The sequence below is a fragment of the Streptomyces hyderabadensis genome (genome assembly GCF_020404845.1).
GTDB classification, from domain to species: Bacteria; Actinomycetota; Actinomycetes; order Streptomycetales; family Streptomycetaceae; genus Streptomyces; species Streptomyces hyderabadensis.
This window is the reverse complement of the sequence record NZ_JAIOJZ010000058.1, coordinates 1-44,808: the sequence shown is the minus strand read 5'-3', so window position 1 is coordinate 44,808 and position 44,808 is coordinate 1. Positions and strand designations below refer to the sequence as shown.

45 protein-coding genes and 2 pseudogenes are annotated in these 44,808 nt (G+C 73.6%); 25 read left to right on the top strand and 22 right to left on the bottom strand.

Annotated elements, in window-relative coordinates:
• Positions 1-862 (top strand): RICIN domain-containing protein (locus K7854_RS31705; RefSeq protein ID WP_226030000.1); only part of this gene is annotated, 862 nt, incomplete at its 5' end.
• A 40-nt stretch (positions 863-902) separates the two neighbouring features.
• Here the strand turns inward: K7854_RS31705 and K7854_RS31700 are convergent.
• Positions 903-2,072 (bottom strand): lactate 2-monooxygenase, encoded by a 1,170-nt coding sequence (locus K7854_RS31700; protein ID WP_226029999.1) that lies wholly within the window; start codon positions 2,070-2,072, stop codon positions 903-905.
• Between the two features lie 357 nt (positions 2,073-2,429).
• On the opposite strand from K7854_RS31700, the gene K7854_RS31695 reads away from it, so the two are divergent.
• Positions 2,430-2,864, top strand: a complete 435-nt coding sequence (locus K7854_RS31695) for a protease inhibitor (RefSeq protein WP_226029998.1) — start codon at positions 2,430-2,432, stop codon at positions 2,862-2,864.
• A gap of 160 nt (positions 2,865-3,024) precedes the next feature.
• Here K7854_RS31695 and K7854_RS31690 read toward each other — a convergent pair whose 3' ends face one another.
• The 9 genes from K7854_RS31690 to K7854_RS31650 all read right to left on the bottom strand — a co-directional run bounded on the left by K7854_RS31690 (position 3,025) and on the right by K7854_RS31650 (position 12,443).
• Positions 3,025-3,273 carry a CDGSH iron-sulfur domain-containing protein gene (locus K7854_RS31690; protein WP_226029997.1) on the bottom strand — a complete coding sequence of 83 codons (249 nt, stop codon included), beginning with the start codon at positions 3,271-3,273 and terminating at the stop codon, positions 3,025-3,027.
• A complete protein-coding gene (locus tag K7854_RS31685) occupies positions 3,254-3,916 on the bottom strand; it encodes a HemK2/MTQ2 family protein methyltransferase (RefSeq protein WP_226029996.1) in 663 nt (220 codons plus the stop codon). The genes K7854_RS31690 and K7854_RS31685 overlap by 20 nt, the downstream gene beginning before the upstream one ends.
• Positions 3,917-3,928: 12 nt before the next feature.
• Entirely contained in the window at positions 3,929-4,960 is a 1,032-nt protein-coding gene (locus K7854_RS31680; protein WP_226030001.1) for an iron-containing redox enzyme family protein, read from the bottom strand.
• Positions 4,961-5,016: 56 nt separating this feature from the next.
• Positions 5,017-5,196: a hypothetical protein gene (locus tag K7854_RS31675; protein ID WP_226029995.1), complete on the bottom strand. Its 180-nt coding sequence runs from the start codon at positions 5,194-5,196 to the stop codon at positions 5,017-5,019.
• A gap of 41 nt (positions 5,197-5,237) precedes the next feature.
• On the bottom strand, positions 5,238-6,248 hold the full coding sequence (locus K7854_RS31670; RefSeq protein WP_226029994.1) for a Ppx/GppA family phosphatase: 1,011 nt from the start codon (positions 6,246-6,248) through the stop codon (positions 5,238-5,240).
• A 30-nt stretch (positions 6,249-6,278) separates the two neighbouring features.
• On the bottom strand, positions 6,279-9,101 hold the full coding sequence (locus K7854_RS31665; RefSeq protein WP_226029993.1) for an NHLP bacteriocin export ABC transporter permease/ATPase subunit: 2,823 nt from the start codon (positions 9,099-9,101) through the stop codon (positions 6,279-6,281).
• Between the two features lies 1 nt (position 9,102).
• A complete protein-coding gene (locus tag K7854_RS31660; RefSeq protein ID WP_226029992.1) occupies positions 9,103-11,322 on the bottom strand; it encodes an NHLP family bacteriocin export ABC transporter peptidase/permease/ATPase subunit in 2,220 nt (739 codons plus the stop codon).
• Positions 11,319-12,125: an HlyD family efflux transporter periplasmic adaptor subunit gene (locus K7854_RS31655; protein ID WP_226029991.1), complete on the bottom strand. Its 807-nt coding sequence runs from the start codon at positions 12,123-12,125 to the stop codon at positions 11,319-11,321. The genes K7854_RS31660 and K7854_RS31655 overlap by 4 nt, the downstream gene beginning before the upstream one ends.
• A gap of 102 nt (positions 12,126-12,227) precedes the next feature.
• Positions 12,228-12,443 carry a hypothetical protein gene (locus K7854_RS31650; RefSeq protein ID WP_003978108.1) on the bottom strand — a complete coding sequence of 72 codons (216 nt, stop codon included), beginning with the start codon at positions 12,441-12,443 and terminating at the stop codon, positions 12,228-12,230.
• Positions 12,444-13,027: 584 nt separating this feature from the next.
• Between K7854_RS31650 and K7854_RS31645 the strand changes: the two genes are divergently transcribed.
• The 5 genes from K7854_RS31645 to rfbB all read left to right on the top strand — a co-directional run bounded on the left by K7854_RS31645 (position 13,028) and on the right by rfbB (position 19,198).
• Positions 13,028-14,296 (top strand): S1 family peptidase, encoded by a 1,269-nt coding sequence (locus tag K7854_RS31645; RefSeq protein ID WP_226029990.1) that lies wholly within the window; start codon positions 13,028-13,030, stop codon positions 14,294-14,296.
• 450 nt (positions 14,297-14,746) lie between these two features.
• Positions 14,747-17,233: a SpoIIE family protein phosphatase gene (locus K7854_RS31640; RefSeq protein WP_226029989.1), complete on the top strand. Its 2,487-nt coding sequence runs from the start codon at positions 14,747-14,749 to the stop codon at positions 17,231-17,233.
• Positions 17,234-17,354: 121 nt separating this feature from the next.
• On the top strand, positions 17,355-17,774 hold the full coding sequence (locus tag K7854_RS31635; protein WP_226029988.1) for a CBS domain-containing protein: 420 nt from the start codon (positions 17,355-17,357) through the stop codon (positions 17,772-17,774).
• 100 nt (positions 17,775-17,874) lie between these two features.
• Positions 17,875-18,054 carry a hypothetical protein gene (locus K7854_RS31630; RefSeq protein WP_226029987.1) on the top strand — a complete coding sequence of 60 codons (180 nt, stop codon included), beginning with the start codon at positions 17,875-17,877 and terminating at the stop codon, positions 18,052-18,054.
• Between the two features lie 169 nt (positions 18,055-18,223).
• On the top strand, positions 18,224-19,198 hold the full coding sequence (gene rfbB, locus K7854_RS31625; RefSeq protein ID WP_226029986.1) for a dTDP-glucose 4,6-dehydratase: 975 nt from the start codon (positions 18,224-18,226) through the stop codon (positions 19,196-19,198).
• A 15-nt stretch (positions 19,199-19,213) separates the two neighbouring features.
• Here the strand turns inward: rfbB and K7854_RS31620 are convergent, their stop codons facing one another.
• Positions 19,214-19,798: a hydrolase gene (locus K7854_RS31620; RefSeq protein ID WP_226029985.1), complete on the bottom strand. Its 585-nt coding sequence runs from the start codon at positions 19,796-19,798 to the stop codon at positions 19,214-19,216.
• A 122-nt stretch (positions 19,799-19,920) separates the two neighbouring features.
• On the opposite strand from K7854_RS31620, the gene K7854_RS31615 reads away from it, so the two are divergent.
• Positions 19,921-20,421, top strand: a complete 501-nt coding sequence (locus K7854_RS31615; RefSeq protein ID WP_226029984.1) for a metallophosphoesterase family protein — start codon at positions 19,921-19,923, stop codon at positions 20,419-20,421.
• A 240-nt stretch (positions 20,422-20,661) separates the two neighbouring features.
• On the opposite strand, the gene K7854_RS31610 is transcribed toward K7854_RS31615, so the two are convergent.
• Entirely contained in the window at positions 20,662-21,915 is a 1,254-nt protein-coding gene (locus K7854_RS31610) for a YncE family protein (RefSeq protein WP_226029983.1), read from the bottom strand.
• 176 nt (positions 21,916-22,091) lie between these two features.
• Here K7854_RS31610 and K7854_RS31605 point away from each other — a divergent pair, with 176 nt between their 5' ends.
• Positions 22,092-22,754: a TetR/AcrR family transcriptional regulator gene (locus K7854_RS31605; RefSeq protein WP_226029982.1), complete on the top strand. Its 663-nt coding sequence runs from the start codon at positions 22,092-22,094 to the stop codon at positions 22,752-22,754.
• A 118-nt stretch (positions 22,755-22,872) separates the two neighbouring features.
• Here the strand turns inward: K7854_RS31605 and K7854_RS31600 are convergent, their stop codons facing one another.
• A complete protein-coding gene (locus K7854_RS31600) occupies positions 22,873-23,238 on the bottom strand; it encodes a nuclear transport factor 2 family protein (protein WP_226029981.1) in 366 nt (121 codons plus the stop codon).
• A 182-nt stretch (positions 23,239-23,420) separates the two neighbouring features.
• Here K7854_RS31600 and K7854_RS31595 point away from each other — a divergent pair, with 182 nt between their 5' ends.
• The 4 genes from K7854_RS31595 to K7854_RS31580 all read left to right on the top strand — a co-directional run bounded on the left by K7854_RS31595 (position 23,421) and on the right by K7854_RS31580 (position 26,640).
• The gene (locus K7854_RS31595; protein ID WP_226029980.1) at positions 23,421-23,705 is read left to right on the top strand and encodes a hypothetical protein; all 285 of its coding nucleotides are present in this window, start codon (positions 23,421-23,423) and stop codon (positions 23,703-23,705) included.
• Positions 23,706-23,835: 130 nt separating this feature from the next.
• A complete protein-coding gene (locus tag K7854_RS31590; protein ID WP_226029979.1) occupies positions 23,836-24,924 on the top strand; it encodes an S-(hydroxymethyl)mycothiol dehydrogenase in 1,089 nt (362 codons plus the stop codon).
• Positions 24,924-25,553 (top strand): MBL fold metallo-hydrolase, encoded by a 630-nt coding sequence (locus K7854_RS31585; RefSeq protein WP_226029978.1) that lies wholly within the window; start codon positions 24,924-24,926, stop codon positions 25,551-25,553. The genes K7854_RS31590 and K7854_RS31585 overlap by 1 nt, the downstream gene beginning before the upstream one ends.
• Before the next feature lie 160 nt (positions 25,554-25,713).
• Positions 25,714-26,640, top strand: a complete 927-nt coding sequence (locus tag K7854_RS31580; protein WP_226029977.1) for an SDR family oxidoreductase — start codon at positions 25,714-25,716, stop codon at positions 26,638-26,640.
• Here K7854_RS31580 and K7854_RS31575 read toward each other — a convergent pair.
• On the bottom strand, positions 26,624-27,163 hold the full coding sequence (locus K7854_RS31575; RefSeq protein ID WP_226029976.1) for a hypothetical protein: 540 nt from the start codon (positions 27,161-27,163) through the stop codon (positions 26,624-26,626). The genes K7854_RS31580 and K7854_RS31575 overlap by 17 nt on opposite strands.
• Before the next feature lie 49 nt (positions 27,164-27,212).
• On the opposite strand from K7854_RS31575, the pseudogene K7854_RS31570 reads away from it, so the two are divergent.
• The 3 genes and pseudogenes from K7854_RS31570 (at position 27,213) to K7854_RS31560 (ending at position 29,228) form a co-directional block, all read left to right on the top strand.
• Positions 27,213-28,014, top strand: a pseudogene (locus K7854_RS31570) (SDR family NAD(P)-dependent oxidoreductase).
• A gap of 155 nt (positions 28,015-28,169) precedes the next feature.
• Positions 28,170-28,865: a L,D-transpeptidase family protein gene (locus K7854_RS31565; RefSeq protein ID WP_226029975.1), complete on the top strand. Its 696-nt coding sequence runs from the start codon at positions 28,170-28,172 to the stop codon at positions 28,863-28,865.
• Between the two features lie 177 nt (positions 28,866-29,042).
• Positions 29,043-29,228, top strand: a complete 186-nt coding sequence (locus tag K7854_RS31560; RefSeq protein WP_226029974.1) for a hypothetical protein — start codon at positions 29,043-29,045, stop codon at positions 29,226-29,228.
• A 70-nt stretch (positions 29,229-29,298) separates the two neighbouring features.
• Here K7854_RS31560 and K7854_RS31555 read toward each other — a convergent pair whose 3' ends face one another.
• A complete protein-coding gene (locus tag K7854_RS31555) occupies positions 29,299-30,642 on the bottom strand; it encodes a S1 family peptidase (protein ID WP_226029973.1) in 1,344 nt (447 codons plus the stop codon).
• Between the two features lie 151 nt (positions 30,643-30,793).
• On the opposite strand from K7854_RS31555, the gene K7854_RS31550 reads away from it, so the two are divergent.
• The gene (locus tag K7854_RS31550) at positions 30,794-31,975 is read left to right on the top strand and encodes a MalY/PatB family protein (protein WP_226029972.1); all 1,182 of its coding nucleotides are present in this window, start codon (positions 30,794-30,796) and stop codon (positions 31,973-31,975) included.
• A 49-nt stretch (positions 31,976-32,024) separates the two neighbouring features.
• Positions 32,025-32,434 (top strand): annotated as a pseudogene (locus K7854_RS31545) (PPOX class F420-dependent oxidoreductase).
• A 7-nt stretch (positions 32,435-32,441) separates the two neighbouring features.
• Here K7854_RS31545 and K7854_RS31540 read toward each other — a convergent pair.
• Together K7854_RS31540 and K7854_RS31535 are read right to left on the bottom strand one after the other, a co-directional pair.
• Complete coding sequence (locus tag K7854_RS31540) at positions 32,442-32,864, bottom strand: Zn-ribbon domain-containing OB-fold protein (RefSeq protein WP_226029971.1); 423 nt, start codon at positions 32,862-32,864, stop codon at positions 32,442-32,444.
• Positions 32,865-33,047: 183 nt separating this feature from the next.
• A complete protein-coding gene (locus K7854_RS31535) occupies positions 33,048-33,782 on the bottom strand; it encodes a TetR family transcriptional regulator (protein WP_226029970.1) in 735 nt (244 codons plus the stop codon).
• A 139-nt stretch (positions 33,783-33,921) separates the two neighbouring features.
• Between K7854_RS31535 and K7854_RS31530 the strand changes: the two genes are divergently transcribed.
• Positions 33,922-34,755, top strand: coding sequence for an ATP-grasp domain-containing protein (locus K7854_RS31530; protein ID WP_226029969.1), 834 nt, complete (start codon positions 33,922-33,924; stop codon positions 34,753-34,755).
• A gap of 18 nt (positions 34,756-34,773) precedes the next feature.
• A complete protein-coding gene (locus tag K7854_RS31525) occupies positions 34,774-35,274 on the top strand; it encodes a flavin reductase family protein (protein ID WP_226029968.1) in 501 nt (166 codons plus the stop codon).
• 52 nt (positions 35,275-35,326) lie between these two features.
• On the opposite strand, the gene K7854_RS31520 is transcribed toward K7854_RS31525, so the two are convergent.
• The gene (locus tag K7854_RS31520; RefSeq protein WP_016325234.1) at positions 35,327-35,710 is read right to left on the bottom strand and encodes a hypothetical protein; all 384 of its coding nucleotides are present in this window, start codon (positions 35,708-35,710) and stop codon (positions 35,327-35,329) included.
• 305 nt (positions 35,711-36,015) lie between these two features.
• Positions 36,016-36,933 (bottom strand): MurR/RpiR family transcriptional regulator, encoded by a 918-nt coding sequence (locus K7854_RS31515; protein WP_226029967.1) that lies wholly within the window; start codon positions 36,931-36,933, stop codon positions 36,016-36,018.
• Between the two features lie 192 nt (positions 36,934-37,125).
• Here K7854_RS31515 and K7854_RS31510 point away from each other — a divergent pair, with 192 nt between their 5' ends.
• Entirely contained in the window at positions 37,126-37,299 is a 174-nt protein-coding gene (locus K7854_RS31510) for a hypothetical protein (protein WP_226029966.1), read from the top strand.
• Positions 37,300-37,338: 39 nt separating this feature from the next.
• Here K7854_RS31510 and K7854_RS31505 read toward each other — a convergent pair whose 3' ends face one another.
• Positions 37,339-37,989, bottom strand: a complete 651-nt coding sequence (locus tag K7854_RS31505; RefSeq protein ID WP_226029965.1) for a nucleoside/nucleotide kinase family protein — start codon at positions 37,987-37,989, stop codon at positions 37,339-37,341.
• A gap of 54 nt (positions 37,990-38,043) precedes the next feature.
• Here K7854_RS31505 and K7854_RS31500 point away from each other — a divergent pair, with 54 nt between their 5' ends.
• The 4 genes from K7854_RS31500 (at position 38,044) to K7854_RS31485 (ending at position 43,366) form a co-directional block, all read left to right on the top strand.
• Positions 38,044-38,784 carry a beta-phosphoglucomutase family hydrolase gene (locus tag K7854_RS31500; RefSeq protein WP_226029964.1) on the top strand — a complete coding sequence of 247 codons (741 nt, stop codon included), beginning with the start codon at positions 38,044-38,046 and terminating at the stop codon, positions 38,782-38,784.
• Positions 38,781-41,159, top strand: coding sequence for a glycoside hydrolase family 65 protein (locus K7854_RS31495; protein WP_226029963.1), 2,379 nt, complete (start codon positions 38,781-38,783; stop codon positions 41,157-41,159). The genes K7854_RS31500 and K7854_RS31495 overlap by 4 nt, the downstream gene beginning before the upstream one ends.
• A 164-nt stretch (positions 41,160-41,323) precedes the next feature.
• A complete protein-coding gene (locus K7854_RS31490) occupies positions 41,324-42,817 on the top strand; it encodes a hypothetical protein (RefSeq protein WP_226029962.1) in 1,494 nt (497 codons plus the stop codon).
• Positions 42,818-42,889: 72 nt separating this feature from the next.
• Positions 42,890-43,366 carry a DUF5709 domain-containing protein gene (locus K7854_RS31485; protein ID WP_226029961.1) on the top strand — a complete coding sequence of 159 codons (477 nt, stop codon included), beginning with the start codon at positions 42,890-42,892 and terminating at the stop codon, positions 43,364-43,366.
• Between the two features lie 57 nt (positions 43,367-43,423).
• On the opposite strand, the gene K7854_RS31480 is transcribed toward K7854_RS31485, so the two are convergent.
• A complete protein-coding gene (locus K7854_RS31480) occupies positions 43,424-43,645 on the bottom strand; it encodes a hypothetical protein (RefSeq protein WP_226029960.1) in 222 nt (73 codons plus the stop codon).
• A gap of 76 nt (positions 43,646-43,721) precedes the next feature.
• The coding region (locus K7854_RS31475) for a PP2C family protein-serine/threonine phosphatase (protein ID WP_226029959.1) at positions 43,722-44,808 on the bottom strand (1,087 nt) is incomplete at its 5' end.

Here is a 44,808-nt window from a genome sequence, read left to right as displayed (position 1 = left end):
AGACGCTGTACGACCGGTTCGGCTCGAAGGAGCAGATCGTCGTGGAGTACCTGGTCGGACGAGGTACTCCCGTCCGGCGCGGGCGACGCTGGGCGCACGCGCCAAGGGCGCCGCCCGGCACCGCGGCGCCCGCCCCGGGCTGCTGGCCCGGATTCCGGTGCCGGTGCGCGCGGTGCCGGGCCGGCCGCGTTCCGGACGGTCGGTGCTCAGGCAGTTCGGCGCCGCCTCCGCCGGGGTGCTGGCCATCGTGCTGGTGGTCAGCGTGTGGTCCTACGACGGCGGCGGTGCCGACCCGGCCGCCTCCACCAGTGCCGTGGACAAGGACGGCGAGACGTCCGCGACGAGCCGCCCGAAACCGCCCGACGCGGCCCAGATGCCCACGGCCGCGGACCGCACCCGGCTGCGCAACGCCGGCGCCGACCTCTGCCTCGACGTACGGGGCGAGCCGAAGGCCGGGGCCGGTGCCCGGCTGGCACCGTGCTCCGAGGCGTGGACCCAGCAGTGGACCCACGAGGACGACGGGCTGCTGCGCAGTGCCGCCGACCCGGGCCTGTGCCTGGACTCACGGGCGGACGCCGGTGTCGTCATCCTCGGTACCTGCGCCGACGAGGGCACCGAGCGGGGCGACGACGTGCGCTACGACCTGACCGATCGGGGGGAGTTGGTGCCCCGCGGACAGCAACTGCTCGCGCTCGCCGCCACCGACGCCGCCCCGGACGCCGACGTCGTCGTCAAGGTGCACGACGGCTCCGAGGCCCAGCGCTGGCGCACCGACCCGGTGCCGACGGCCGAGGGTTCCCTGTCGATCGCCCGCACCGACGAACCGGGCGCGCGGGCGGTGGACGTGTCCGACGGCGGCTGACGGGACCCGCACCCCCGAAGGGGACGGCGCCGTCGTCCCCTCAGCCGGGGTCCTCGACGAGGTCGGCGGGGGCCGGCGTGGCCGGTGAGGCGTGTCCGGACAGGGCCAGGGTGAGGTCCAGCTCGGCCAGCAGGCAGCGGATGACGTGCTCGACGCCGGCCTGGCCGTCGAGGCCCAGCCCGTAGACGTAGGGACGGCCCAGGAGTACCGCCCGCGCACCGAGCGCGAGTGCCTTGAAGACGTCGTCGCCGGTGCGGACGCCGCTGTCGAACAGCACGGTGAGCCGGTCGCCGACCGCCTCCACCACGCGCGGCAGGGCGTCGGCCGCCGCGACGGACCCGGCCACCTGGCGGCCGCCGTGGTTGGAGACGACCACGCCGTCCATCCCGGCGTCGGCGGCGAGCCGGGCGTCGTCCGGGTGCAGCACGCCCTTGAGGACGATCGGACCGTCCCAGTTCTCCCGCAGGAACGCCAGGTCCGGCCAGGACTTGGCGGGATCGGAGAACATGCCGACGAAATGCATCACCGCCGCGTTCGGGTCCTCGTGCACGGGCTTGGCCAGACCCGCCCGGAAGGCCGGGTCCGAGAAGTAGTTGGCGGTGCCCACCCCGTGCAGGAACGGCAGGTACGCCTGGTCGAGGTCGCGCGGGCGCCAGGACAGCAGCGGCGTGTCCAGCGTGACGAACAGCGCCGTGTACCCGGCCGCCTTGGCGCGGTCCAGGAAACTGCGCGCCACCTCGCGGTCCTTGGGCCAGTACAGCTGGAACCAGCGCTCGGCGTCGCCCATCGCCTCGGCGACCTGCTCCATGGGCGTGCTGGAGGCGGAGGAGAGGATGTACGGCACGCCCTGGGCGGCGGCGGCCCGGGCGGCGGCGGGCTCCGCGTCCGGATGCATGATGGACAGGACGCCGACCGGCGCGAGCGCCAGCGGGGCGGGCAGGTCACGGCCCAGCACCTCGACCCGCAGGTCGCGCTCGTGCACGTCGCGCAGCATGCGCGGGACGATCCGGCGCCTGGCCAGCGCCGCCCGGTTGGCGCGGGCGGTGCTGCCGTCGCCCGCGCTGCCCGCGACGTACCCGACGGGGCCGGGGCCGAGGCGTTGTTCGGTCAGCTCCTCCAGCCGGGTCAGGTCGGTGGGCAGCCGAGGCACCGCACCCGTCATGCCGTTCAGGTAGATCTCGTACTGGAAGTCCGCCCAGTGCTTCGGCATTCCGTGTCCGCCTCTCGTCGTCGAGCTCGCGCTGCCGGCACCATACCCGCCGGTATGCCGGGGGCGGGAGTCAGGGTCGAGGGGTCTGTTTCAGGGGTGTTTCAGGCCTATTGGCGAAGGTGCGGATCACGCCATTCGGCCAGTTCCGGTCTCAATAATCGATCAAGAAACGCCCAGTTCCAGACTTGGAACGTTCTAATTCTGTGACTTCACGCTACTGATTCAATACGCAAGGTTACCGAAACCCATGGGGTCGAGATGAGTTTCGGTGCCGGACTCGGCAGACTCGCGCTCGCCGCGGCGGCACCCACCGGGCCGGGCGGCACCACCCTCGAAACGAGCGGAAGGATGCACACAATGCGGAACACCGCGCGCTGGGCAGCGACTCTGGGCCTGACGGCCACCGCCGTCTGCGGGCCCCTCGCCGGGGCCTCCCTCGCCTCCCCGGCCACCGCCCCCGCGTCGCTCTACGCCCCCTCGGCCCTGGTGCTGACCGTGGGGCACGGAGAGAGCGCTGCCACCGCCACACCCCTGCGCGCCGTCACCCTGACCTGCGCCCCGGCGCCCTCCGGCACCCACCCCGCGGCCGACGCGGCCTGCGCCGAACTGCGCGCCGCGCACGGTGACCCGAGCGCCCTGGCCGCCGACGACTCGGTGATGTGCACCCGGGAGTACGCCCCCGTGGTCGTCACCCTCGACGGGGTCTGGCAGGGCCGGCGCCTCTCCTACGAACGCACCTTCGCCAACGAGTGCGTGAAGAACGCGGGCAGCGCGAGCGTCTTCACGTTCTGAGGACCGGGACCGCCGGGACCGTACGGCGTGATCGGCGGCTCGCTACTGGGGAGTGCGAGCGCCGCCGTACGGGTCCCGCGGGCCCGCACCGGGAGCGGCGGACGGAGTGGGGCCGTCCGCCGCTCTCCCGCACCCTGGGGCCACCGGCCACGGCCCGGGGTCAGTCCTTCCCGCCCGGCCCCTCGCCGGCGCCGGACGACCGGGCGCGGTGGCTGGTGTCGCACCAGGGAAAGCGCCGGCTGCGCCGACAGGTGCACAGCGCCACCCGGAAGCGGTCGGAGAACACCGTCGTGCCGTCCTCCAGCTCCACCTCCACCGGCCCTTCCACCAGCAGCGGCCCCCGGCGCTGGACCTTGATCCGGCGCGGGGCGCCGGGCGGGCGCGGGGGGTCAGACGGGGAGTTCGGCACGGACCACCACCAGCTCCTCCTCGTGCTCGGCCAGGGACAGCAGCCCGCGCTGCCGCAGCCAGCGCTCCCGGCCGCGCAGCACGGGACCGAACGCGATCCGCCGCCGCCGGATCACCGCGGCCTTCAGGCCCGCCTCGCGCAGCAGCGCCTCGGTCCGCGCGGGATCGCTGAGCGCCGACTGCACGAGCAGCAGCACACCGCCCGGGCGCAGCAGCGCGGGCACCTCCCGGCAGATCCGGTCCAGCACCATACGGCCGTCGTGACCCGCGTCCCAGGCCCGGGCGGCACCCCGCGGGCGGCGGCCCGCGCCGGGCGCGGGAACATACGGGGGATTGGCCAGCACCAGGTCGAACGACTCACCGCGCACGGGCGTGAAGAGGTTGCCGTGCCGGACGCGGATCCGCAGCCCGGCCCGGGCCGCGTTGAGCCGCGCGGCACACACCGCGCGCCACGACACGTCCACCGCGGTCACCCGGGCGCCCCGCAGCGCCGCCGCCAGGGCGAGGGCGCCCGTGCCGGTTCCCACGTCGAGCACGGCCGCGCCCGGCGGGAGCGACTCGTCGGACAGCGCCCCGGCCAGCAGGGCGGTGTCCTCCTGAGGGGCGTACACGCCCGGCAGCACCGTGAAATCCACGGAACCCACGTACCCCGGGCGTCACGAAATATGGCTACTTTCCCCGCGAGCGCGGCGCAGGGCGGGCAGCGGCGTCCGCAGGGACGAGCGTCCCGCGCGCCAGTCGGCGAGCAGCCGGTCGCCGAAGCGCTCTTCGAGGTGCCCGGTCGCGTCGATGCCGAACACGACGTCCGCCGCGAGCCCCGGTTCCTGCTCCAGCAGGCCGTCGATCACCTCGTGCCGCACGATCTGCTCGTGCACCGCGTCGGCCTCGACGTGCTCGTCGTAGAAGTGCTCGGCGGCCGGACCGGCACCGGTACGGCGCATCGCCTCGGCCAGCCGCCGGGAACCGGGCGAGGAGGTGATCTCGACCGCCGCGAAATGCCCCACCAGCGCGCCGCGCAGCGACCGGTGCAGGCCGAACAGGGACATCATGTTCACCGTGGCCAGGCACTCGGCCGAGGCCGCGTCGAGATGGGCCCCGTACGTCGTGTCCAGGTCCAGATCGCTCATCAGGTCGGCGAACAGCCGGGCGTGCACCCGGTCGGCGCGGCCCCCGCCGTACTCGTCGAACTCGACCGCCGCCATCGCCGCCTTCGAACGGCCCCACAGCCGCGGCAGCACCCAGGCGTGCGGGTCGGCCTCCTTGAGGTGGTACAGGGAGCGCTGGGCCGCGTACTCGCGCAGCTGCCACAACTCGCCCTCGTCCCGCAGGAAATGGCTCACGCCCTCACCGTGCAGGGGCTCGACCAGCAGTGCCCCGACCGCGTCCGCGACGCTGTCGTGCACCGGCGTGTCGGCCCGCAGGGCGGCCAGGAAGCGCCGCTCCAGCGCGGCCCGCACCTCCAGCAGGCCGGGATCCCACTCGAGGTCGGGGGACACCCCCGCGAAGCCCCGGTAGTGCAGTTCGTAGCACTGGTACAGGGCGAGCTGGAGGTCGTCGCCGTACGCGGGCGCGGCGGCGACGGCCTCGGGGGAGGGCAGCGGGCCCGTGCCGAGCAGGTGCGCGCCGACGGCCCGGGACACCGGTCCGCGGGCCGCCGGCAGCTGTGGTCCTTCGCGGTCGTACTCCATGCGCCGCGAGTACCCGGACACCGCCGTGGCACCCGCCGGCCGCGCGGAGCGGTCGGTCACTCGCCCTCGACGTCCTTCTGGGCCCCGGTGTTCGGCGAGGTGGCGTCCCCCGCCTCGCCCCGGTGCTCGCCCTCGTCGGACTCCGCGTCGCGGGGCCTGGCCTCCTCGATCTCCCGCAGCACCTCCTCGATGGCGGTCTCCGGCTGCTTGTGGTCGTGCTCGCCGTCCTGGGACACGGGGTCCTCCTTCTCCTCGTACGGTTCGTGCTCGCCGTCGGTCAGTTCGACGTCGACGCCAGGCGCAGGGGCACCGGCGCCGGGGGAGCGGCCTCGTCGCTGCGGCGGACCACCTCCGACCACCAGGACGGGCCGTCCTCGATGTGGCGCAGCAGGACGCCCTCGCGGATCGCCCAGGGACAGAGCGTCACCGAGTCGAGACCGGTCAGTTTCATCGCGGTGTGGCCCACCACGGCGCCGGCCAGGCTCTGGGCCGCGCGCGGCGCCGAGATGCCGGGCAGCCGGGCCCGCTCGGCGGCGGACAGCGCGGCCAGCCGGCCCACCGCGTCCCCCAGGTCCGAACAGAGCATCCGCCGCTCCGTGAACGGCCCGTGCCGCCCCGGCGGGGCGCCGCACAGCCGGCCGAGCTGCTGGAAGGTCCGCGAGGTGGCCACGGCGGTCCGCGGCCCCTCCCAGCGGATCCGCGCGGCGGCGTCCCGCAGCTGGTGGCGGACCTTGCGGCGCAGGGCCTTGAGCTGATCCCGCGACGCCGGGTCCTGGCCGCCCGCCAGGAACTCATGGGTCAGCCGGGCCGCGCCCAGCGGCAGCGAGGCCACGAAGCCCGGCAGCCGGCCGCGTCCGAACGCGATCTCCAGCGAGCCGCCGCCGATGTCCAGCAGGGCGAGCGGCCCGGCCCGCCAGCCCATCCAGCGCCGGGCCCCCAGGAAGGTCAGCTCCGCCTCCACCTCGCCCGGCAGGGTGCACAGCGGCACGCCGGTGCGGGCGTGGACGGTGCGCAGCACCTCACGCCGGTTCGGCGCGGCGCGCACCACGGCGGTCGCGAAGGCCAGCGGACCCGACGCGCCCCAGCGGTCCGCGGTCCGGCCGGCGTCGGCGACCGCCTCGACGAGCCGCTCCACGGCCTCTTCGGGGACCGGGCCACCGGGCTTGACCTGCTCGGACAGCCGCAGCCGCCACTTGGCGGTGTGCACCGGCAGCGGGACCCCGCCCTCGGCGTCCGCCACCATGAGCCGGACCGTGTTCGACCCCACATCCACCACGCTGATCCGCATGAGGGCAACAGGTACCCATTTGAGCGCCGCTCAGGCCAGCTGCCGCCGCACCAGCTCGTGCAGCCGGCCGCCCGTGTCGGCGAGCAGCGCGGCCGGCGGGCCCTGCTGGGCGACCCTGCCGTCCTCCATCACGATCACGCGGTCGGCGTCCAGCACCGTGGACAGGCGGTGCGCGATCACGACCCGGGTGGCGTTGAGCGCCTTGGTGGACTCGATCACCGTGCGCTGCGTCTCGTTGTCCAGGGCGCTGGTCGCCTCGTCGAAGAGGAGGATGCGCGGCCGGCGGATCAGCGCCTGCGCGATCATCAGCCGCTGCCGCTGGCCCCCCGAGACCGCGCCGCTGCCCGACACGATGGTGTGCAGCCCCATCGGCATCCGCCTGATGTCCTCCGCGAGCCCCGCCAGCTCGGCCGCCGCCATCGCCTCCTCGGGCGTGTACGGCTCGGTGCCGCAGATGACGTCCAGGATCGAGCCGGTGAACGGCTGCGCGTGCTGGAGCACCACCCCGCACTGCCTGCGCACCGCCGACTGGTCGAGGGCGGCCAGGTCCTGGCCGTCGTACAGGACGCTGCCCGACAGCGGCCGGTCGAAGCCGATCAGCAGGCGCAGCAGCGTCGACTTGCCGCAGCCGCTGGGCCCGACGACCGCGACGAACTCGCCCGGGCGTACGTCGAAGGACACGTCGTCCAGGACCAGCGGACCGTCGTCGGTGTACCGGAAGGACAGCCGGCGCGCCTCGATCGCCCCCGACAGCGGCCCCGGCCGGGTGCTCGCCGTCCGCACCTCGGGCGTCGCGTCCAGCACCGGCCGGATCTCCTCGAACAGCGGCAGCGCCGCCACCCCCGACACGAACGCGCCGGTCAGCTGGGTGACCGAGGTCAGCAGCATCGTCACCGAGGCGTTGAAGGTGAGGAAGTCGGCGGCCGACATCGAACCCCGCGCCGGACCGGCGAGCAGCATGAACATCAGCAGCGTGCACAGCGGCAGGTACACCGCGCCGAGCACCGCGTTCAGGTTCTTGATCCGCCCCGCCCGCCGCTGCAGCTCCCGGCTGTGCGCGAACCGCTCCGCCCAGGCCGCGTAGGCGTAGTTCTCGGCCGCGGCCACCCGCAGCTTGGGCAGCCCGCGCAGGGTCTGGAAGGCCTGGTTGTTCAGCTTGTTGGTGAGCTTGACCAGCCGCCGCTGCCAGCGCACCTGCCACAGCCCGAGCCCCAGGAAGACCCCGGCGACGACCACCAGCATGCCGATCGCCGCCAGCGCCATCGGCACGCTGTACCAGAGCAGCAGACCCAGGTTCATCGCCCCGACGGTCACCGACTGGGCGACCGTCGGACCGACCCCCGCGAGCAGCCTGCGGATCGCGCTGATGCCCATGGCCGCGCTCGCCAGCTCGCCGGTGGAGCGCTCGGTGAAGAACCTCGTCGGCAGCCGCAGCAGCCGGTCCCAGACCGCGGGCTGGAGCGTCGCCTCGATCCGGCCCTCCAGGCGCAGGATGGTGAGGTTCTGCAGCAGCATGAAGGCCGCCGCCACGACACCGCTCAGCATCACCGCGAGACACACCTGCACGATCAGCCCGGTCTGCGCCTTCGGCACGAACTCGCCGAGCACCTTGCCCGTCGCGATCGGCACCAGCGCGCCGAGCGCCACCGTCACGAGACCGGCGAGCAGCAGGCCGGTCAGGTCCCGGCGGGTGCCCGCCAGGCAGAACCGCAGCAGCCGCAGCGGGCCGAGCCGGCGCTCCGGCAGCGGCCGGTAGAACATCACCGCGCGCGGCTCGAACTCACCGGCGTTCGCCCGCTCCACCGGTGTCTCACGACCGGTCGCCGGATGCACGGCCACATAGCCCCCGCGCCGCCACAGCAGCGCCACCGGCGCCCCCGACAGGGTGCGGTGCCCGACCAGCGGCCCCACGTCCTCCCGCCACCAGCGGTCCTCCAGCCGCACCGACCTGGTGCGCACCCGCGAGGCGAGCGCGATGCGCTCCACCGGGTCGAGCCGGTCGCTCTCGGTGCCGCCCGGGCCCGGTGGGGCCAGCGGAATCCCGGCGGCGCGGGCGACCAGCTCGCAGGCCGCGTACGTGGCGTCCGCGTCGGCGGCCGTGGCGCGCCGCGCCGAGCGCCTGCCGATGGAGGCCAGCAGCGTCCGGTCGGCCTGCGCGCGGACCGCCTCACCGGCCTTGATCCCGGCCGCCGTGCGGGTCTCGTGGGTGCGCTCCAGCTGCTCGATCCAGCGGTCCAGCGTGGTCAGCAGCCGGTACTGCTGGTCGACCAGGCTCTGCCACAGCGCCGGGTCCATCAGCAGGTCGGCGGCCGCCTCCTCGCCGTACACCGCCCCGTACTGCACGCTGCCCGGCGGGACCTGCATCCAGAACACGTCGTCGTCCGTGGGCGCGTCGGCCCGCTCGGTGGCCAGCGGCGCCTGGAAGAGGACGGTCAGGCCCCGGCCCACGCCCAGGGCCAGGGCGTACTCCAGCGGGCTCGTGGTCGGCGGTACGTACTGGGGGTTGCCGTACGCGTCGTACGACCAGGTCTGGGTGCTCGCCGGCTGGTACAGCTCGCGCAGCCCGATGCGGTGCACCACGCAGTCCCGCAGCGGACGCGCCACCAGGGTGTGCTGCGGTCCGGCGACCGGCCCGAGCAGCGCCGAGCCCGCCTCCAGGCGCCCCAGGTGGTGCCAGTGGCCCTGCTCCCCGGCGTCGACCGCGAACAGGTCCACCGCACCGGACGCCACCAGCCACAGCACCTGCGGCCCCGCCAGGTCGAGGCGGTTGAGCCCCGAGCAGTCGACGCGGGTGCCCAGCGCGCCCAGCGCCCCCAGGACCAGATCGCCCTGCCCCTCGTGCACGGTCGTCATCTCACCGCTCCCCGACCAGCGCCGCGTAGGTGCCCCCACGCGCCACCAGCTCCTCGTGCCGCCCGCGCTCCACCACCGTGCCGTGCTCCAGGACGACGATCTCGTCGCTGTCCCGCACGGTGCTGAGCCGGTGCGCGATCACCACGCAGGCGCAGCCGCGCCGGCGCAGGTTGTCCATGACCACCAGCTCGGTCTCCGCGTCCAGCGCGCTGGTCACCTCGTCCAGGACGAGGATGCTGGGCCGCCGCACCAGGGCCCGCGCGATCTCCAGGCGCTGGCGCTGCCCGCCGGAGAAGTTCCGGCCGTCCTGCTCGACCGGACTGTGGATGCCGCCCGGCCTGCGCATCACCACGTCGTACAGCGCGGCGTCCTGGAGCGCCTCCACCACGGCGTCGTCGGGGATCGAAGGGTCCCACAGCGCCACGTTGTCGCGCACCGACCCCTCGAACAGGAACACGTCCTGGTCGACGAAGGACACGGAGGACGCCAGCGCCCCGCGCGGGATGTCGTCGAGCCGCTGCCCGTCGACGCGGATCACGCCGTCCCAGGGCGCGTACAGGCCCGAGATCAGCCGCGACACCGTCGACTTGCCGCTGCCCGACCCGCCGACCAGGGCCACCTGCTGCCCCGGACCGACGGTCAGGTCGAAGCCGGTGAGCAGCGGCTTGTCCAGCGGGTTGTAGCCGAAGGAGATGTTCTGCAACTCCACGTGGCCGTGCAGCCGGCGGGTGGAGTCGCCGCCGCGGCGGTCGTAGAGCGGGTCCGCGCGGAAGTTCTCCACGTCCTTCAGCCGGGCCACGTCGGCCGCGAAGTCCTGGATGCGGCCCGCGACGCCGTTCAGCCGGGTCAGCGGGGCGGTGAAGCGGACCACCAGCGCCTGGAAGGCGACCAGCAGACCGACCGAGATGTGGCCCTCGACCGCCCGCATGCCGCCGATCCACAGGATCAGCGCGCTGTTGAGCGTCGCCAGCGTCGGGGCGAGAACGCCCAGCCAGGCACTGGGCACCCCGAGCCGCTGCTGCTCCTCCAGCGTCGTGGCGTGCTGGCCCGCCCACTTGCGGAAGTAGCCGTCCTCGCCGCCGGTCGCCTTCATCGTCTCGATCAGCTGGAGGCCGGTGTACGCGGTGTTGGTCAGCCGCGCCGTGTCCGCCCGCAGCTTCGCCGTACGCGTCGCGCGCAGCCGGATCACCACCCGCATCGCGAGGATGTTGAGCAGCGCCACGCCGATGCCGACGAAGGTGAGCTGAGGGTCGTACGTGTACAGCAGCACGGCGTACAGGACGACCACGATCGCGTCCACACCCGCGGCGGCGAGGTCGCGGGCCAGCGTCTCGGCGACGGCGTCGTTCGACTGGAGGCGCTGCACCAGGTCGGCGGGGCTGCGCTGGGAGAAGAAGGTCACCGGCAGCCGCAGCAGGTGGCGCAGGAAGCGGGCGCTGGACAGGGTGGAGGAGATGATGCGGCCGTGCAGCAGGTTGGCCTGCTGGAGCCAGGTCAGCACCACCGTGAGCAGCACGCACGCCCCCATCGACGCGAACAGCACGCCGAGCAGCGAGGTCTGCCCCCCGATCAGGAACATGTCGATGTAGGTACGGCTGAGCGCGGGCACCGCGGCGCCGACCGCCACCAGCAGCAGGCTCGCCAGCACGGCGGCGGGCAGGGTCCCGGCCGTGCCGCGCAGCCGGGCCGGCATCGCACCGAGCACACCGGGCCTGCGGCCGCCGCGCGTGAAGTCGTCACCGGGCTCCATGGTCAGGACGACGCCGGTGAAGGACCCGTCGAAGTCCTCCAGGGACACGAAGCGACGGCCCTTGCCCGGGTCGTTGACGAACACCCCGCGCCGCCCGAACCGCCGGCCCATGCCCTCGTAGACGACGTAGTGGTTGAACTCCCAGAAGAGGATGGCCGGTGCCGTCACCTCGGCGAGCGCGGCCAGGTCCATCTGCATGCCCTTGGCGGTCAGGCCGTAACTGCGGGCCGCCTTCAGCAGATTGCTCGCCCGGGACCCGTCGCGGGAGACACCGCAGGCGATCCGCAGCTCCTCCAGCGGGGCGTGCCGGCCGTAGTGGCCCAGGACCATCGCCAGCGAGGCGGCGCCGCACTCCACGGCCTCCATCTGGAGCACGGTGGGCGTACGGACGGTCTTCGCGCGGCTCTTGGGCACGCTCCGCCCGGGCGGGGCGGCGCGGCGTCTGCCCCGGGTCTCCTGTGCGGTGCTCACGGCAGCAGCCAATCGACGGGACGCTGGTCGGCCAGCCGGATCGAGCCCGAGGCCAGGGTCATGGAGGTCAGTTCGAACGGCGGTCCGTCCGCCGAGGACCACTCGTAGCCGCTCTTCGTGGACTTCGAGGCCGTCAGCTGCACCGTCACCGCCACCGGCCTGCCGTCCTCGGTGAACTGCTCGCCGAGCTGACTGTCCCCGAGGAACGCGGCGATCGTCTGCGCCGACTGGGCCGAGCGGTCCACGGCCTTCACCTCGCCGTGCAGGACGCCGTACTGCTGCGTCGGCACCGACTGGACGGTCAGGTCGACCGAGGCGTGCGCGGGGATGGCGGCGGCGTTCTCGGCGGGGACGTAGACGGTGGCGTAGAGGGGGTCGTCGGGGTGGGCGACCTTCTCGACCGAGGCGACGTTCGCGCCGGTACTGATGATCTGGCCGACGGTGGCCGCGAGCGCGCTGACCCGGCCGGCGTCCACCGAGCGGACCACCGTCTCGCCGTCGGCGGTACGGACCTTCAGTACCGGGGCGTGGGCGGCCAGCCGCTGCCCCGGACGCGCCAGGACCGCGGTGACCTGCCCCGAGACGGGACTCTGCAGGAGGTAACTGCCCTGCCCGTGGGTGAGGATGGCGGGGGCGGCGACCGTGGAGGTCACCGAGCCGCCCACCGCCCACACGGACGCGGCGGCCATCGCGACCAGCGTCACGGACAGCACCAGCCAGCCCTGGGGACGGGCGAAACGCACCGGGAGATCGAGCTCCTCCGGTGACTGGAGTTTGGTGAGGGCCTGTTGGCGGAACTGCACGGCTGACGTATCCCGGGCTTGATGAGAACGGCCGAAGAAGGGGAACGGCCGAAAAGTCCCGGAGCCTGGAGGGCTCCGGGACTCAGCGACGCAAGGGCGCGATCAGAGACCGGCGACCAGGCCCGTGACCGGGGCCGTGTTCAGGCCGGTGACACCCTCGACCGTGCCGACGGCCGTGTTGAGCAGGCCGGAGACCGGGGCGATGCCGTCCACCAGGCCGGTGACGGTGCCGACGGCGTTCACGTTCAGGCCGCCGGAGACGTTGTCGAGGTCGGCGTCGGAGATCTCGACGGTCTCAACCTGGGGGGTGGAGTTCATGATGGAACTTCCCTTCGTATAGCCATTTCACAAGGGGGGAGCGGCCCCCTCTGGGGACAGATGACGGCCGCGACCACGGGCGCCGGGCACCCGTTCTCCAGAGCCCTCCGCGGCCCCCGCGGTGCGAAGGATCAAAGCACGCGGCCGGTCCGGGCTTCCAATCAATCACCCCTCTCACCAGCGCACTTGCGACGCCGGGGCGCCCAAGCGTGCAGGGGTGCGCACGCCTTCGCGGCGACTTCTTCACACGGTGCGCGACATCGGCCCGTGCGACCCCTTGCCCCCGCGGAGGCGATTGGGACACTCCGGCCCCAAAGACGTACGGGCCGCCGCCGGCTTGTGCAGATGCGCCAACGGGAGTGACCGGGTTGGGCATTCGATGTGCAGATTCGCTGAAGCGGTCATTCCGCTCCATGGTCGCAACGGTGTGTCGCCGACCGGATGCGCAGGGTGCCGGTCCGGCGCGGCGTACGGGCCCGGCTGAACGCCCCGGACGGCCCGTGCGTACCAACAGCCGTCCGGGCGCCCCCCCAACAGCTGCCGGACCGGCGGGTACCAACCCCGGTCCCAGGAGGTCGAGTAGGTTGAGTCACAAGCGAATCCCGAAGCGCAGGGCCGCGATGGCGGCGGGCGGTGTGGTGGCGCTCGGCGCGGCCGCGATCCTGCTGCCGAACGCCAACGCCTCGCAGGACGGCGGCTCCTCGGACGACGCCGCGGCGGCGCCCAGGACCCTCAAGGCGGCGGACGCGTCGGATCTCGCCTCCCGGCTCGCCGGCCTGCTCGGCGACGCCTTCGCCGGTTCCTACTACGACTCCGGCGCGCAGCAGCTCGTCGTCAACGTCGTACCCGGCGACGACAACCAGGTCGTCGTGCAGGCGAAGCAGGCGGGGGCGGAGGTCCGCGAGGTCGACAACACCCTGGGCGAGCTGAGGAGCGGCGCGCGGACCCTGAAGTCCGAGGCGACCATCCCGGGCACCTCGTGGGCGATCGACCCGCGCACCAACAAGATCCTGGTGACCGCCGACAGCACCGTCACCGGCGACCGGTGGGACCGGCTGGAGTCCACCGTCGAGGGCCTCGGCCCCGGCATGGCCACGGTCAGGAAGTCCGCCGGCACCTTCAAGACCTTCGTGTCGGGCGGCGACGCCATCTTCGGCGGCGGCGCGCGCTGCTCGCTCGGCTTCAACGTCACCGCGGGCGACGGCTCGCCCGCCTTCCTGACGGCCGGTCACTGCGGGGTCGCGGCGGAGCAGTGGTCCGACGCGCAGGGCGGGCAGCCGGTCGCCACCGTCGACCAGGCGGTCTTCCCCGGCGAGGGCGACTTCGCACTCGTCAGGTACGACGACCCGGCGACCGAGGCCCCGAGCGAGGTGAACCTGGGCGACCAGACCCTGCCGATCAGCCGGGCCGCCGAGGCGACGGTCGGCCAGGAGGTCTTCCGCATGGGCAGCACGACCGGACTGGCCGACGGCCAGGTGCTCGGCCTGGACGCCACCGTCAACTACCCGGAGGGCACGGTCACGGGTCTCATCCAGACCGACGTCTGCGCCGAGCCGGGCGACAGCGGCGGCTCCCTGTTCACCCGGGACGGCCTCGCGATCGGCCTGACCTCCGGCGGCAGCGGTGACTGCACGGTCGGCGGCGAGACCTTCTTCCAGCCGGTCACCACGGCCCTGGAGGCGGTGGGAGCCACCCTCGGCGACGAGAACGCGGACCCCGGGGCCGGGGGCGAAGGCGCCGGGGGCGAAGATGCCGGTCCGGGCGCCGGCGACGTCGGCGACGGCTCGGGCGCCGGTGAGACGGACGACGGTGCGGCCGTCGGCGGCGGGGACGGCACGGGGCTGACGGGCTGACGGCCGCCCCGGCCGACGACACGCCCTCCGCACCGCCGCCCGGGGCTCGGGGGTCCTCCCTCCTGCGTCTGCGGGGGAGTGGCCGCGGGCCCCGGTCTGTTCGGTACGTCCGCCGTGCGGTGGATGCCTGGCGGTTTGTGGTGGGGTGACGGTGTGGGGCGGCCGGAGCCCGGTGGCCGTGCCGGTCGGTGGTGGGTGGGGGGATGGCGCGTCTCCGGTGGCCGGGGCCGTGGTGGTCGTTCTTCGTGCGCCTGCGGGGCGGTGGCCGTCCGTCGTCGCCCCCGTGTGGGGCGTGGCGCGGCTCGCCGTGCGCGGTACTGGTGCCCAGCCGCCCGCCTCCCCCCCCGTTTCCCGTCAGGACCGCCCGCATCGGACGGCGGCGCGGAGCGGGTGGGCGCGAGCCCCCGGGCGCTTCTGGTCGCCGGTACCCGGACCGTAGGGGCTGCGCAGATGTCCCATACGCGCTGTAATGGCGACGTGGTCGGAGAGGGCGCTGCGGAACGCGGACCGAGGACGCTGCGTGCCGAGGGCGCCCTCAAGGCGATCGCGGCCGGCCCGCGGCCCGAGCAGCGCCTGCGCGCGATCCTCGAACAGGCGCTGGTCTTCGCGGGCGCCTCCTTCGCCGCCCTGTACACGCCCGGCGACGACCGCGAGCTGCTCTGCCTGGCCGAGTCGGCCGGAGTGCCGCGCACCCTGTACGGCGTACGCGACAGCTACCCCGCGGCCGGCGGCTCCCCGGTCGCCGACGCCCACCGCGCCGGCGAGGCGGTGTGGATGGGACCGGAAGAGTTCGCCGGGTCGGCGGAGTCGCGGCACGTGCCGTCCAGCGGCTTCTCGCTGGCCGTCCTGCCCGTGCGCGGGGACGGCGGCGGCTGCCTCCTCGCCCTGACCGAGCAGCCGGACGGGTTCGACGCCGACGACCGCGCGTGCCTGGCGGTGATCGCCGAGGCGGCGACCTGTCCCGCCCCGACCGGGACCGCCGAGCGCGCGGAGGGCGGCGAGCTGCAGCCGGACGCCTTCACCCTGGCCATGGACACCGGCCGGGCGGAGGTCGGCGACGACATCCTGCGTCTGTTCGGTCTCGCCCCCGAGGAGTTCGACGGCAAGGTGGAGACGCTGCTCGGCCTCACCGTGCCGGAGGACCTGCCGTCGCTGATGTCGGTGACCGAGTCCGACCACATGACCATCGGCGATCGCGAGCTGGAGTTCCGGGTGCTGCAGCCCACCGGCCCGCCGAAGTGGCTGCGGCTCAGCGGCCGCCTGCTGCCCGGCGGCGACGGCCGGCCGGCCCGCCTGGTCGGCACCGTCGCCGACGCCTCCACCCTGCGCCCCGACGTGACCGACGTCGCCCGCGTCCAGCGGCTGGCCGCCGCGCTCGCCACCGCCGGAACCGTCCGCGATGTCAGCCAGGCCGTCGTCGCCGCCCTGCGCCGACCGCTGCGCGCCGACCGCATCGCACTGGCCGAGCTGGAGAACGACCGGCTCGTCGTCACCGTCCTCGACCCGCCCGACCCCGAGTCCTGGCCCGAGCTGTGGCGCCTGGAGTGGCGCACCGAGTGGCCCGACGCGCCGGTACGGGCCATGCCCACCCTCGCCGCCGCGCTGCGCGAGGGACGTGCCCGGATCTGGCCCGCCGGCACCGGCGACCTGGAACCCGCCCTCGCCGATGTCGGACCCGGCGGTCTGGCCGTGCTGCCGCTGCCCGCGGGCGGCAGGATGGCCGGCGCCTGCCTGATCGGCTGGGACGCCCCGCACGACTTCGGCCCCGACGAGCGGGCCCTGCTCACCGCATCGGCGGGTCTCGCCGGACAGGCCCTGATGCGCGCCCACGCCTTCGACGCCGAGCACGAACTCGTCGGCATGCTCCAGCGCCAGCTGCTGCCGCGCCGGCTGCCGAAGCTGCCCGGCGCGGTCGCCGTCGCCCGCTATCTGCCCAGCACGGCGGGCCTGGAGCTGGGCGGCGACTGGTACGACGTGATCCCGCTGCCCGACCACCACGTGGCCCTGGTCATCGGCGACGTCCAGGGCCACAGCGCGGGCGCGGCCACCCTGATGGGGCAGATGCGTACCGCCCTGCGCGCCTACGCCGTCGAGGGCCACCCGCCGGACGTGGTGGTCTCGCACGCCAACCGGCTGCTGACCGGCATGGAGACCGACCTCTTCGCCACCTGTGTCTACGTCGACCTCGACATGGAGGAAGGCTCCGCCTGGTGCGTGCGGGCCGGACACCTGCCGCCGGTGCTGCGCCACCCCGACGGCAGCACCGAGATCGCGGAGGTGGAGGGCGGCCCGCCGCTCGGCGTCGTCACGCAGGCCGACTTCCCGATGAGCCCGTTGCGGCTGCGCCCGGGCACCCTGATCGCCCTCACCACGGACGGCCTCGTGGAGTCGCCCGGCGCCGACATCGACGAGGGCATGGACCGCTTCGCCCACGCACTGGCCGTCTCCGACCCCACCCACCTCGGACTGGTCGCCGACGCCCTGCTGGGCAACGCCCGCCGCAACGACGACGTCGCCCTGCTGCTGGTGCGCTACGACGGCATGGCCCTGCGCCCGCTGCGGGAGAGCTGGTCGGTGTGGCGGCTGCCCGAGGCCGTGCGGCACGCCCGCCGCTTCACCCGGCGCACCCTGCGCTCCTGGGACGTGCCGGACGACGACATCGACGGCGTCCTGCTGATCGTCTCCGAGCTGGTCACCAACGCCCTGGTGCACACCGACGGCAAGGTACGGCTCGACCTCACCCTGATCGGCGGCCGGCTGCGGGTCGCGGTCGCCGACGCCTCGCCGCGCACGCCCGCCAAGCCGACCAGCATCGGCTGGGAGGCCACCGGCGGGCGAGGCATCCTCCTCGTCGAGGCGATGTCGGCGGCCTGGGGCACGCTGCCGGTCAGCGGGGGGAAGCAGGTGTGGAGCGAGATCCCGGTGCGCGGCGGCTGAGCGGCCCGTCCGGTTCGGCCGCCCGGCCGCCGGGTACCCGCCCGGCCGCACCCCGAGCGCGAGCGCAGAAGCGGCGGGAGAGCGAACGGAGGGAGCGGGGGAGAACAGGGAGGAACACCCCATGACCCAGTACGTCCGCGACGTCATGACCGGCGACCCGGTGACCGTCGAGCCGCTGACGTCCGTCACGGCCGTGGCCCGCATCATGCGCGACCGGGACCTCGGAGCCGTCCTGGTCACGGAGGGCGACCGGCTGCGCGGCCTGGTCACCGACCGCGACCTGGTGGTCCGGTCCCTGGCCGAGGGCGGTGACCCGAGGCAGACCACCGTGGCCGGCGCGTGCAGCGACGACCTGGTCACCGTACGGCCCGACGAGGAGCTGGACCGCGCCGTCCGGCTGATGCGCGAGCACGCCGTACGCCGGGTGCCGGTCGTCGACCACGGCCACCCGGTGGGCATCGTCTCCCTCGGCGACCTGGCCATGGAGCGCGATCCGCAGTCGGCGCTGGGCGACATCAGCGTGGCCCGGCCCAACCCCTAGGCAGCGCGGGAGACATGTGCCCGGTGTTTTGCGGTGCCGCGCGCGGGGACCCGGAGGGGCGAGCGCACCAGACGCGGAACCAGAAGGAAGATGATGCCCCGTGACCACGGACAGCAGCGGCAAACCCGCCGTCCGTCGGCTGGAGACAGGCTGGTCGAAGGCCCGCCGCCTGCGGAGCAGGGGCGTGATGCGCACCTGCGTACCGGCCGTCGAGGACGGCAGCGCCACCCGCGCACCGCAATCGGGCCAGGAGTCGAACATCGTCCGGGGCGAGGACTGAGCGAGCCCCGAGGGTGGTGACCCCGCCCAGCGCGCCGGCCTCGTGGCCGGCGCGGTGCGCGTCAGGGGCCGGTCGCGGGCGACGAGGGCCGCGCGGGTAGCGTCACGGACGTCACCGGTCCTCTCGGGCACCGCCCGCCCCGCCACCCCAGCAAGGCACGGAACCGCACATGAACATCCTGGTCACCGGCGCCGCCGGATTCATCGGCTCCCGGTACGTCGCCCGGCTCCTCGCCTCCGACGCGCCCGGCGCACCGCGGATCACCGTGCTGGACGCCCTCACCTACGCCGGCACCACCGCCAACCTCGAACTCGGCCACCCCCGGCTGGAGTTCGTGCACGGCGACATCCGCGACGCGGTCCTCGTGGACAAGCTGACGGCCGGGGCCGACCAGGTGGTGCACTTCGCCGCGGAGTCCCACGTCGACCGCTCGATCGACGCCGCCTCCGACTTCGTCCTGACCAACGTCGTCGGCACCCAGACCCTGCTGGACGCCGCCCTGCGACACGGCGTGGGGCCCTTCGTGCACGTCTCCACCGACGAGGTGTACGGCTCCGTCGAGTCCGGCTCGGCGACCGAGGAGCACCCCTTGCGGCCGAGTTCCCCGTACGCCGCCTCGAAGGCCTCCGGCGACCTGCTGGCCCTCTCCTACCACCGCACCCACGGCCTCGACGTACGGGTGACCCGGTGCTCCAACAACTACGGCCCGCACCAGTTCCCCGAGAAGCTGGTGCCGCTGTTCGTCACCCACCTCCTGGACGGCCGCCGGGTCCCGCTGTACGGGGACGGACGCAACGTCCGCGACTGGCTGCACGTCGACGACCACTGCCGGGGCGTCGACCTGGTGCGCACCCGGGGCCGGGCCGGCGAGGTCTACAACATCGGCGGCGGCACCGAGTTGACCAACCGCGACCTCACCGGCCTGCTCCTGGAAGCCTGCGGGGCGGGCCCGGACCGGGTCGTGCACGTCGCCGACCGCAAGGGCCACGACCTGCGCTACTCGGTCGACTGGAGCAAGGCCCGCGCGGAGCTGGGCTACCGCCCCGGCCGCGACTTCGCGACCGGACTGGCCGAGACCGTCGCCTGGTACCGGGACCACCGGGCCTGGTGGGAGCCGCTCAAGCGGCGCGCCGACGCGGGGTGAAGGGCGTTAGGCCCGTCAGCCGTGCGTCTTGGCCAGCAGGTCCAGGATCTCCCGTGTCGTGCCCGTCTCGCCCAGGCGCGGGAAGATCCGCTCGACGCTGCCCCGGTGCGCCTCGGCGCTCATGTCGCTCATGGCGTCGGTGGCCAGCGTGACGTGGTAGCCGTGTTCGTGGGCGGCGCGGGCGGTGGACTCCACGCCGATGCTGGTGGCGATGCCGCAGAGCACGATCTGGGTGACACCGCGGCGGCGCAGCTGGACATCGAGGCCGGTGCCGTGGAAGGCACCCCAGTTGCGCTTGGTGATGGTGATGTCACCGGGGTGCCCGGCCAGCTCGTCGACGACGATGTCCCAGCCCTCGGGCCGCGGGCCGCCGGCGCCGCCGGCCTCCGTACGGCCGGGCACGGCGTCCGCCCCGTCGGCGGCGAAGGTGACCCGGACCAGCACCACGGGCAGGTCCCGGGCCCGGAAGGCGTCGGCCAGTTCGACGCTGCGGGTGACGACCTCCGCGCCGGTGTGCGGCTCGGTGGGCGCGGCGACGATGCCGGCCTGGAGGTCGATCACGACGAGAGCGGTGCGGGGGTCCAGGGCGGTGACGGTCATGAGGCGGTGCCTTTCGGATGGTTCTCACATGGTTCGGCCGCGATCGACTCCACGGTAAATTCCACAGGTAAAACTGTCCAGCTGAGACTGCACAGTTTTACCTGTCGATTAAACTGGACCGCGTGCGTCTGCTGATCACGTCCGACACCCACCTGCCCAAGCGCGCCAAGGAACTGCCGGCGCCGCTGCTGGCGGAGCTTCCGCACGCGGACGTCGTCCTGCACGCGGGGGACTGGGTCGACACGGCCACCCTCGATCTGCTGGAGAGCCGCAGCCGCAGGCTCGTCGGCGTCCACGGCAACAACGACGGCCCCGAGCTGCGCGCCCGGCTGCCCGAGGTGGCGTACGCGGACCTCGGCGGCCTGCGCTTCGGCGTCGTCCACGAGACGGGCGCCGCGCAGGGACGGGAGGCCCGCTGCGCCGCCCGCTTCCCCGACCTGGACGTCCTGGTCTTCGGGCACAGCCACATCCCCTGGGACAGCACCGCGGAAACCGGCCTGCGGCTGCTCAACCCGGGGTCCCCGACGGACCGGCGCCGCCAGCCCTACCGCACCTACATGACCGCCGAGGTCGCCGACGGCCGGCTGCGGGACGTCGAGCTGCACCGGCTGCCGCCGCGGTGAGCACAGGCCGGCAAGGAGACGGGCGGCACCCGTGAGAGTGCCGCCCGGTGCGGACCGGGCCGCTCCGTGTCGGGGGAAGCGGCCCGGGCGCTTCTTCTGGAGTGCGCTGTCACGGACCTCCTTCCGGGGCAGTGGTGTCGAGGGCATGCATGTCTCGTCCGTTGCCGGGCGACTACCCCCGCCGGGCGGGCTCACACATGCGTACGAAGGTGACCTTCCGGGCCCGGACCGCGGGGTGTCTCAGCCCGCCGACGGCCCCGTCCAGTCCGCCGCCACATGGCCGATCCGGACCCGCTGCGGGTGGTCGCCGACGGGCACCGAGACCGACTTCTCGCCGGTGCCGAAGTCGATGGCGGTGACCTGGTCGGCGCCGCTCTCGGAGACCACGCAGTGCCTGCCGTCGCCGCTGACCGTGGCCCAGTACGGCTTGGCGGCGGCCACCAGCGGGCCCTCTTGGAGGGTGCCGCGGTCGACGACCGTCGCGTAGTCGTCCATCGTGCCCGCGACGCAGATCTTGTCGCCGTCCGGGCTCATGGACAGCCCGTGGTGCCGCGAGTCGTTGACCCACGTGGTGCGGTCCTCACTGGTGGCGGGGTTCTTCGGCAGGGTCTTCGTCCGGGTGATCCGGTCCGTGACGACGTCGTACTCGAAGAAGCCGTTGAAGAACGACACCTGGAAGTACAGCGTGGACTCGTCGGGCGAGAAGACGGCGGGCCGCACCGCGTCCGAGTGGTCGCCGAGGCCGATCGCGTCGAGCCGCTCCCGCATGTCGACGACCTTGACCGGCTCGTACGTCCGTGCGTCCACGACCGTGATGTGCCGGTCGCCCTTGGTCCAGTCGAGCCAGGGGGCGTCGAGCGCGGTGTTCACCTCGCCGATGGACATGTTCCAGATGTACCTGCCGTCGCCGGTGAAGATGTTCTCGTGGGGCTTGTCGCCGGTGGCGAAGGAGCCGACCTGCTCACCCGTCCCGATGTCCAGGACGTGCACCGTGTTGGAGGTCGACGCCGAGACCGCGACCCGGGTGCCGTCGGGGGAGACCGCCATGTGGTCGGAGCGGTAACCGGAGACGGGGAAGCGCCATTCGATGTCGCCGGTGGCGAGGTCGATGGAGACCACGTCGGCAAAGCTCGGCCGGGAGACGACCACCGAGGTGCCGTCCGGCGTCGAGTACATGTCGTCGACGAGCTGGTCGTGCCCCTCGCCGACGCCGTTGCGGATGGCCTGGAAGTAGATCCACCTGATCGGGTCGGCGTTGATCTCCGCCATCCGCTCCGCCCGGTCCGGGACGACGTCGATCCGCCCGATCCGGGCGAAGTCTCCGGTGGACCGGATGACGTCCGCGGTGCCGTCCCAGTTGTTCCCGACGAACATCACCTCGCGCAGGTCGGCGCGGGCGTCCGGGGCGGCCGAGGCCGTGGCGGCGGGGGCGGCGGCGGTGAGAACGAGGGCGGCGGCGACGGCGCCGAGGTGCCTGGTCGTGAAGGCGGGCATGCTGCTCTCCTCCGGCATGGGGGCGTGGTGTGGGGGCGATGGAGCGCGCAATCTGAACACGGCCGCTTTCAGAGTCAACTTACTGCAAAGTAAGGAATGGGTGCCCTTCTCCACAAGGCCACGGACCCGACAAAATCGGCTGGGGGTCGGGGAGTTGGTGCGAGGGAGGCGAACGGGTGGCGGGCAGGCTCAGGGCGCCGACGGGCCGCTACGGCGGCAAATCGGCCGAGCAGCGCCAGGCCGAACGCCGCCGGCGCTTCCTCGACGCCGCGCTGCAGCTCTTCGGCGGCACCCCCGGTTACCGCGCCACGACCGTCGCGGCCCTCAGCGAGGCCGCCGGACTGTCCACCCGCCAGTTCTACGAGGAGTTCCGCACCCTGGAGGACGTGCTCGCCGCACTCCACCTCCAGGTCAACGCCTGGGCCGAGGACGCCGTCCGCGCCGCGGCCGCGAGCACCCGCGGCCTGCCGCTCCCCGAGCGCGCCGCGGCGATCTTCCGCGCCTACGCCGCCGACGTCACCGCCGATCCGCGCCGCGTCCGCATCACCTTCGTGGAGATCATCGGCGTCAGCCCGCGCCTGGAGGAACAACGGCTGGCCCGCCGCGCCCGCTGGGTCGGCCTCATCTGCGCCGAGGCCCGGTCGGCCGCCGTACGCGGGGAGGCGGCGCCCCGCGACTACCGGCTCGCCGCCACCGCGTTCATCGGCGCCGTCAACGGCCTGCTGCACGACTACAGCGCCGGCTGGGTGGACGCCACCCTCGACGAGGTCGTCGACGAACTAGTCGGCCAGCTCCTGGCCCTGCTGCGCCCACCCGGCTGGAGCCCGGCGGCGCGCTGACCGCCCCGGCCCAGCCTTCACCCGGGCACGGCCGGAATACGGAGTCGCCGCGTGCGACGTGGTGGAGCACAGCGCCTGGACACGCCGAGCCGGCCGCCCCCTCCCCGCAGACCCCGGACTACTCGTCCCAGGCCTGGATCATGGTCTGGTCGACGATCTCGCCGTCGCGCAGCGTCAGCATCGACTCGGCGAGGACCCGCACCCCGTCCGGATAGGTGCACTCCTCGCTGAACGCCACCTGGTCGCCCTGGACCACGCAGCGTCCCATCCGATGGGTCATGTCACGGCTGTAGACGTCGTCGAGCATCTCGGCGATCTCGTCCCGGCCGTGCAGGACCTTGGGGTGGCTGGGCTGGTCGTACCGGTCGACGATGCGGACCTCCGCGTCTCGCGCGTACAGCGACAACAGGGGTGCCGCCGTCTCTCCTTCGATGCCCCGGCGCAGCGCTTCGGTGTCGAAGCCGGGGCCTGCCGTGGTGCCCATGACGACCTCCTTCGAAGGTCGAAGGGCCGCGGCCCGCAGCGGGAACGGGCCGTCGCGGCCCTCCTCCTTCGAGCTTCCTCCGTCCCGGCGCCCACGGCAACGCCACCGGGGACACTCGTCCTCACGGGTGAGCCCAGCCGCCCGCCCGTGTCCGCCGCCCGGCCCCACCCGTTGCGCAGCACATGATCTCAACACGACGTATCGTCGCTGCCGTCGGGCTCGCCGCCGGTGTCACCGGCCTCGCCGCCCCGATGGCGAGCGCGGCCGACGCGGGCGCACTGGGCACGCAGAAGCTCAGCGTGATGAACACCCTCGATTCGCTGGCGGTCGGTGACATGCCCGCCGAGGACCGGGCGCGGATGCCGCTCCCCTCCCAGCAGCTGAACCGGCTGCACGACCTGGAGCAGCTCCAGCAGGTCACCGGCCTGGTCTCGCCCGTCTTCGGCGTCGTCCCCGCCCTGGGCTGACCCCCGAGCCCGTCCCCGGTGTCCGGTCGGTCGGCCGGACCCGGTCGACCGCCCCGTCACCTGCCCCTTCGCGATCACTTGCGCGTAGGGTCTGGGGGGATGCTGAACGGCCGAGGAAGGGGTCAGGACCATGGCGCAGGAAGTACGCGGCGTGATCGCGCCGGGCAAGGACGAGCCGGTGCGGATCGAGACGATCGTCGTGCCGGACCCCGGCCCGGGCGAGGCCGTGGTGAAGATCCAGGCCTGCGGGGTGTGCCACACCGACCTGCACTACAAGCAGGGCGGCATCAGTGACGACTACCCGTTCCTGCTCGGGCACGAGGCCGCGGGCGTCGTGGAGTCGGTCGGCGCCGGTGTCACCGACGTCGCCCCCGGGGACTTCGTGATCCTCAACTGGCGTGCGGTGTGCGGCACCTGCCGGGCCTGTCTGCGCGGACGGCCCTGGTACTGCTTCGACACCCACAACGCCGAGCAGAAGATGACCCTCGCCTCGACCGGCCAGGAGCTGTCCCCGGCCCTCGGCATCGGCGCCTTCGCCGAGAAGACCCTGGTCGCCGCCGGACAGTGCACCAAGGTCGACCCGGCCGTCTCCGCGGAGGTGGCCGGGCTGCTCGGCTGCGGGGTGATGGCCGGCATCGGCGCCGCCATCAACACCGGCAACGTCGGCCGCGGCGACACCGTCGCCGTCATCGGCTGCGGCGGCGTCGGCGACGCGGCGATCGCCGGCTCCCACCTGGCGGGCGCGTCGAAGGTCATCGCCGTGGACATCGACGACCGCAAGCTGGAGACCGCCCGGGGCATGGGCGCCACCCACACCGTCAACTCCCGCGAGACCGATCCCGTCGAGGCGATCCGCGAACTGACCGGCGGCTTCGGCGCCGACGTCGTCATCGAGGCCGTCGGCCGCCCCGAGACCTACCGGCAGGCCTTCTACGCCCGCGACCTGGCCGGCACCGTCGTCCTCGTCGGAGTACCGACCCCCGAGATGAAGCTGGAACTGCCGCTGCTCGACGTGTTCGGCCGCGGCGGCGCCCTGAAGTCCTCCTGGTACGGCGACTGCCTGCCCTCCCGCGACTTCCCGATGCTGATCGACCTCCACCTCCAGGGCCGCCTGGACCTCGGCGCGTTCGTCACGGAGACCATCCGCCTGGACGAGGTCGAGCAGGCCTTCGACCGGATGCACGCCGGTGACGTACTGCGTTCGGTGGTGGTGCTCTGATGGCCCCCCGCATCGAACGCCTCGTCACCTCGGGGCAGTTCAGCCTCGACGGCGGCACCTGGGACGTCGACAACAACGTCTGGCTCGTCGGCGACGACCACGAGGTCGTCGTCATCGACGCCGCCCACGACGCCGACGCGATCGCCGAGGCCGTCGGAGACCGCCGGCTCACCGCCATCGTGTGCACCCACGCCCACAACGACCACGTGGGCGCCGCACCCGCGCTCGCCGAGCGCACCGGCGCCACCATCTGGCTGCACCGCGACGACCTCCCCCTGTGGCAGCAGACCCACCCCGACCGCGACCCGGACGCCTGGCTGACCGACGGCCTCGTCATCGAGGCGGCCGGCGCCGACCTGACCGTCCTGCACACCCCGGGCCACGCGCCCGGCGCGGTCTGCCTCTACGACCCGGCTCTCGGCACCGTCTTCACCGGCGACACCCTCTTCCAGGGCGGGCCCGGCGCCACCGGCCGGTCGTACTCCCACTTCCCGACCATCATCGACTCGATCCGGGACAAGCTGCTGGTCCTGCCGCCCGAGACGGAGGTCCGCACCGGGCACGGCGATTCCACGACCATCGGCGCCGAGGCCCCGCACCTGGAGGAGTGGATCAAGCGGGGGCACTGACCGGGCGGTCGCGGTCGGGTCCGTCCCGGACACGCGGCAAAAGGTGACAGAAGATGTCCGGCTTCCCGGGCACTCTCGAACACGACATCGCTCGTGCGGAACGTGAGCCACCGCGGCACGTGAGCACGCGCGGACGCGAGGGAGAGGACGGGAGCCGGACATGACAGGGGCACCGAAAGGCCCGCTGGCGGGCAGGGTCGCACTGGTCGCCGGGGCGACCCGCGGCGCCGGACGGGGCATCGCCGTCGAACTGGGCGCGGCCGGCGCCACCGTCTACGTCACCGGCCGCAGCACCCGCGCCCGGCGCTCGGAGTACGACCGCCCCGAGGCGATCGAGGACACCGCCGACCTGGTCACCGAGGCGGGCGGCCACGGCATCGCGGTACCCGCCGACCACCTCGACCCGGCGCAGGTGGCCGCCGTCGTCGACCGGATCGCCAGCGAGCAGGCCCGCCTGGACATCCTCGTCAACGACATCTGGGGCGGCGAGACCCTCTTCGAGTGGGACAGACCGGTCTGGGAGCACGACCTCGACAAGGGGCTCAGGCTGCTGCGGCTCGCCGTCGAGACCCACGCCATCACCAGCCACCACGCCCTGCCGCTGCTGCTGCGCCGCCCCGGCGGACTCGTCGTCGAGGTCACCGACGGCACCGACGCCTACAACCGCGACCACTACCGCAACTCGTTCTTCTACGACCTGGCCAAGACGTCCGTCCTGCGCATGGCCTTCTCCCTCGGGCACGAGGTGGGGCCGCGCGGCGCCACCGCCGTCGCGCTGACCCCGGGCTGGCTGCGCTCGGAGATCATGCTCGACCACTTCGGGGTACGCGAGGAGAACTGGCGCGACGCCCTCGACCGCGTCCCGCACTTCGCCATCTCCGAGACGCCCCGCTACGTCGGCCGCGCGGTCGCCGCCCTCGCCGCCGACCCGGGCGCGGCGCGCTTCAACGGGCAGTCCCTCTCCAGCGGCGGCCTCGCCCAGGAGTACGGCTTCACCGACCTCGACGGCAGCCGCCCGGACGCCTGGCGGTATCTCGTCGAGGTGCAGGACCAGGACAAACCCGCCGACGTCACCGGGTACCGCTGACGGGCGGCAGCGGCCACCGCGCCCCGTGCCCGGGCGGCAGCGCCAGATCCTCCCGCACGGCCGTGTAGTAGCCCTCACGTGCGGCGCGCTGCCGCTCCAGCAGGGCCCGCCAGGCCTCGGGGTCGCGGGTCTCCTCGCGCAGGAAGCGCTCCATCTCCATCACCGCCACCACCCAGGCCCGCGCCTTCTCCACCACGTCCTTGCTGCCCAGCAGGAGCAGGGCCTCACCGGCCGGGTCCCGGGCGAGGGCCGCCTCGGCCTGGGCGGGCGCGGCGTCCGCGGGGGCCAGTGGGTGCGGGTGCGGGTCGTTGCCGAGGTGGGCGGCGATCCGGTACGTCAGCGTGACGGAGGTCTTCAGTACCCGCGCGTAGTCGGCGTACACCGCGAGCCTGCGCTCCTCCCAGCGGGCCGCCGTCTCCCGGTCGAACCGGGCACGGTCGCTGCGGACCACGGCGAGATACGAACCGAGGGCGCCGATGACGACGCCTATGAGCGCGGGGAGTTGCTGCAGGAACGCGGACATGGCCGCACGGTATCTGCCGCCGTGATCGTCGCGGCAGTACGGTCGGGCCATGACGGACTCCAGGCGATTCACCGACCACGCGGCACTCGTGACGGGCGCGGCCCGGGGCATCGGCGCGGCCACCGCGCGCCGGCTGGCGACGGAGGGGGCCAGGGTGCTGCTGACCGACGTGGACCTCGCCGCGGCACGGCGGACGGCGGCGGAACTGGCGGACGCGGGGCTCGCCGTGACCGCGTACGCCTGCGACGTGGGCGACCGTGCCTGTGTGGAGGCGGCCGTCGAGTACGCCGTGGACGCCTTCGGCGCCCTGGACGTGCTGGTCAACAACGCCTTCGCCTGCACCCCCGACGCCCCGCTCTTCGAGGACGAACCCGACGAGGTCTGGGCCCGCGACCTCGACGTCACCCTCACCGGCGCCTACCGCTGCTGCCGGGCCGCCCTGCCCCACCTCGCGGCCTCGGGGCGCGGCGCGATCGTGAGCATCGGCTCGGTCAACGGCGTCCAGGACTTCGGCAACCACGCCTACAGCGCCGCCAAGGCCGGTCTGGCCTCGCTGACCCGCACCCTCGCCGGACACGCGGCCCCGCGCGGCGTCCGCGTCAACCTCGTGACGCCGGGCACGGTGCGCACCAGGGCCTGGGAGGGCCGGGACGAGGAACTCGCGGCGGTACGGGGGCTGTACCCGCTCGGGCGGGTCGGCGAGCCCGAGGACATCGCGGCGGCCGTCGCCTTCCTCGCCTCCCACGACGCCGCCTGGATCACCGGCACCACCCTGGCGGTCGACGGCGGCCTGACCGCGGGTCAACACCGGCTTCCGGCGGGCCGTCACCGAGGCCGGCGGCTCGGACTGACGGACGGGGGCGGCCTGGTGGTGTTTGTCACGGTTGCGTCGCGGCCGTCGGCGGCGCGCAACCAAAGCCGCCGGACCACGGTCTAGCAAGCCGGGATCGCCCGAAGGCGACCTTCCGCCCAGTTCACCGTCTCGACGCGAAAGGCATGACCGGCCATGGGGGACACACGCAGACGGGGAGCCGTCGCACTGGGGATCACCGCACTGGTGGCACCGCTCACACTCGCACTCACGGCGGCACCGGCCCAGGCCGCGAGCTGCACCGCGAAGGCGGGTCCGTACCAGAAGAAGGTGGAGAAGTTCCTCGGCCGCAAGGCCGACGGCAAGCAGTCCACCGCCGACTGCAAGGCCATCCGCGCCTTCCAGACCAAGCACGGCATCCAGCCCAACGCGGGCTATGCGGGCCCCGTCACCTGGGGCGTGATGGACCTGATGACGAAGCAGAAGGCCGTCGGCAAGAACCCGAACAAATCCGGCAAATGCCCTACCAGCAAGGGCCGGATCGCCTGTGTGAACCTCAGCCTCCAGCTGAGCTGGATCCAGGACGGCAAGAAGCTGGTGTACGGGCCGGTCCCGGTCCGCACCGGGCGCAACGGCTACGAGACCCGCACCGGGCTGAAGAAGGTCTACTGGCGCAACATCGACCACGTCTCGACCATCTACCACGTGCCGATGCCCTACAGCCAGTTCTTCGACGGCGGCCAGGCCTTCCACTCCGTCGGCGTCAGCATGTGGAACCCGCCGGGCTCGCACGGCTGCGTCAACATGACGAAGACCGACGCCAAGAAGTACTGGTCGCTGCTGAAGAAGGGCGACGACGTCTACGTGTACGGCCGCAAGCCGGGCACCTGACCGGACCGGCGCCCGGCGCGGGTGTGAACAGGCGGGCCGTGTGCGGCAGGACACATCCGGTGGGAACGAACTTGCCGGTAGGCCTTGACAGATGGGGCCATCGACGTGATCAGTAACACGGTCCGTTTTGTCCGTTTGGCTCGCGATTACTCACATCGTCTTCACGTCGGGCGCCGTATGCTTCACAGCATGTCCACCACTGTTGAACCCTCCTCCGAGCGATCGGCTGCCGAGGTCAACGAGGAGATCCGGGCCCTGTGGCTCCGGTCGGGCGGGACACTGAGCGTCGAGCAGCGCGCGGAGTACCAGCGGCTCGTCATGGAGTGGGCCAACGCGGCCCCGGAGTCCGCGGACGCCGCCTGACCGGCGCCCGGACCTCCTCGCCCTCCCCGACCCCGGCAGCCCCCACGGGCCGGCCCTCGTCTCGGCCCGGTCAGCCCCACGTCGCTGAATAGTGCCGCTGGTAGGCCTTGCGGTCCTGCTCCGCCCGGATCCACCGGGTGGCCACCAGCGCGACCAGGCTGCCCGCCACGATCAGCAGCCCCGGGCCGACGTTCCGGCGGTCCGCGAGCCGGGCGAGCAGCGTCCTGCCCTCGACGCCCGTCGCGGGCACCGACGCCCCCGGGGCCGCGGCGCCCGGCGGCGAGGTCGCCGGGCCGCTCCCGGCGCCGCCCTGCTGCCCGGAGCCGACGAGCCGGACCCCGAGCGACTCCATGGCCTCCGGCAGCGGCTGGAAGAAGGTGGTGCCGCCCTTGTCGCAGTCACCGCTGCCGCCCGAGGTGACGCCGAGCGCGACCCCCTCGGAGAACATCGGCCCACCGCTGTCCCCGGGCTCGGCGCACACGTCGGTCTCGATCAGGCCGGTGACCGTGCCCTCCGGGTAGTTGACCGTCGCGTCCAGCGCCGTCACCCGGCCGTCGCGCAGCCCGCTGGTGCTCCCGCTGCGGAACACCCGCTGCCCGACCGCCGGTACGCCCGTCCCCGTGATCCGCACCCCCTTGCCGCCGCCGACCGCCACTAGGTCGGCGCCGTCGCCCGCCTCGCCGTTCGCGTACTCGACCAGGGAGAAGTCGTCCCCGGGGAAGCTCCCGGCGACGGTCCTGCCGACCTGCCGCTCGCCCCTGCCGTCGCCGAACCACACGGAGCCCGTCGGCCCGCAGTGTCCCGCGGTCAGGATGAAGTCGCTGGTGCCGTCGGTCACGTTGAAGCCCGCCGAACAGCGCCCCGCCGTGGACAGGATCGGCTCGGCGCCGTTCAGCCGGGTGGTGAAGGCGCCCTCGGTACGCTCCATGCGGACGAACCCGCCGATGCCCGCCGCGACGTCCGTCAGCCGCGCCCAGTCCGTTGCCGAGACCGTGCGGTCGCCGCGCACCACCACCTCGTTCGACCGGTAGTCGAGCGCCCAGGCCGTCCCGGACACCCGGGGGGCCGCGCGCAGCGTCGCGGCCGCCGACCTCAGCTCGGACATGCTGTGCCGCACCCGCTGCGCCGTGGCCCCGGCCCCCCGCACCTCCCGGGCCGCCCGCTCGTCGGTGACCGCCACCACCGCCCGCCCGTCCGAGCCGACCCAGTGGCCCGCCGTACGGTCGCCGCCCAGCCGGGACACGAGGCCGGCGCCGGTGCCGGACGCGGTCCGCGCGAGGGTGCGCGGCGCGGGGGAGGCGTCGGGGGGTTCGCTCGCCACGGCCCGGGTGACCATCGTGCCGCCGACCAGCAGTCCGCCGACGGCCGCCAGCCGTGCCACCCGCCGGACGATGCGTCGTCGTGCGTGCCTCATGCGTGCGCTCCCGAAACCGACCGCGCGGCGTCGCCGCCGCGGGGGCCTCCGGACGTCGGGCGCCCTCCTCCCATACGGGGGCGGGCACGGCGGCGTTCACCGCGCCCCGGTCCTGTTCCCCCGTGGCACGGCGCCGACCTATCTTGGCCCCATGACCAGCATCCCGTGGGACCAGTCCGGTGCACCGAACCCCCTGCGCGCGCTCACGCCCGACCAGTTGCGCAGGCGGACCAGCATGAAGTGGCGCACCTATCCGGCGGACGTGCTGCCGCTGTGGGTGGCCGAGATGGACGTGCAGCCGGCCGAATCCGTCGTGCGCGCCGTCACGCGGGCCATGGAACTCGGCGACACCGGCTACCCCGTCGGCACCGCCTACGCCGAGGCCCTCGCCGACTTCGCCGGCAAGCGGTGGGGCTGGGACGACCTGGCCGTGGAGCGCACGGCGATCGTGCCGGACGTGATGCTGGGCGTCGTCGAGATGCTCAAGCTGGTCACCCGGCCCGGCGACCCGGTGATCGTCAACCCGCCGGTGTACCCGCCGTTCTACCAGTTCGTCACCCACCTGGACCGGCGTGTGGTCGAGGCGCCGCTCGGCCCGGACCTGCGGATCGACGTCGGTGTGCTGGAGGAGGAGTTCCGGCGGGCCGTCGCGGGCGGCGGCCGGGCGGCCTTCCTGCTGTGCAGCCCGCACAACCCGACCGGCACCGTCCACACCGCCGGTGAACTGGCGGCCGTCGCGGCCCTGGCGGAGCGGTACGGCGTCCGGGTGGTCGCCGACGAGATCCACGCCCCGGTCGTCACCGCCCCCGGTGCCCGGTTCGTGCCCTACCTGAGCGTGCCCGGTGCCGAGCGCGGCTTCTCGCTGATGTCGGCGTCCAAGGGCTGGAACCTGCCCGGCCTCAAGGCGGCCGTGGCCGTCGCCGGGCCGGGTGCCGCCGACGACCTGGCGCGGATGCCGGAGGAGGTCGGTCACGGGCCGAGCCATGTCGGCGTCCTCGCCCACACCGCCGCCCTGCGCGACGGCACCGACTGGCTGGACGCCGTGCTCGCCGGGCTCGACGAGAACCGCCGGCTGCTCACCGGCCTGCTCGCCGAGCGGCTCCCGGGGGTCGTCCACCGCGCCGGGGAGGCGACCTACCTCGCCTGGCTCGACTGCCGCGCCCTCGGCCTCGGCGACGACCCGGCGGAGGTCTTCCTCGACCGGGGCCGGGTGGCCCTCAGTTCCGGTCTCCCCTTCGGCAGCGGCGGGGCGGGACACGTGCGGCTCAACCTGGCGACCTCGCCGGAGTTGCTCACGGAGGCGGTGCGCAGGATGGCGTCGGTCCTGGAGTGAGGCGCCTGGGCCGCGGGGCACCGGCGGGACACCCGTAGACTTCCGGAGCATGGACGACGACGCGTCACTGGCCCGGCTCGGCGCCGGCAAGTACCTGCTGGTCACCACGTACCGGAGGAACGGCACCCCGGTCGCCACCCCGGTGTGGGTGGTGCGGGACGGGGACGCGCTCGGCGTCTGGACGGTGGCCGACTCCTGGAAGGTCAAGCGCGTGCGCAACGCGCCGACGTCCTGGTGGGCCCCTGCGACGTGCGCGGCAGGCCGACCGGCGCACAGGTCCCGGGGACCGCTCAGCTGTGCGACCCGGCCACCACCGCCCGCTACCGGCGGCTGCTCGCCCGCAAGTACGGCGTCGTCGGCCGGCTCACCCTGCTCGGCAGCCGGCTGCGCAGGGGCCTCGACGGGACCCTGGGCATCCGCATCACGCTCACGTCCGGACCGGCGGCGGCCGGGAGCTGACCGGCCCTCAGGTCCAGGCCCGGTACGGCTCGTCGACCAGCTGGAACACCGGCTCGCCGCGCACCGGGTCCTTGGCCGTGGACAGCCGCACCCGGTCGCCGCTGTGGATGCCGATCAGCGGGCCCATGACCCGGCCGCGCAGCACGAAGCCCTCGGCCATCTCGATGAGGGAGACATTGCGGGCGGCAGGCGTGTTGCGGTGCACCACCGTGGCGTGGCGCACCGTCCCCGTGCCCTCGCTCCGCTCCGTACGCAGCTCGCTGCCGCGGCAGACCGGGCACAGCACCCGGTGGTACATGGCGGTGCCGCACCAGGTGCAGCGCTGGTAGAAGACGGCCTCGGTCTCCGCGTCCCGGCTCTCGGCCTTCGGGTCGAGCAGGCCCGTCGCGGGCCCGGCCGCCTGCTGAGCGACGTTTCCTGAGTGGTACACGCTGGTCAACTCCCTGCACTCGGGCCGGAATCCCGCGTGCGCGGTCACCGGGCACGCGTGTGCGCGGTCACCGTGCCACCGTGCACGCACCCAGCGTATGGCACTCAGTGTCACTCGTAAAGGCACTCGGTACCCTTGATTGCGGCCGACGGGCGAGTGCGCGGGCCGGGGTTCTCCCGGCACTCAGTCGCGCGCGAACGCTGTCTCGATCTCCCGCAGCACCTGCCACAGGGGTGTCCCGCGGCGTGCGGCCACGACCACCACGTCCTCGGGCGCGGTGCCGCGGGGCGGCACCGGCACGTCGCCGAAGGCGGACTGCGCGTACGCCAGCGCGTGGTCCACCGCCGCGCCCGCGTCGTCCCGGCCGTCCGAACGCAGCCAGGACCGCAGGGCGTTGTTGTGCGCCGCGACCACCGCGGCCGCGATCACGTCGGCCCGCAGGATCCCGTCCGGGCGTCCGCCCAGCCGCCCGCGCAGATACTCGGCGAGGGCGCGCTCGTAGCGCCACACCACCGACAACTCGTAGGCGCGCAGCCCCGGGACCTTCTTGGTGAGGTGGTAACGCTGCACGGAGAAGGCGGGGTTCTCGGCGTACATGCCCAGCACCAGCCGGGCCGCGTCGCAGACCCGCCGCACCGGGTCGGCGTCGTCGGGGGAGCGGGCCAGGAACGCCTCCATGTCGGCCAGGCACCGCTCGTGGTCGGGGAAGACCACGTCCTCCTTGGACGGGAAGTACCGGAAGAAGGAGCGCCGTCCGACGCCGGCGAGAGCGACGATGTCGTCCACGGTGGTCTGTTCGTACCCGCGCTCCAGGAACAGCCGGAACGCCGCCGCCACCAGCGCCTCCCGCATCGGTGGCCGGACCTGTGCCGGGTCCGTCCCGTCCCCGCGGCGGGGAGCCGTGTTGCTGGTGCTCATGCAGGGGAACGTAGCAGCTCGACGAGGGTCATGGCACTCGGTGCAGCATCCCGAGGGAACTGAGTGCACTGCCGGCACTGTCACCTTGCCACGCCCGGTCGCATACGATCACTTCCGATCACCCCCGGAGGAGTCCCGCATGCCGTCCACCCGCCCCCGCATCCTGTACGTCACCGACCTGGCCTATCAGGCGCGCGGGCGGCGCTACTGCGACGAGGACATCCACCTGGCCTCCCGGCTGCGCGAGGAGTTCGACCTGGCCCTGTGCCACCCCCGGGACGCCGCCGCGCTGCTGGACGCCTTCGACGCCGTCGTGGTCCGCAACAGCGGGCCCGTGCAGGGGTACGAGGACGCCTACGAGGCCTTCCGCGAGCGCGCGGCCGAGCGCGGGACGCGCGTCTACAACCAGCTCACCGGCCGGGCGGACATGGTCGGCAAGCAGTACCTGCTCGACCTCACCGCCGCGGGCTTCCCGGTCATCCCCACCGTCGACCGCGCCGCGGACCTGCACCGGCTGCCCGCCGCTGACGAGTACGTCGTCAAGCCCCGGCGCGGCGCCGACTCGGCGGGCCTGATGATCGTCCCCGCGGCCCGCGTGACCGAGGCGCTGGCCGGCGCCGCGGACCTGCTCGTCCAGCCGCGCGTCGACTTCGCCTACGAGGTCTCCTTCTACTTCGTCGACCACGACTACCAGTACGCCCTCCACGCGTCGCACCCCGACCGCCGCTGGCAGCTGGAGCCGTACGACGCCACCGCGGCCGACCTCGACTTCGCGCGGCGGTTCATCGAGTGGAACGGCGTCGACCACGGCATCCAGCGCGTCGACGCCTGCCGCGCACCCGGTGGTGAGCTGCTGCTGGTCGAGCTGGAGGACCTCAACCCCTACCTGTCCCTGGACGCCCTCGACGAGCCGGCCCGGGACGCCTTCGTCACCGCCCTGCGCGCGGCACTGCGGCGGCTGCTCGCCCGCTGAGCCGTCCCGGCGCCTAGCATGGCGGCCATGGACGTGTTCCTCGACCGGCTCGACCCGGACATGTGCGTCGTCACGGCCGCCGCGGACGGGGAACGGGCCGGCTGCCTGGTCGCCTTCTCCTCCCAGTGCTCGCTGAAGCCCGTGCGGTACGTCGTGTGGATCTCCGACGTCAACCGGACCTTCCGCGTCGCGCGGTCCGCCGAGGTCCTGGCGGTCCACCTGCTGGCCCGCGAGCAGCGCGGGACGGCCGAGCTGTTCGGCGGTCTCACCGGCGACGACGTCGACAAGTTCGGCCGGGTCCGCTGGCGGGAGGCGTACGGAGGGGCCGCCGTGCTGGAGGACGCCGAGGCGTGGTTCGTGGGGCGGGTCGTCGAGCGGACCGCCGGGGGCGACCACGTCGGTTTCGTCCTGGAGCCGGTCGAGTGGGGCGGGCGCGAGCGGTCGGCCGGACAGCCCGCCGGACCGCTGCTGCGGCTCGCCGACGCCCGCACCGTGCGGCCCGGGCACCCCGTGGACTGAACCGCTCCGGCCCGTCGTCCGTCCGCCGGTGCCCGTCCGTCAGCGCCCGCCGTCAGCGCCCGGCGGTGCCGCGCTCGGCCAGCGCCTCGGTGACGGCCCGTACGCTGCGCGCGATGTGCTGCAGCTGGAGCACCTCCGCCGCGTACAGCTTGATGGTGTGCTCGATGGCCGCCTCGTGCAGGCCGAGTCGCGGCAGGTCCGCCCGGGCGGTCTGCAGCGCGGTGCGGGCCACCCGGATCTCGTGCTGGACCTGGATCTGCGCATGGCGGGCGAGCAGCACCGGGTGCCGGATCAGCGCCGGATAACCGGCGTAGCGCGCCGGGACCAGCTCACGCAGCCACCTGGTGGCCGAGCGTTCCCAGTCGTAGCTGCCGGGGGTCTTGACCTGGCAGGGCCAGTCCGGGCTGATGCGCGTGGTCGTCAGGGGCATGATCATCGCTTCCGGGTGTGCGGCGTCGACGGGGTGGGCGACGGGTGGGGGGCGGTCCCGGTCCAGGGGACGACCGGGACCGCCGCGGGCGCTCGCGCAGGCGATGCCCGACCGGAACACCCGGTGCGCCGGAGCGGGTAGGAGTCGGCGGCCGAGGTGTTCGCGGCAGGTGCGGACGCGTTCCGGGGCGGCCGGGTCGCGATCCGTGAGCAGTATTTATATATGCCATCGGCTTTGCAAGACGTATGAAAACATTCATGCCTGCTTTGACGGGGATGGCCCCGTCTGCGCCGACCAATCGCCCGGGCGGCTCAGTCCCGCAGGAAGAACTGGTGCTGGTCCGCGACCTGCTCGTACTCCTCCAGCCGCGCCTGGGTCCGCTCGGGATCGGCGTCGGTCATGGCCTGGAGCAGCGCCGCGCACATCACGCCCGGCGCCGCGTAGGAGTCGAAGACCAGCCGGGACCCGGTGCCGGTGGCGAACGTGACGTCGGCCTCGTCCACCACGGGGCCGAGCGCCAGGTCGGTGATGAGCGCCACCTTCAGCCCGGCACCGCGTGCCACGCGCACCGCGCCGAGGGTCTCGTGGGCGTGCCGGGGCATGGAGAAGGCCAGCACCCAGGTGCCCCCGGCCTCCCGGGACTGGAGCAGGGCGTCGTAGGCGACCGTGCCGCCCCGGGTCACCAGGCGAACGTCGGGGTGGACCCGGCGGGCCGCGTAGGCGAAGTACTCGGCGAGCGACACCGAGATGCGCAGCCCGAGGACGGTGAGCGGCGCGGAGGCGGCCAGCTTGCGGCCCACGTCGATCACCCGGTCCGCGTCGGCGAAGTCGCGCCGCAGGTTCTCCAGGTTCTCGATCTCGGCGTCCACCGCCGCCTGCAGTTCGTTGCCCCGGTACTCCTCGGCCGCGGATCCGCCCCGGCCGCCCAGCGCGATCGCCTGGAGTTGCTCCCGCAACGCCGGGTAGCCGCTGAAGCCGACCGCCGACGCGAACCGCGTCACCGACGGCTGGCTCACACCCACCCGGTCGGCCAGGTCGGTGATCGACAGGAACGCCGCCTCGGTGAGGTGCTCGATGAGGTACTGCGCGATGCGCCGCTGCCCCGGGGAGAGGCGGGGCCGGTCGAAGAGCGTCCTGAGCCGGGAGGTGGGGGAGATCTCCGACTGCTCGGCGGCCCGCCCCGAGGTGATCGCCGACGCCTGTGCACGTGCCTGCTGCGGCGATGGCACGGGTGCGCCTCCTTTGTCTCCCAGGTCTCCCACGGGGGTCAACATAGCTCACCCCCTGCGCCGGGCAGCCCCGACCGCCGGACCCGGGAACCGCGCCCTCCAGCCCCGGACGCCCGGACGGGGATAGCACCGCGTCGCCCGGGAACCCGCCGTCACGGAAGGACCCGCAGACACTGACGAGGAGCCGAGGTCATGACCGTCCCGGAAGAGAACCGGCCGAAGACCGACACCACCGACGACGTTCTCGGCGGGCGCCGGCGCGAGCGCGAGGAGGAGGAACCCCGGCCGCCGGGCGGCACCGGCCGGACCCTGCGCGAGGCACTCGAAGAGGCGGACGTCCGCCCCGACGACTTCGAGGAGAAGTGACCGGGCCGGAGTAGTAGTGACCGTGCCGCCGTCCGGGTGTCAGGGAGGCGGGACCGCCTCCGCCGGTACCACCAGGTCGGCCCGGTGCCGGGTGGCCGCCACCAGGTCGGCGTTGCGCTGGTCGGGGCCGCGGGCCCACGCGGCCGCGTCCGCTGGCGACTTGCCGAAGCGCTCGTGCCGCGCCACGAGCCGTTCGACGCGCTCGGACTCCTCCAGGCCGCAGAACCACACCTCGTCGAGCCGGGCCCGCACCCGCGCCCAGGGCCCGCGCTCCAGCAGCAGGTAGTTGCCCTCCGTCACCACCAGCCGGGCCGAGGGCGGCACCGGCACCGCCCCGGCCAGGGGCTGTTCCAGCACCCGCTCGAAGCCGGGCGCGTAGACGACCTCGCCGTCCCGCTCCGCGCGCAGCCGGTCGAGGAGCGCCGCGTACCCGGCCGCGTCGAAGGTGTCCGGCGCACCCTTGCGGTCCCGGCGGCCCAGCCGCTCCAGTTCCGCGTCGGCCAGATGGAATCCGTCCATCGGCACGTGCGCCACCCATGGCGCGCCCGTACCGTTCAGCTCCCGCACCAGATGCTCGGCGAGCGTCGACTTCCCGGCGCCGGGACTGCCCGTGATGCCCAGGATCGCGCGCCGCCCGTCACGGGGGAGCCGGCGGGCGCGGGTGAGCAGGTCCTCGAAACTCAGCGGCACACCGCACAGTGTGTCACCTGATCGGAGTCGCCCCGGCGGGGAACTGTGGGGGGTATGACGACGCAGCTCGGACTTCCCGACGACATCCAGGCCTGCCTCTTCGACCTCGACGGGGTCGTCACCAGGACGGCGGTGGTGCACGCCGCCGCCTGGAAGGAGACGTTCGACGCCTTCCTGCGCGAGCGGGACGGCGCCGGCTTCCGCCCCTTCACCGACTCCGACTACGACCAGTACGTCGACGGCCGCCCCCGCGCCGACGGCGTCCGCTCCTTCCTCGCCTCCCGCGGCGTCGAACTGCCCGAGGGAACGCCCGACGACCCGCCGGACGCACAGACCGTCAACGGCGTCGGCAACCGCAAGAACGAACTCCTCCTGGAGAAGATCCGCACCGACGGCGTGGAGCCCTACGAGGGCACCCTGCGCTACATCGACGCCGTCCGCGCCGCCGGTCTGGCCACCGCGATCGTCTCCTCCAGCGCCAACACCCGGGACGTGCTGCACTCCATCGACGCCGAGCGGCTGTTCGACGTGCGGATCGACGGCGTCGTGGCCCGGGAGCGGAAACTGCCGGGCAAACCGCACCCCGACACCTTCCTGGCCGCCGCCCGCGACCTCGGCGTCGAACCGTCCCGCGCCGCCGTCTTCGAGGACGCGCTGGCCGGCATGGACGCGGGCCGCTCCGGACACTTCGGCTACGTGGTCGGCGTCGACCGCGTCGGCCAGACCGACGCCCTTTACGCCCACGGCGCCGACCGCGTCGTCAAGGACCTCGCCGAGCTGGGGGGCCGGGCGTGATCACCAACCGGACGTACACCGTGGAGCCCTGGCGGGTGCGCGAGACGGCGCTCAACCTCGACCTGCTGGCCCAGAGCGAATCCGTCTTCGCCCTGTCCAACGGGCACGTCGGCTGGCGCGGCAACCTCGACGAGGGCGAACCGCACGGCCTGCCTGGCAGCTACCTCAACGGCGTCTACGAACTCCACCCGCTGCCCTACGCCGAAGCGGGCTACGGCTATCCGGAGTCCGGCCAGACCGTCATCAACGTCACCAACGGCAAGCTGCTGCGGCTGCTGGTCGACGACGAGCCCTTCGACCTGCGCTACGGACGGCTCCGCAAGCACGAACGCACCCTGGACCTCAGGCGCGGCGTGCTGGAGCGCAGCTGCGAGTGGACCTCCCCGGCCGGCACCACCGTCCGGGTGCGCTCCACCCGCCTGGTCTCCCTCACCCAGCGCGCCATCGCCGCCGTGGAGTACGAGGTCGAGCCCGTCGACAGCCGCACCCGGATCGTCATCCAGTCCGAACTGGTCGCCAACGAGAGCCTGCCCAGCGCCGACGGCGACCCCAGGGCGGCGCAGGCGCTGCAGTCCCCGCTGGAGCCCGAGGAGGACCTGGCCGTCGGCTCCCGGCTGCGGCTGGTCCACCGCACCCGGCGCAGCGGCCTCAGGGTCGCCGTGGCCGCCGACCACGTCGTCGACGCACCGGGGGAGATCAGCACCAGCAGCGAGAGCAACACGGACGTGTCCCGGCTGACCATCACCTCCGTCCTGGACCCGGGCCAGCGGCTGCGGGTGCAGAAGACCGTCGCCCACGGCTGGTCGGGCGCCCGCTCCCGGCCCGCGATGAGCGACCAGGTCGAGGCAGCGCTGGCCGCCGCCGCGCACGGCGGGTGGGACGGCCTGGTGGCCGAACAGCGGGAGTACCTCGACGACTTCTGGGCCCGCGCGGACGTCGAGGTGCACGGCGACGAGGAGATCCAGCAGGCCGTCCGCTTCGCCCTGTTCCACGTGCTGCAGGCAGGCGCCCGCGCCGAACAACGCGCGATTCCGGCCAAGGGACTGACCGGCTCCGGATACGACGGCCACGCGTTCTGGGACACCGAGATGTTCGTGCTGCCGGTCCTCACCTACACCGCGCCCAAGGCGGTCGCCGAGGCACTGCGCTGGCGGCAGGCCACCCTGCCCGCCGCCCGCGACCGCGCCGCCCAGCTCGGGCTGCGCGGCGCCGCCTTCCCGTGGCGGACCATCGACGGCTCGGAGGGCTCCGCGTACTGGCCGGCCGGCACGGCCGCCTTCCACGTGGCCGCCGACATCGCGCACGCCGCGGTGCGCTACACGGCGGCGACCGGCGACCTCGACTTCGAACGCGAGACCGCCCTGGAACTCCTGGTGGAGACGGCCCGGCTGTGGCGCTCGCTGGGCCACCACGACCCGCACGGCGTCTTCCACATCGACGGCATCACAGGGCCGGACGAGTACAGCGCCGTCGTCGACGACAACACGTACACCAACCTCATGGCACGCTCCAACCTGCTCGCCGCCGCCGACGTGTGCGAACGCCACCCGGAGGAGGCGACCCGGCTCGGCGTCGACGAGGAGGAGAGCGCCGCCTGGCGGGACGCGGCCGAGGCCGTGCACATCCCCTACAACGAGGAGATCGGCGTCCACGAGCAGCACGCCGGCTTCACCCGCCACCAGCGCTGGGACTTCGCGAACACCCGGGCCGACCAGTACCCGCTGATGCTGCACTTCCCGTACTTCGACATCTACCGCAAGCAGGTCGTCAAGCAGTCCGACCTGGTGCTCGCCATGTACACCTGCGGCAGCTGGTTCGACGCCCACTGCGACGAGGACCAGATGGCCGCGAACTTCGCCTACTACGAGCCGCTGACCGTACGGGACTCCTCCCTGTCCGCCTGCTGCCAGGCCGTCGTCGCCGCCCAGACGGGCCACCTGCGCCTCGCCTACGACTACGCCACCGAGGCCGCCCTGATGGACCTGGCGGACCTGGAGCACAACACCCGCGACGGGCTGCACATCGCCTCGCTGGCCGGTACCTGGATGGCACTGGTCGCCGGGTTCGGCGGCACCCGCCGGGACGGCGACAGCCTGCGCTTCACCCCGCGGCTGCCCGAGAAGTTCAGCCGGCTCGCCTTCCGGCTCCAGTTCCGCGGCCGGTGCGTGCAGGTGGAGATCGGCCCCGACCGGGCCTCGTACTCGCTGCTGGCCGGGCCGCCCCTGACGATCCACCACCACGGAACCGAGGTGCACGTGGCCGGGGACGAGCCCGTCACGCTCGGCATCTCCGCGCCGAAGTGGCGGCCCACCCCCGAACAGCCGCCGCACCGCCGCCCCGGCGTCACCGAACGCCCTGCCCCCGGCGACGGATGAGATCGCGCGACTGGCCGAGATCCACCCTGCGGATCACTGGCACGCGGGTTAGTTTGACCATGTTTTCCGGGAATCCGCGATCACGCGGGTGCCGGGCTCCCGCCACAGGCGGCAGGAGGTGAGCGACGAGCGACCCCGCGACGAGCGGGGGTGAGGGGTGCACGATGGCCGACGGCGCGAGCACGATCCTCGTCGGCAGACGCGGACGCCGAGGCGATGCCGAGGGGCCGCCCGGCACCCCCCGGCGGCTGCGCGGCGACCTGCCGATCGCGGCGGTGGCCGCCGTCTTCGCCCTGGCCCAACTGGTCCTCGTGCACCCCACGATGGGCCTCGGCTGGGACGAGATCGTGTACGTCAGCCAGGTCACCACCCACCACCCCGCCGCCTTCTTCAGCGCGCCCCGCTCCCGCGGCGTCTCCCTGCTGGTGGCACCCGTCGCCTCCTGGTCGGACTCCACCGCACTCCTGCGCGTCTATCTCGCCGTCCTCTCGGGCCTCGGCCTGTACCTCGCCCTGCGCGCCTGGCAGGGCCTGTTCCCGGCCCGGGTCCTCGCCACGGCCGGTGCGTTCTTCGCCACCCTGTGGGTGACCCTCTTCTACGGCCCGCAGGCCATGCCCAACTACTGGGTCGCGATCGGCGCCCTCGTCACCGTGGGCTGCGCCCTGCGCGCCCTGGGCGCCGGACGTGGGCACGCCGGGCGGGGCGTCCTGTGGGGCGTGGCGGCCGGCGCCGTGCTGATGGCGCTGATGCGGCCCGCCGACGCCGTCTGGGTGGCCCTGCCCCTGCTGGTCCTCGTCCTCGTACGCCGGCACTGGCCGCTGCTGCTCGCCCTCGCGGGCGGCCTGGCGGCCGGGGGAGCGGAGTGGGTGGTCGAGGCGTACGCCTGGTACGGGGGTCCGGGGGAGCGGCTGTCCCGGGCCTCCGAGATCCAGGGCGGCCTCGGCTGGAACATCGCCGTCGACGACCAGATGCGCAGCCTGGGCGGACGGGGACTGTGCCGCCCGTGCACCGGATCCATGCCGCATCCGGTCGTCACCCTGTGGTGGCTGCTCCTCCCGGTCGTCGCCGCCCTGGGCGCGGTCGTCGCGGTCCGGGCCCGCCGCGCCACCGCGACGCTGCTCCCCCTCGCCTGCGCCGTCACGGCCGCGGCACCCTACCTGTTCATGATCGGCTACGCGGCGCCCCGCTTCCTGCAGCCCGCCTACGCCCTGCTCGCCGTACCGGTCGCCGACGCGCTGTGGCACCTGGCCAGGACCGGGCGGGACCGGTGGCGGCCGGTGGCCGCGACGCTGGTCGCGCTCGCGGTGGCCGGGCACCTAGCGGTCCAGTTCTCGGTCCTGGTGGGCACCGTGGACCGCAACGTCGAGAGCCGCCAGGACTGGGCCCGCGTCGCTGACGAACTGCACCGGCTCGGAGTCCGCCCGCCCTGCCTGCTCACCGGGCACGAGTCCATCCCGGTCGGCTACTACACGGGCTGCTCCTCCGGCTCCACCAGCGGCAACAACGAGAACACCACCGCCGCCGAGATCACGGACACCGCCCGGCGCATCCCGGTCGCCGCCCTCACCGGCCCCGGCGGCACCCCGCCCGGCTACGCCCGCGACTGGACCCCGCACCGCGTCACCGACCTGGAGATCCGCGTCGCACCCCCGGGTTAGAGATCGTGTATCGGGAAACGCGAACCGGACAACGCAACGACCCGGCCGACGCAGCGCGAGAGGGAGGCAGCGATGGGCACGGACCCGATGGCCGACGACGCCTACCAGCCCACCGGAAGCAACGAGGAGCAGGAGGACGCCGCGCCCCTCGACCTCCAGGACGCCGTCGACGAGCGGACCTACGACGACACGCTCGACGAGGGCTACTCTCCGCCGGAGAAACCCCTGGGCGTGACCAAGCACGGCACCACGGCCGCCGAGCAGCACGACGGCGAGACCCTCGACGAACGGCTGGCCGAGGAGGTGCCGGACGTGTCGGCGCCCGACGGGGACGGCGTCGGCGACGAAGTCGACGGCGAGGGCGAACCGGTCGACCCGGAGGCGGGCACCGACCGGGCCGGCCGCCTGGTCGCCCCCGACGAGGGCGTACGCACCGACACCACCAAGGAGACCGTCGCGGAGGACGTCGGCATCGACGGCGGAGCCGCGGGCGCCGAGGAGGCCGCGGTGCACGTGGTGGAGGACGAGACGCGGCTGCCGGAACCCTAGGGCGACCACGCCGGGAGCCCCGGCCGGACGAGCACGTCCGGCCGGGGCTCCCGGCGCTCAGGGCAGCAGCTTGTCGAGGGCCGAGGGGCCCTCCTCGGCCAGCTTGCGCCTGGCCCACTCCAGGTTCTGCGGGGTGACGTCCCGGCCGGCCGCCAGGACCACGTCCTCCGGGGACACGTCCGTCCCGGTGCGGGCGTGGAGCAGGTCGTCCGGAGTGGCGCGGTCGTCGCCCGCGCGGGCTTCGGAGGGTCGGGAGGCGTCGGGCTGTGACGTCGACATGATCAGTGCTCCTCGGATCCGGATCGCTACTTCGGTGCCGTGCTGTTGTCGGTCCCGAATATCCCGATAACACCATTCAATGCGGAACCGGCCCGCGCATCCGGAGCGCCGGCGGCGAAGGGGTGAGCACCAGCATCGTCACGTCGTCCTGCACGTCCGGGCAGAACCGCGCGAGGTCCGCCCAGACCAGGTCGGGAAGGGCCGCGGAGTCCTCGCCCGCGAGGGTGCTCAGCCGCTCCGCCAGCGGATAGAACGCGCCGTCGTCGTCCCTCGCCTCGACCACCCCGTCGGAGGCGAGGAAGAGCCGGTCGCCGGGGCGCAGCGACACCGTGCACGCCTCGATCGACCCGGCGTCCGCGAGGCCCAGCCCGAGCGGCGTCCACGGCGACACCTCCAGCTCGGTGGCGTCCGCACCCCGCAGCAGCACTGGCGGCGGGTTGCCGCAGACCACGACGCGCACCTGGAGGGCGTCGTCGGAGAACTCCAGCAGCGCGGCCGTCGCGAACAGCTCGGCGTGCCGCGCCTCGGCCGAGTCCACCAGCAGCCTGCGGTCAAGACGCCCCGCCACCGCCGCCAGGTCCGGCTGGTCGAGCACCGCCTCCCGGAAGGCCCCCAGCAGCGAGGCGACCGTGGAGACCGCCGCCAGGCCGTGGCCCTGGACGTCCCCCATCACCACCCGTACGCCGAAGGGGCCGTCCCGCACGTCGAAGAAGTCGCCCCCGACCAGGGTCCCGCGCTGCGCCGCCCGGTACAGCCCCGCACACCGCACCGCCCCCACCCGCTCGGGCAGCGGCGGCACCACGGCGTGCTGCGCGGCCTCGGCGACCGTGCGCTCCAGCCCCAGCTGGGCGTCGCGGCGACTGCGTACGAAGGACACGAAGACGCTGAGCACGGAGACGAAGACGATGGTCAGCAGGTCGGCGTCGCCCGGCCGGTCGAGCTGCAGGGCCGGGATGTGCAGCAGCGCGATCACCACCCCGCCCAGCACGGCGGTCGCCAGCGGACCGTACGACAGCACGGCCAGCGGCGGGATGGCACCGAGCAGGAACCCGATCTCCAGGGGCTCGTCGCTGAGCAGCGTCGCCGCGACGATCCCCACGACGAGGGCCGGCGGCAGCACCCGCACCCAGCGGGGCGGCGGAGCCCCGCTCAGCCAGCTCCGC

What these genes read in the sequence shown, in the direction of transcription:
- K7854_RS31490 (WP_226029962.1), top strand. Translation starts at nt 41,324, where the DNA reads ATGGCCGACGGCGCGAGCACGATCCTCGTCGGCAGACGCGGACGCCGA.
- K7854_RS31680 (WP_226030001.1), bottom strand. Translation starts at nt 4,960, where the DNA reads ATGGAGTACGACCGCGAAGGACCACAGCTGCCGGCGGCCCGCGGACCG.
- K7854_RS31700 (WP_226029999.1), bottom strand. Translation starts at nt 2,072, where the DNA reads ATGCCGAAGCACTGGGCGGACTTCCAGTACGAGATCTACCTGAACGGC.
- K7854_RS31560 (WP_226029974.1), top strand. Translation starts at nt 29,043, where the DNA reads ATGCTTCACAGCATGTCCACCACTGTTGAACCCTCCTCCGAGCGATCG.
- K7854_RS31525 (WP_226029968.1), top strand. Translation starts at nt 34,774, where the DNA reads ATGGCGGCCATGGACGTGTTCCTCGACCGGCTCGACCCGGACATGTGC.
- K7854_RS31640 (WP_226029989.1), top strand. Translation starts at nt 14,747, where the DNA reads ATGTCCCATACGCGCTGTAATGGCGACGTGGTCGGAGAGGGCGCTGCG.
- K7854_RS31635 (WP_226029988.1), top strand. Translation starts at nt 17,355, where the DNA reads ATGACCCAGTACGTCCGCGACGTCATGACCGGCGACCCGGTGACCGTC.
- K7854_RS31665 (WP_226029993.1), bottom strand. Translation starts at nt 9,101, where the DNA reads ATGACGACCGTGCACGAGGGGCAGGGCGATCTGGTCCTGGGGGCGCTG.
- K7854_RS31600 (WP_226029981.1), bottom strand. Translation starts at nt 23,238, where the DNA reads ATGGGCACCACGGCAGGCCCCGGCTTCGACACCGAAGCGCTGCGCCGG.
- K7854_RS31670 (WP_226029994.1), bottom strand. Translation starts at nt 6,248, where the DNA reads ATGCGGATCAGCGTGGTGGATGTGGGGTCGAACACGGTCCGGCTCATG.
- K7854_RS31535 (WP_226029970.1), bottom strand. Translation starts at nt 33,782, where the DNA reads ATGAGCACCAGCAACACGGCTCCCCGCCGCGGGGACGGGACGGACCCG.
- K7854_RS31480 (WP_226029960.1), bottom strand. Translation starts at nt 43,645, where the DNA reads ATGTCGACGTCACAGCCCGACGCCTCCCGACCCTCCGAAGCCCGCGCG.
- K7854_RS31500 (WP_226029964.1), top strand. Translation starts at nt 38,044, where the DNA reads ATGACGACGCAGCTCGGACTTCCCGACGACATCCAGGCCTGCCTCTTC.
- K7854_RS31530 (WP_226029969.1), top strand. Translation starts at nt 33,922, where the DNA reads ATGCCGTCCACCCGCCCCCGCATCCTGTACGTCACCGACCTGGCCTAT.
- K7854_RS31585 (WP_226029978.1), top strand. Translation starts at nt 24,924, where the DNA reads ATGGCCCCCCGCATCGAACGCCTCGTCACCTCGGGGCAGTTCAGCCTC.
- K7854_RS31695 (WP_226029998.1), top strand. Translation starts at nt 2,430, where the DNA reads ATGCGGAACACCGCGCGCTGGGCAGCGACTCTGGGCCTGACGGCCACC.
- K7854_RS31510 (WP_226029966.1), top strand. Translation starts at nt 37,126, where the DNA reads ATGACCGTCCCGGAAGAGAACCGGCCGAAGACCGACACCACCGACGAC.
- K7854_RS31595 (WP_226029980.1), top strand. Translation starts at nt 23,421, where the DNA reads ATGATCTCAACACGACGTATCGTCGCTGCCGTCGGGCTCGCCGCCGGT.
- K7854_RS31575 (WP_226029976.1), bottom strand. Translation starts at nt 27,163, where the DNA reads ATGTCCGCGTTCCTGCAGCAACTCCCCGCGCTCATAGGCGTCGTCATC.
- K7854_RS31610 (WP_226029983.1), bottom strand. Translation starts at nt 21,915, where the DNA reads ATGCCCGCCTTCACGACCAGGCACCTCGGCGCCGTCGCCGCCGCCCTC.
- K7854_RS31555 (WP_226029973.1), bottom strand. Translation starts at nt 30,642, where the DNA reads ATGAGGCACGCACGACGACGCATCGTCCGGCGGGTGGCACGGCTGGCG.
- K7854_RS31620 (WP_226029985.1), bottom strand. Translation starts at nt 19,798, where the DNA reads ATGACCGTCACCGCCCTGGACCCCCGCACCGCTCTCGTCGTGATCGAC.
- K7854_RS31520 (WP_016325234.1), bottom strand. Translation starts at nt 35,710, where the DNA reads ATGATCATGCCCCTGACGACCACGCGCATCAGCCCGGACTGGCCCTGC.
- K7854_RS31580 (WP_226029977.1), top strand. Translation starts at nt 25,714, where the DNA reads ATGACAGGGGCACCGAAAGGCCCGCTGGCGGGCAGGGTCGCACTGGTC.
- K7854_RS31550 (WP_226029972.1), top strand. Translation starts at nt 30,794, where the DNA reads ATGACCAGCATCCCGTGGGACCAGTCCGGTGCACCGAACCCCCTGCGC.
- K7854_RS31590 (WP_226029979.1), top strand. Translation starts at nt 23,836, where the DNA reads ATGGCGCAGGAAGTACGCGGCGTGATCGCGCCGGGCAAGGACGAGCCG.
- K7854_RS31485 (WP_226029961.1), top strand. Translation starts at nt 42,890, where the DNA reads ATGGGCACGGACCCGATGGCCGACGACGCCTACCAGCCCACCGGAAGC.
- K7854_RS31650 (WP_003978108.1), bottom strand. Translation starts at nt 12,443, where the DNA reads ATGAACTCCACCCCCCAGGTTGAGACCGTCGAGATCTCCGACGCCGAC.
- K7854_RS31565 (WP_226029975.1), top strand. Translation starts at nt 28,170, where the DNA reads ATGGGGGACACACGCAGACGGGGAGCCGTCGCACTGGGGATCACCGCA.
- rfbB (WP_226029986.1), top strand. Translation starts at nt 18,224, where the DNA reads ATGAACATCCTGGTCACCGGCGCCGCCGGATTCATCGGCTCCCGGTAC.